Origin of the sequence: Pantoea sp. UBA5923, assembly GCF_002431095.1 — a bacterium.
Lineage (GTDB): Bacteria > Pseudomonadota > Gammaproteobacteria > Enterobacterales > Enterobacteriaceae > Pantoea > Pantoea piersonii.
In genome coordinates, this window is sequence record NZ_DJDN01000027.1 from 130,431 (window position 1) to 187,415 (window position 56,985).

49 protein-coding genes, 2 pseudogenes and 1 riboswitch (1 of these 52 cut by a window edge) are annotated in these 56,985 nt (G+C 59.7%); of the genes and pseudogenes, 22 read left to right on the forward strand and 29 right to left on the reverse strand.

Going from position 1 to position 56,985, the window contains the following annotated elements; translation table 11 throughout:
- Positions 1-752: pseudogene (locus B3797_RS06785) on the reverse strand (Rpn family recombination-promoting nuclease/putative transposase); the annotation flags it as partial.
- 282 nt (positions 753-1,034) lie between these two features.
- On the opposite strand from B3797_RS06785, the gene B3797_RS06790 reads away from it, so the two are divergent.
- Positions 1,035-1,949 (forward strand): bestrophin family protein, encoded by a 915-nt coding sequence (locus tag B3797_RS06790; RefSeq protein ID WP_311784013.1) that lies wholly within the window; start codon positions 1,035-1,037, stop codon positions 1,947-1,949.
- Here the strand turns inward: B3797_RS06790 and B3797_RS06795 are convergent, their stop codons facing one another.
- The 4 genes from B3797_RS06795 to B3797_RS06810 form a co-directional block, all read right to left on the reverse strand.
- Positions 1,950-2,846, reverse strand: a complete 897-nt coding sequence (locus B3797_RS06795) for an alpha/beta hydrolase (RefSeq protein ID WP_311784012.1) — start codon at positions 2,844-2,846, stop codon at positions 1,950-1,952.
- A gap of 167 nt (positions 2,847-3,013) precedes the next feature.
- Positions 3,014-3,364 carry a hypothetical protein gene (locus B3797_RS06800; RefSeq protein ID WP_311784011.1) on the reverse strand — a complete coding sequence of 117 codons (351 nt, stop codon included), beginning with the start codon at positions 3,362-3,364 and terminating at the stop codon, positions 3,014-3,016.
- A gap of 28 nt (positions 3,365-3,392) precedes the next feature.
- The gene (locus tag B3797_RS06805) at positions 3,393-4,742 is read right to left on the reverse strand and encodes a cation:proton antiporter (RefSeq protein WP_311784010.1); all 1,350 of its coding nucleotides are present in this window, start codon (positions 4,740-4,742) and stop codon (positions 3,393-3,395) included.
- Between the two features lie 59 nt (positions 4,743-4,801).
- The gene (locus B3797_RS06810) at positions 4,802-6,010 is read right to left on the reverse strand and encodes an MFS transporter (RefSeq protein ID WP_311790704.1); all 1,209 of its coding nucleotides are present in this window, start codon (positions 6,008-6,010) and stop codon (positions 4,802-4,804) included.
- Between the two features lie 95 nt (positions 6,011-6,105).
- On the opposite strand from B3797_RS06810, the gene B3797_RS06815 reads away from it, so the two are divergent.
- A complete protein-coding gene (locus B3797_RS06815; protein ID WP_311784008.1) occupies positions 6,106-7,047 on the forward strand; it encodes a LysR family transcriptional regulator in 942 nt (313 codons plus the stop codon).
- 23 nt (positions 7,048-7,070) lie between these two features.
- Here the strand turns inward: B3797_RS06815 and B3797_RS06820 are convergent, their stop codons facing one another.
- The 6 genes from B3797_RS06820 to kdpF are packed head-to-tail and all read right to left on the reverse strand — an operon-like array spanning position 7,071 to position 14,703.
- On the reverse strand, positions 7,071-7,574 hold the full coding sequence (locus B3797_RS06820; protein ID WP_311784007.1) for a TIGR00645 family protein: 504 nt from the start codon (positions 7,572-7,574) through the stop codon (positions 7,071-7,073).
- Between the two features lie 54 nt (positions 7,575-7,628).
- Positions 7,629-10,301: a two-component system sensor histidine kinase KdpD gene (gene kdpD, locus B3797_RS06825; protein WP_311790705.1), complete on the reverse strand. Its 2,673-nt coding sequence runs from the start codon at positions 10,299-10,301 to the stop codon at positions 7,629-7,631.
- Positions 10,302-10,309: 8 nt separating this feature from the next.
- Entirely contained in the window at positions 10,310-10,873 is a 564-nt protein-coding gene (gene kdpC / locus B3797_RS06830; protein ID WP_311790706.1) for a potassium-transporting ATPase subunit KdpC, read from the reverse strand.
- A gap of 10 nt (positions 10,874-10,883) precedes the next feature.
- Positions 10,884-12,929 carry a potassium-transporting ATPase subunit KdpB gene (kdpB, locus tag B3797_RS06835; protein WP_311790707.1) on the reverse strand — a complete coding sequence of 682 codons (2,046 nt, stop codon included), beginning with the start codon at positions 12,927-12,929 and terminating at the stop codon, positions 10,884-10,886.
- Positions 12,926-14,614 (reverse strand): potassium-transporting ATPase subunit KdpA, encoded by a 1,689-nt coding sequence (kdpA, locus tag B3797_RS06840; RefSeq protein ID WP_311790708.1) that lies wholly within the window; start codon positions 14,612-14,614, stop codon positions 12,926-12,928. The genes kdpB and kdpA overlap by 4 nt, the downstream gene beginning before the upstream one ends.
- Positions 14,614-14,703 carry a K(+)-transporting ATPase subunit F gene (kdpF, locus tag B3797_RS06845; RefSeq protein WP_033753373.1) on the reverse strand — a complete coding sequence of 30 codons (90 nt, stop codon included), beginning with the start codon at positions 14,701-14,703 and terminating at the stop codon, positions 14,614-14,616. The genes kdpA and kdpF overlap by 1 nt, the downstream gene beginning before the upstream one ends.
- 239 nt (positions 14,704-14,942) lie before the next feature.
- On the opposite strand from kdpF, the gene B3797_RS06850 reads away from it, so the two are divergent.
- Both B3797_RS06850 and B3797_RS06855 read left to right on the forward strand, forming a co-directional pair.
- Positions 14,943-16,040 carry an ABC transporter substrate-binding protein gene (locus B3797_RS06850; RefSeq protein ID WP_311790709.1) on the forward strand — a complete coding sequence of 366 codons (1,098 nt, stop codon included), beginning with the start codon at positions 14,943-14,945 and terminating at the stop codon, positions 16,038-16,040.
- Positions 16,037-18,127, forward strand: a complete 2,091-nt coding sequence (locus tag B3797_RS06855) for a TonB-dependent siderophore receptor (RefSeq protein WP_311790710.1) — start codon at positions 16,037-16,039, stop codon at positions 18,125-18,127. Before B3797_RS06850 ends, B3797_RS06855 begins: the two co-directional genes overlap by 4 nt.
- Here B3797_RS06855 and B3797_RS06860 read toward each other — a convergent pair.
- From B3797_RS06860 to B3797_RS06870, 3 genes are all read right to left on the reverse strand, one after another.
- Positions 18,124-19,287, reverse strand: a complete 1,164-nt coding sequence (locus B3797_RS06860; protein ID WP_311790711.1) for an HD-GYP domain-containing protein — start codon at positions 19,285-19,287, stop codon at positions 18,124-18,126. The genes B3797_RS06855 and B3797_RS06860 overlap by 4 nt on opposite strands.
- A 110-nt stretch (positions 19,288-19,397) precedes the next feature.
- The gene (locus B3797_RS06865) at positions 19,398-20,792 is read right to left on the reverse strand and encodes an MFS transporter (protein WP_311790712.1); all 1,395 of its coding nucleotides are present in this window, start codon (positions 20,790-20,792) and stop codon (positions 19,398-19,400) included.
- A 324-nt stretch (positions 20,793-21,116) separates the two neighbouring features.
- Entirely contained in the window at positions 21,117-21,614 is a 498-nt protein-coding gene (locus tag B3797_RS06870; protein ID WP_311783998.1) for a GNAT family N-acetyltransferase, read from the reverse strand.
- A gap of 63 nt (positions 21,615-21,677) precedes the next feature.
- On the opposite strand from B3797_RS06870, the gene B3797_RS06875 reads away from it, so the two are divergent.
- Positions 21,678-23,510: an ABC transporter ATP-binding protein gene (locus B3797_RS06875; protein WP_311790713.1), complete on the forward strand. Its 1,833-nt coding sequence runs from the start codon at positions 21,678-21,680 to the stop codon at positions 23,508-23,510.
- On the opposite strand, the gene B3797_RS06880 is transcribed toward B3797_RS06875, so the two are convergent.
- Positions 23,507-24,631, reverse strand: a complete 1,125-nt coding sequence (locus tag B3797_RS06880) for a GNAT family N-acetyltransferase (protein WP_311783996.1) — start codon at positions 24,629-24,631, stop codon at positions 23,507-23,509. The genes B3797_RS06875 and B3797_RS06880 overlap by 4 nt on opposite strands.
- Before the next feature lie 73 nt (positions 24,632-24,704).
- Complete coding sequence (locus tag B3797_RS06885; RefSeq protein WP_311790714.1) at positions 24,705-25,625, reverse strand: AraC family transcriptional regulator; 921 nt, start codon at positions 25,623-25,625, stop codon at positions 24,705-24,707.
- 143 nt (positions 25,626-25,768) lie between these two features.
- Here B3797_RS06885 and B3797_RS06890 point away from each other — a divergent pair, with 143 nt between their 5' ends.
- From B3797_RS06890 to B3797_RS06900, 3 genes and pseudogenes are all read left to right on the forward strand, one after another.
- Complete coding sequence (locus tag B3797_RS06890) at positions 25,769-26,593, forward strand: oxidoreductase (protein WP_311790715.1); 825 nt, start codon at positions 25,769-25,771, stop codon at positions 26,591-26,593.
- 83 nt (positions 26,594-26,676) lie between these two features.
- Positions 26,677-26,865 (forward strand): annotated as a pseudogene (locus B3797_RS06895) (glutathione S-transferase family protein); the annotation flags it as partial.
- Positions 26,866-26,875: 10 nt separating this feature from the next.
- Positions 26,876-27,481 carry an alpha/beta hydrolase gene (locus B3797_RS06900; RefSeq protein ID WP_311790716.1) on the forward strand — a complete coding sequence of 202 codons (606 nt, stop codon included), beginning with the start codon at positions 26,876-26,878 and terminating at the stop codon, positions 27,479-27,481.
- On the opposite strand, the gene B3797_RS06905 is transcribed toward B3797_RS06900, so the two are convergent.
- Both B3797_RS06905 and crcB read right to left on the reverse strand, forming a co-directional pair.
- Complete coding sequence (locus B3797_RS06905; protein ID WP_311783992.1) at positions 27,478-28,281, reverse strand: sugar phosphate isomerase/epimerase family protein; 804 nt, start codon at positions 28,279-28,281, stop codon at positions 27,478-27,480. The genes B3797_RS06900 and B3797_RS06905 overlap by 4 nt on opposite strands.
- Positions 28,282-28,357: 76 nt before the next feature.
- Positions 28,358-28,735 carry a fluoride efflux transporter CrcB gene (gene crcB / locus B3797_RS06910; RefSeq protein ID WP_126689855.1) on the reverse strand — a complete coding sequence of 126 codons (378 nt, stop codon included), beginning with the start codon at positions 28,733-28,735 and terminating at the stop codon, positions 28,358-28,360.
- Positions 28,736-28,824: 89 nt separating this feature from the next.
- Positions 28,825-28,901, reverse strand: a riboswitch (Fluoride riboswitch).
- Positions 28,902-29,282: 381 nt separating this feature from the next.
- Here crcB and B3797_RS06915 point away from each other — a divergent pair.
- Positions 29,283-30,209, forward strand: coding sequence for a nucleoside hydrolase (locus B3797_RS06915; protein ID WP_311790717.1), 927 nt, complete (start codon positions 29,283-29,285; stop codon positions 30,207-30,209).
- Here B3797_RS06915 and B3797_RS06920 read toward each other — a convergent pair.
- Positions 30,190-31,218 carry a zinc-binding alcohol dehydrogenase family protein gene (locus tag B3797_RS06920; RefSeq protein ID WP_311783990.1) on the reverse strand — a complete coding sequence of 343 codons (1,029 nt, stop codon included), beginning with the start codon at positions 31,216-31,218 and terminating at the stop codon, positions 30,190-30,192. The two genes, B3797_RS06915 and B3797_RS06920, sit on opposite strands and share 20 nt — an antisense overlap.
- Positions 31,219-31,355: 137 nt before the next feature.
- Here B3797_RS06920 and B3797_RS06925 point away from each other — a divergent pair, with 137 nt between their 5' ends.
- A complete protein-coding gene (locus B3797_RS06925; RefSeq protein WP_120457064.1) occupies positions 31,356-32,258 on the forward strand; it encodes a GntR family transcriptional regulator in 903 nt (300 codons plus the stop codon).
- 167 nt (positions 32,259-32,425) lie between these two features.
- The gene (locus B3797_RS06930; protein WP_311783989.1) at positions 32,426-33,769 is read left to right on the forward strand and encodes an MFS transporter; all 1,344 of its coding nucleotides are present in this window, start codon (positions 32,426-32,428) and stop codon (positions 33,767-33,769) included.
- A gap of 24 nt (positions 33,770-33,793) precedes the next feature.
- Here the strand turns inward: B3797_RS06930 and B3797_RS06935 are convergent, their stop codons facing one another.
- From B3797_RS06935 to mntP, 5 genes are all read right to left on the reverse strand, one after another.
- Positions 33,794-35,185 carry a hypothetical protein gene (locus B3797_RS06935; RefSeq protein ID WP_311790718.1) on the reverse strand — a complete coding sequence of 464 codons (1,392 nt, stop codon included), beginning with the start codon at positions 35,183-35,185 and terminating at the stop codon, positions 33,794-33,796.
- A complete protein-coding gene (locus B3797_RS06940; RefSeq protein WP_311790719.1) occupies positions 35,178-36,098 on the reverse strand; it encodes an alpha/beta hydrolase in 921 nt (306 codons plus the stop codon). The genes B3797_RS06935 and B3797_RS06940 overlap by 8 nt, the downstream gene beginning before the upstream one ends.
- A 135-nt stretch (positions 36,099-36,233) precedes the next feature.
- On the reverse strand, positions 36,234-37,070 hold the full coding sequence (locus B3797_RS06945) for a fumarylacetoacetate hydrolase family protein (RefSeq protein ID WP_311783986.1): 837 nt from the start codon (positions 37,068-37,070) through the stop codon (positions 36,234-36,236).
- Positions 37,071-37,266: 196 nt separating this feature from the next.
- Complete coding sequence (gene azuC, locus B3797_RS19575; RefSeq protein WP_120457375.1) at positions 37,267-37,344, reverse strand: stress response protein AzuC; 78 nt, start codon at positions 37,342-37,344, stop codon at positions 37,267-37,269.
- Positions 37,345-37,463: 119 nt separating this feature from the next.
- Positions 37,464-38,039 carry a manganese efflux pump MntP gene (gene mntP, locus B3797_RS06950; protein WP_311783985.1) on the reverse strand — a complete coding sequence of 192 codons (576 nt, stop codon included), beginning with the start codon at positions 38,037-38,039 and terminating at the stop codon, positions 37,464-37,466.
- A gap of 302 nt (positions 38,040-38,341) precedes the next feature.
- Between mntP and B3797_RS06955 the strand changes: the two genes are divergently transcribed.
- From B3797_RS06955 to B3797_RS06965, 3 genes are all read left to right on the forward strand, one after another.
- Positions 38,342-38,584, forward strand: coding sequence for a DUF1158 domain-containing protein (locus tag B3797_RS06955; protein ID WP_311790720.1), 243 nt, complete (start codon positions 38,342-38,344; stop codon positions 38,582-38,584).
- A gap of 515 nt (positions 38,585-39,099) precedes the next feature.
- The gene (gene mqo, locus B3797_RS06960; RefSeq protein WP_311790721.1) at positions 39,100-40,713 is read left to right on the forward strand and encodes a malate dehydrogenase (quinone); all 1,614 of its coding nucleotides are present in this window, start codon (positions 39,100-39,102) and stop codon (positions 40,711-40,713) included.
- 277 nt (positions 40,714-40,990) lie between these two features.
- The gene (locus tag B3797_RS06965; protein ID WP_311783982.1) at positions 40,991-43,375 is read left to right on the forward strand and encodes a phosphoketolase family protein; all 2,385 of its coding nucleotides are present in this window, start codon (positions 40,991-40,993) and stop codon (positions 43,373-43,375) included.
- Here the strand turns inward: B3797_RS06965 and B3797_RS06970 are convergent.
- A complete protein-coding gene (locus tag B3797_RS06970) occupies positions 43,372-43,953 on the reverse strand; it encodes a LysE family translocator (protein ID WP_126689861.1) in 582 nt (193 codons plus the stop codon). The two genes, B3797_RS06965 and B3797_RS06970, sit on opposite strands and share 4 nt — an antisense overlap.
- Before the next feature lie 135 nt (positions 43,954-44,088).
- Here B3797_RS06970 and B3797_RS06975 point away from each other — a divergent pair, with 135 nt between their 5' ends.
- Positions 44,089-45,576 carry a PLP-dependent aminotransferase family protein gene (locus B3797_RS06975; protein ID WP_311790722.1) on the forward strand — a complete coding sequence of 496 codons (1,488 nt, stop codon included), beginning with the start codon at positions 44,089-44,091 and terminating at the stop codon, positions 45,574-45,576.
- On the opposite strand, the gene B3797_RS06980 is transcribed toward B3797_RS06975, so the two are convergent.
- On the reverse strand, positions 45,543-46,166 hold the full coding sequence (locus B3797_RS06980) for a glutathione S-transferase family protein (RefSeq protein WP_126689863.1): 624 nt from the start codon (positions 46,164-46,166) through the stop codon (positions 45,543-45,545). The two genes, B3797_RS06975 and B3797_RS06980, sit on opposite strands and share 34 nt — an antisense overlap.
- Positions 46,167-46,264: 98 nt before the next feature.
- On the opposite strand from B3797_RS06980, the gene B3797_RS06985 reads away from it, so the two are divergent.
- Entirely contained in the window at positions 46,265-47,113 is an 849-nt protein-coding gene (locus B3797_RS06985) for a PhzF family phenazine biosynthesis protein (RefSeq protein WP_311790723.1), read from the forward strand.
- Between the two features lie 75 nt (positions 47,114-47,188).
- On the opposite strand, the gene B3797_RS06990 is transcribed toward B3797_RS06985, so the two are convergent.
- Complete coding sequence (locus B3797_RS06990; protein WP_311783978.1) at positions 47,189-47,947, reverse strand: SDR family NAD(P)-dependent oxidoreductase; 759 nt, start codon at positions 47,945-47,947, stop codon at positions 47,189-47,191.
- A 115-nt stretch (positions 47,948-48,062) separates the two neighbouring features.
- On the opposite strand from B3797_RS06990, the gene B3797_RS06995 reads away from it, so the two are divergent.
- From B3797_RS06995 to B3797_RS07015, 5 genes are all read left to right on the forward strand, one after another.
- A complete protein-coding gene (locus B3797_RS06995) occupies positions 48,063-48,962 on the forward strand; it encodes a LysR family transcriptional regulator (protein ID WP_311783977.1) in 900 nt (299 codons plus the stop codon).
- A gap of 45 nt (positions 48,963-49,007) precedes the next feature.
- On the forward strand, positions 49,008-50,024 hold the full coding sequence (yhjD, locus tag B3797_RS07000; protein WP_311783976.1) for an inner membrane protein YhjD: 1,017 nt from the start codon (positions 49,008-49,010) through the stop codon (positions 50,022-50,024).
- A 275-nt stretch (positions 50,025-50,299) separates the two neighbouring features.
- Positions 50,300-51,634 (forward strand): MFS transporter, encoded by a 1,335-nt coding sequence (locus B3797_RS07005; protein WP_311790724.1) that lies wholly within the window; start codon positions 50,300-50,302, stop codon positions 51,632-51,634.
- Between the two features lie 80 nt (positions 51,635-51,714).
- Positions 51,715-52,647, forward strand: a complete 933-nt coding sequence (locus B3797_RS07010; protein WP_311790725.1) for a LysR family transcriptional regulator — start codon at positions 51,715-51,717, stop codon at positions 52,645-52,647.
- An 81-nt stretch (positions 52,648-52,728) separates the two neighbouring features.
- Positions 52,729-53,727 (forward strand): aldo/keto reductase, encoded by a 999-nt coding sequence (locus tag B3797_RS07015; protein WP_311790726.1) that lies wholly within the window; start codon positions 52,729-52,731, stop codon positions 53,725-53,727.
- 57 nt (positions 53,728-53,784) lie between these two features.
- Here B3797_RS07015 and ilvC read toward each other — a convergent pair whose 3' ends face one another.
- Positions 53,785-55,260, reverse strand: coding sequence for a ketol-acid reductoisomerase (gene ilvC / locus B3797_RS07020; RefSeq protein ID WP_311790727.1), 1,476 nt, complete (start codon positions 55,258-55,260; stop codon positions 53,785-53,787).
- Between the two features lie 162 nt (positions 55,261-55,422).
- On the opposite strand from ilvC, the gene ilvY reads away from it, so the two are divergent.
- Complete coding sequence (gene ilvY, locus B3797_RS07025) at positions 55,423-56,304, forward strand: HTH-type transcriptional activator IlvY (RefSeq protein ID WP_311783971.1); 882 nt, start codon at positions 55,423-55,425, stop codon at positions 56,302-56,304.
- On the opposite strand, the gene ilvA is transcribed toward ilvY, so the two are convergent.
- A protein-coding gene (ilvA, locus tag B3797_RS07030; RefSeq protein ID WP_311790728.1) for a threonine ammonia-lyase, biosynthetic crosses the window boundary here: on the reverse strand, positions 56,305-56,985 show its 3' end. Its footprint extends 867 nt past the window's final position; 681 of the gene's 1,548 nt are visible here — the last part of the coding sequence; the start codon falls outside the window, past its right edge; its stop codon occupies positions 56,305-56,307.

Sequence of the window (56,985 nt, forward strand, 5' to 3'; positions counted from 1 at the left end):
TGTTCTGCAATAGTCATCAGTGCGTCCCCTTGTTGCGGCATTCGCTGTGCCAGTTCGCGAACAAAAGCGCTGGCGTCTGACGTTTCGCCTGCCTGAACAATATAGTGTACCAGCGATATTATTTGCGATGAAGAGAGCCAGCCCGCCAGCATAATGGACGCAACCCTGTCCATCACCTCCATCAAATCGCGCTGGCGAATATGTTTTTGCAGCAGCGTGAGCGCGGCCATACGACGATGCTCAGCTATCTCTTCATCTGGGATAACAGTGACGTCCACCAGCGGAAACGGGTTACCGTAGAGTCTTTCGGCCAGGGCCGAGTCGCTGAACCCATCCAGCCAGCAGGACGAGTATGGATAGGGGCTGCGTTTACCAGCGTAAAAAAGCACGGGTATCACCAGCGGCAACTTTTTATGTCCGGCATCCAGGTGACGCTGCATGGCGGCTACTGCATAACGCAGCAGCCGGAACGCCATATGCTTATCTGGCGTCGACTGATGCTCGATAAGCACATGCACATAGCCGTCGTCGCCGCTTTTGGTTTTCAGGCTGTAAAGTACATCGCTGAAGTACTGGCGCAGATCATCTTCAACAAACGAGCCTGACACGAGCTTTAGCGTATTGAGATCGCAAATGGCGCGTAATTCTGATGGAAGATGAATTTCCATAAAGTCGCGAGCGACCTCCGGCTGGCTGAGAAACTGTCGGAAAGTCGCATCATGCGGAGTCGGCGTGCTGTTTTTCTTTTCCATTTTTTCTGACTCTGGAAAAACATCCGCCGAGCCTATCACAGCTGAAAAAACAGTCATTAGCGATACCGTTAAGCGCGCCAGATCCAATACTGAGTTACAGGTCTCTTTGCGTGATCCGTCACGCTGGGACTCAGGCAGCACCTGCCGCTGAGTTCATTGAGGTAGGTTCGATCGGCCTCGAATCCGGGAAAAGGCTAACGGAAAAAGCACGCGAAAACTCGCGTTCAATCTTCTGTCGGCGTAGGCTTAAAACACAAAAATAAACTTCACATCGCATTCAATATGATTGTTCGTCCTTATCAGCACTGGTTCCGTCGGCTGCTGGGCTGGCACGGTTCGGTGTTGCCGAAAATCGCTTTCCGCCTGTCGTTAAACCTGGTGATGTCGATTATCGCCATCGTCTGCTTTCAATGGTACGAATCCCTCGGCGTCCATCTCACTACCGCGCCCTTCAGCCTGCTCGGCGTGGCGCTGGCAATCTTTCTTGGCTTTCGCAACAACGCCAGCTATGCGCGTTTTACCGAAGCGCGCACGCTCTGGGGAAGCATGCTGATTACCCATCGCTCGCTGCTGCGTCAGGTAAAGAGCGTGCCGCTGGAGGCGGAGAAGGCGCATGAGTTTGCGGCGCTGCAGATGGCGTTCAGCTACAGCATGAAGCATCAGCTACGCAACAGCGATCCGCGTGAAGATTTGATGCGTTTGCTGCCGTTACGCTGGCGCGAGGAAGTGATAAACAGCCCGATGCCCGCCAGCCGCGCGCTGCTGTGCATGGGAAAATGGCTGGGCGAACAGCGTCAGCAGGGCAAGGTGTCCGATATTCTCTGGCAGAGCATGGATGAGAACCTTAACCATCTGTCGCTGGTGCTGGGCGGATGCGAGCGCATCGCCTCAACGCCGATCCCCTTTGCCTACTCGCTGATCCTGCACCGCACCGTCTCGCTGTTTTGCACGCTATTGCCGTTTGCGCTGGTGAGCGATCTTCACGGCATGACGCCGCTGGTCTCAATGTTTATCTCCTACACCTTTCTGGCGCTGGAGTCAGTGTCGGAAGAGCTGGAGGATCCCTTCGGCGTCGAGGCCAATGATTTGCCGCTTAACGCGCTGTGCATCGGCATTGAGCGTAGCCTGCGGGAAATGAACGACGACTTCCCGCTGCCGCCAGTGCTGCAACCTGACAACCGTCGGGTGCTGACCTGATTAGCTGAGGCGGTCGAGCCAGCGCGCGTAGGCCTGATCCCACAGCGCGGCAGGCGTACCGGCTGTGCCGAGGCCGAAACCGTGGCCGCCGCGGCTGATCTCTATCAGCTCAACCGGCACGCGGTTGCGCCGACAGGTATCGCGCATCAGCTCGGTATTATAGGGGTTAGAGATGTGGTCATCCTCCGCCTGCGCCAGGAAGGTAGGCGGGTAGTTGCGGGTTACGTAGTTCTGTACTGACCAGTTCGCCTCTTCTGCCGGCGTCGCGTTGTTACCCACCAGAATGCGGTGCGTGGTGGTATGGGTATAGGGCGCTTCCAGCGTAATCACCGGATAAATTAAGCCGACGCTGTCAGCTTTCGGCACCACATTATCCAGCTCATCCTGAATCTCGTAAGAGCGGAAATCTGGCCGCGCCGCCGCCATGCCGAGCAGATGCCCGCCGGCGGAAAAGCCCAGCAGATGCACTTTGCGCTCAAACGAACGTACCAGACGAATGGCGCGCTGCGCATCCTGTAGCGGCGCAAGGTGTCCCGCCTGCCACTTCTCTTCCGGCAGCCGATAGCTCAGTACATAGGCGGTATAACCGTTGCTGTTGAGCCAGCGCGCCACCGGCCAGGCCTCACGCCCCATGCCGATAAATTTATAGCCGCCGCCTGCCGCAATCAGCACAGCTTCTCCGTTGGGGTTTTCCGGCTTGAATCGCTGAATCGCCGGGCTGACGATATTGGACCAGGAGCCATGTTTGTTCACGCGCAGCGGCCCGGACGGCCCGCCGCCGCCCGGCGGCTCGTCAGGCCACAGCGGAATGACTTCATCGCGGGCAAAAAGTTTGCCTGCGGTCATAGAAAGGAGAAGGGCCCCAGACCCCAAAAGAAAATGTCGACGCGTGATCATGATGCCCGTTAAGTCAATGCCAGTACGCTGATTCAGACGCGCCTGCCTGTGGCGGCGCTGTTATTATGTGACCTGTATCAATTGCTGGCGATTATGTACGCAATCTGGGGAAAAATGCCACAAAAAAACGCGCCCTGATGGCGCGTTTATGCAGAGCAGAAAAAAGCTTAATCTTCCTGCTGGAACTGCGTCATAACCGTCTGCTCGCACTGCTGTTCATCGGCGCGAAGTTTACCCCGCTCCTCCTCTCCCAGTTGCAGCCAGGCATTCGCCACCTCGTTTGCGATATCTTCGTCGAACGACGGCTGATTCATTGCGCTGGAGGATTTACTCATCGCCGTATAGCTTTTCATTTTCTGCACGTAGGAATCCGCGGTGCCGACCTGAGTTTCCCCGCTGACGATATGACACAGCTTGCTGGCATAAACATTTTCCTGCGGGATGTTGGTGCCATCGTCAGCGGCCATCGCAGCCGATGAAGTCAGCATCCCCAGTAAAATTAATAACGACTTTTTCATATCCACTCCTGTTTTAACCTGTGACGGTCTACTCTTCGTTCTGCCGGGCGGAAAGGCGCGCCGAGCGCCAGTTCAGCAGCGGCGTCACCGTCACGCCATGAATTACGATGCTGCACACCACCAGTGTCAGCGCCATATCAACCATTGTTTCCGCCTGCTGGCCCGCCATGCCGTGTACCCAGGCGAAGGCGATGTAGTTAATACTGCCGATGCCGCGAATGCCCAGCCAGCCTATCAGCAGACGTCGCACCGCCGGGATGCCGCAGCGCAGCGTCGTCAGCCACACCGCCAGCGGTCGCACCACGATAAATAATGCCAGTCCCAACAGAACGCCGTCGAGGTTCCAGTGGTGGGCCAGCGTCACGCCCAGCACCACCATCATCGCCGCCGCCAGCAAACGCTCAATCGTATCACCAAATGAGAGCGCATCGCTGACCACCAGCCCGACCGATTTCACCATATTGCCGCTTTCGCCCGCATGCTCCAGACGGTTGTTGGGATTGACCAGCGCCTCGGCGGGCAGCACCCGCTGCTCTTCGCTCAGCTCTTCCGGGGGAAAACTTTTGAAAACGCGCAGCTCGGCGCGGCGCAGTCCGACGCCTGCGGCGAAAGTCGCCAGAAAGCCGGACGCGCCCAGCGTTTCCGCCGCCGCATAGCTGAGCGCGATCAGCGCCAGCGCGAGGAAGTCGCTGGGCGCCACATCGCCGTGTGCGTTGCGCAGCCTTGTCGCCAGCACGCCGACAAGGCGGCCGAACAGAAAGCCCAGCCCCAGGCCGCCGCCGATGCCCCAGATCACCTCGACGGCGGTCCAGTGTCCAAAGCTGCTCCAGGTGAGACTTTCGCCGTTAAACAGCAGCAGCGCCAGAATTAGCAGCGGCAGCGCCGAACCATCGTTCATGCCCGCTTCGCTGGAAAGCGCCACGCGCAGCGCGTCATCGTCGCGCGCGTCGTTGACAGAGATGAGGCTTGCCAGCACCGGATCGGTCGGCGCGACGATAGCGCCGAACGCCAGCGCCAGCGGCCAGTCGAAGCCTGCCAGCCAGTGAACCAGCAGCGTCATGCCGCCGACCGTCAGCAGCATCGCCGGAAAGGCGAGCCGCATGCCGAGCCGCCAGCTGTGCGCACGTAGCGGCAGGCGCAGCTTGAGTCCGGTAATAAACAGCGAGGCCGCCATAGTGATTTCGGTAATATGCGCGGCCGCTTCCGAATGTTTCAGAATATCAATCTGTACGACGTCGAATACCCAGGGTCCGCAGAGGATCCCGGCTAACAGATAGAGCCCAAACGAGGTTACTGGCCCGCGGTGGATCCACCCCGAAGCCAGCGACATTAATAACAGAAGGCAGCCGGTTGCCGCCATCCAGGCGAGAAAGTTCATAACGCTCCGTTTTCCCTGAAGATTACGTATAATCCTGGCACAAGAGCGCGAAAGCGGGATCAGTTCTTCAGATGACGGCTCGCCAGGCGAAGCGCAAGACTTGCGGCACCGGCCAGCGTGGCAAGGGTTACAACGCCGTTCCAGCCCCAGCGCGCCAGCGCCAGGCTGCCCAGCGCGGCGCCGGTCGCCATACCAATAAACACCACGGTAAACAGCAGCGCGTTAAGGCGGCTACGCGCTTCCGGCGCCAGGCTGTAGACCAGCGTCTGATGCGCCACCAGGGTCGCCTGCACCCCAAGGTCGAAGCCGATAGTGCTGAGCACGATCAATGCCAGCTGGGCGGGCAGCGGCAGCGCGGGCAGCAGAAACATCAGCGCAAAGGAAACCGTTACCAGCCCGGCACCAACAATGGTGACGCGCGCCGGACCGATACGGTCGGCGATGCTGCCCGCCAGCGGCGCAGCCATCGCGCCCGCTGCGCCCGCCAGGCCGAAGGCACCCGCTACCGCGCTGTCGAGATGAAAGCGGTCGCTGAGCATCAGCGCCAGCGTCGACCAGAAGGCGCTAAAGCCTACCGACAGCAGACCCTGCGCCAGCGCCGCCCGGCGCAGCGTCTGATGATGCTGCCAGAGATGCGCCAGCGACAGCAGCAGTCGTGGATAACTCACTGAAGTGCCTGGCGTAAAACGCGGCAGCACGCGCCACAGCGCAAGGCTGATAAAGAGCACCAGCGCCGCAGCGAGCCAGTACATGGCGCGCCAGCCGAAATACTCCGCTACCACGCCGCTGACCACGCGCGACAGCAGAATGCCAACCAGCAGACCGGTCATCACCGTACCGACCGTTTTGCCCCGGCTGCGCTCGGGTGCCAGCGCGGCGGAGGCCGGAACGATATCCTGCGCGACCGTCGCCGTCAGGCCGGTGGCGAAGCTGGCAATCAGCAGCGCGTTCAGTCCGCCGGAAAAGCCGCACAGCAACAGCGCCGCCACCAGCAGCAGACCTTTTATCAGAATGATGACGCGGCGATCGTGACGGTCGCCCAGCGGCGCCAGCAGCAGAATGCCCAGCGCATAGCCCATCTGCGTCAGCATCGGCACCATGCCGACCGCGCCGACGCCGACGCTAAACTGTTTGCCGATGATATCCAGCATCGGCTGGCTGTAGTAAATCGAGGCGACGCTCAGCCCTGCGCCTGCGGCGAGGGTAAAGACCAGCGGGCCGGGCAATCTTTCAGTCGGGGTGGCCGCAATGCTGTTAATGGCTGACATAGTTTCTTTCTCCACAGGTATATGGCGCTTAGTAAAGCGGATTGCCGCCATACGTTGTAGACTGATAAAAAACAAAACTGTTATGCGTGATACGTATGAGCAACTTATCCAGCCCCGATCGTATTGAACTGATGCAAACCTTTATCCGCATCGTCGAGAGCGGCAGCCTGTCGGCAGCGGCGGCGCAGCTTAACACCACTCAGCCCACCATCAGCCGCCGACTCCAGGCGCTGGAGCAGCGGCTTGGGCTAAAGCTGATTATGCGCACCACCCACGCGCTGAAGCTGACCGACGACGGCGAGCGCTGTTATGCCCATGCGCGCCAGCTGCTGGCGACCTGGCACGCGCTGGAAGATGATCTGACCCACGCCAACGACGAGCCGGTCGGCACGCTGCGGGTGCGCGCGCCGCACGCCTTTGGTCAGGATCAGCTGGTCGCCCCGCTGGTGGACTATCTGATGCGCTATCCGCGCCTGAACGTGGAATGGATGCTAAACGATCGCACGCCGGACTTTATCGCCGAGAATATCGACTGCGCGATTCAGGTCGGCGCGCTGAGCGATCCCGCTATCGTGGCGATTTTGCTGGCGGAAGTGCCGCGCATCGTCGTCGCCTCGCCCGCTCTGCTGGCGCAGCACGCGCCGGTCGACGCCGTGGAGCAGCTGGCGGATTTACCCTGGCTGGCACTGACCAGCTTTTACCGTAACGAAATTGCGTTACAGCGGATTGACGACGGCCAGCCGGTTAATATGGCGATTGCGCCGCGACTCAGCAGCGACAGCCTCTACGCGGTGCGCAAAGCGGCGCTGATGGGCATGGGCGCGGCGATTATGTCGTCATGGGTGGTACAGGAGGATTTAGCGCGCGGCGAGCTGGTTCAGCTTACGCCGCAGTGGCAGGCGCCGCCCTTGCCGGTCTGGCTGACCTACCCCTGGGCAAGCTACTACCCGGCGCGACTGCAGAAGTTCTTCGAGATGGTGCGGGAAGTGATGCCGCAGCTGACCGGCACGCGGCCAGCAGGGACATTTCAGCGCTAAGAGGCGGAGCCGCCTCCTGGCAGTTATGAATACTTTTTATCGCTCTTCGACATCGTATCCAGCCAGCCCATCACAAAGGCCGACAGCACAAAGGTCAGATGGATAATCACATACCACATCAGCTTGTCGTTGGGCACGTTGCGCGCTTCCATAAACACGCGCAGCAGGTGGATAGAGGAGATGGCAACGATAGAGGCCGCGACCTTGTTCTTCAGCGAGCCGGAATCCATTTTGCCAAGCCAGCTCAGCTTCTCTGTATTTTCGTCGATGTCGAGTTTAGAGATAAAGTTCTCATAGCCCGAGAGCATCACCATCACCAGCAGACCGCCTACCAGCGTCATGTCTACCAGCGACAGCAGTAGCAGGATCAGATCGTTTTCCGCGATACTGAGAATATTGGGCAGCAGGTGAAGAATTTCTTCGAAAAACTTAATCGTCAGCGCCAGCAAACCCAGCGAAAGTCCAATGTAAACCGGAGCCAGCAACCAGCGCGACGCATACATCAGGTTTTCGGTAAAACGTTCCATAATTTCCCACAGGTGATCAGACAGGTGGGGCAGTATAACCCATCCTCTGTGAAGTTATTTCAGCGCCTCTTCAGAAATTTCAGGCGCGGGCGGCAGCGGCAAGGAGAGGCGGAACGCTACGCCACCCTCGATGCGATTCTCTGCCCAGATGCGCCCGCCGTGGCTCTCGACAATGGTTTTGCAGATCGCCAGTCCCAGCCCGACGCCTGGCACTGACGACTCCTTATCGCCGCGGGCAAACTTGTCGAAAATACGCGTCAGGTCTTTGTCGGCGATGCCCGGCCCGTTGTCCCATACCGCAACCTCTAACCGTTCGCCGTCGCGCCAGGCGCGGATGCCGCGCTGCGCGCTGTTGCCCGCATATTTCAGGCTGTTCTCAATCAGGTTGGTCAGCACCCGCTCCAGCAGCGCGCTGTCGCCTTTAATCAGCACCAGCTCCGACGGCAGATCGAGCGTGACGCCGTGTCCTTTCAGCGAAGGTGCCATGCTGCTGAGCGCGCCGCCAATCACCTCGTCCAGCGCCAGCCACTCTTCGCGCAGGTTCAGCCCGCCCGACTGAATGCGCGCCATATCCAGCATATTGCTCACCAGCCGGATAGTGCTCAGCGTCTGCTCGCGGATCTGGTTCGCCTGCGTGACATATTTTGACTCTTCGCTGGCCAGGTCCAGCATCAGCATCTCCGCCTGGCCGAACAGTACGGTAAGCGGCGTGCGCAGATCGTGCGACAGCGCGGAGAGCAGCGCGTTGCGCAGCTGTTCGCGCTCCGCCGCCAGCCGTGACGCCGCCTCGCTCTGCGACAGCGCCATCCGCTCCAGCGCGTTGGCGATCAGCACCGTAAAGGTCTCTACCAGCCGCTGCTGCTCCGGGATCATCAGCTGACGCAGGTTTTGCGGCTCCACCACCAGCAGCCCACGGCAGTGCGCGCCGCTCTTCAGCGGCAGGATCTGGTACGGTACGGCAGGCAGCGTATCGGTGCCCGCGCCGGCGGGCTGGCCCTTGCTGTAGCTCCATCTGGCGATAGCGCGATCCGGCTCGCTGCCAGGCGTCGCCGCGCCCGTCGCGACCAGCTCACCCTGTTCGTCCGGCAGCAGCAGCAGGCTGCGCGCCTGCAGGGTGACCTCGATAACGCGCTGGCTGGTGGCAGCAATATCTTCTGACGTCAGCGCGCTGCCGAGTGATTTCGCCATCTCGTAGAGGTGGCGCGCGCGCTGTTCGCGATAGCGCGCCACGCGCGCCTGATAGCGCACGCCCGCAGTGAGATTGCCGACGATAACGCCCACCGCCAGCATGACCGCGAAGGTCACCAGATACTGCAAGTCGGAGACCGCGACCGTACCGGTCGGCGCGACGAAAAAGAGGTCGAAGGCGAGAATATTCATCACCGTGGCGATCACCGACGGCCAGCGCCCGTAGCGCAGCGCGATAATTACCACCGCCAGCAGGTAGATCATTACGCCGTTGGCGGTATCGAAGCCGGCCAGCAGCCAGCGTCCGGCGGCGGTCACCACAATGCAGAGCAGCAGCGCCATCAGCACGCCGCGCAGCGGCAGGCGCCAGCGGTCACCGGTCACGCGCGCGTCGGCTAAGGCTGGCGCCTCGCCGACAGGCTCATCGAGCGCCACCACCAGCAGATCGAGATCGGGCCCCAGCTTGCCGAGGCGCGTGGCGAAGCTGTCGCGATGCCAGCGCCGCAGCGGCCGACGACCGGTAACGATCTTGCCCAGGTTATGTTCGCGGGCGTAGCGCAATACCGCCTGCGCCTCATCGGGATCGGAGAGCGTGGCGGTCTCCGCGCCCAGCTCCTGCGCCAGCTGAAGGGTTTTCAGGATAGCGCGCCGCCGCGCTTCCGGCAGCCGGTTAAGGCGCGGCGTCTCTACATAAACCGCGTGCCATTCGCTGCCGAGCCGCGCCGCCAGCCGCGCGGCGGTGCGCACCAGTTTTTCGCTGCCGGTATCGTCGCCGATGCAGAGCAGAATGGCGTCACGCGTGTGCCAGACGCGGTCGCGTCCCTGCTGGTCGCGCCAGGCGCGCATCTGATCGTCAACGCGGTCGGCGGTGCGCCGCAGCGCCAGCTCGCGCAGGGCAAACAGGTTGCCCTTGCGAAAAAAGTTTTCGATGGCGCGCTCCGCGCGATCGCCGACATAGACTTTGCCCTCTTTCAGGCGCTGGCGCAGATCGTCCGGCGGCAGATCCACCAGCACGATCTCATCGGCGCTGTCGAAAAAGGGGTCGGGCAGGGTTTCGCGCACGCGAATGCCGGTCACGCCGCCTACCACATCGTTAAGGCTTTCCAGATGCTGCACGTTGACGGTCGTGATCACATCGATGCCTGCGTCCAGCAGCTCGTCGATATCCTGCCAGCGTTTGGGATGGCGCGACCCTTGCACGTTAGTATGCGCCAGCTCATCCATCAGGATAACGGCCGGATGACGCGCCAGCGCCGCGTCAAGGTCGAACTCGGCATGACGCGAGCGGCCGGTAGCGCGCCGCGGTAGCTCAGGAAGCCCGCGCAGCAGACTGGCGGTCTCTTCCCGGCCGTGGGTCTCTACCACGCCGATCAGCACGTCGAGCCCCTGGGCGCGCAGCCGCTGCGCCTCCTGCAGCATGGCGTAGGTTTTCCCTACGCCCGCACAGGCGCCGAAGTAAATTTTCAGCTTGCCGCGATGGCTGTCAGCCTGTTGCAACAGCAGCGCATCGGGATCGGGGCGTTCACGTTCGTCGTTCATCACGTCCTTCAGGGTTGAGTCAGCGCATCCAGCGCCAGGTTAAGCCGCAGCACGTTGACGGTAGGATCGCCGCTAAAAGCGAGCAGTGGCCGCTCCGTATTCGCGTCGATCAGCTCCTCTACCCTTTTCAGCGGCAGCTGACGCGCGGTGGCGACACGCGGCGCCTGCCAGTGCGCGGCGGCAGGCGAAATCGCCGGATCGAGCCCGCTGGCCGAAGCGGTCACCAAATCCACTGGCACCGCCTGCGGCGAGAGCGGGTTGGCGGCGCGCAGCGCGGCGACGCGTTCCGCCACCGCCTTATCCAGCGCCGGATTGCTTGCCGCCAGATTGCTGCCGCTCGACGCCAGCGGATTATAAGGCGCGTCGCCGGTCGCAGACGGACGTCCCCAGAAATAGCCAGGCCGGGTAAAGTTCTGCCCGATCAGCGCCGAACCGCGCTCTTCAATCAGCGATCCGCTGGCCTGTGCCGGAAACAGCCACTGTGCCAGGCCGGTAGTAAGCAAAGGATATCCCACGCCGGTCACCAGCGTGAGCAGCAGTAAAACTAACATTGCCGGACGTAACTGACTCATATTTTTCTCCTTATGCCAGACCCAGCAGCACTAACAGCAGGTCGATGGCTTTAATGCCGATAAAGGGCACCAGCAGCCCGCCCACGCCATAGATCAGCAGGTTGCGTCGCAGCAGCGCTGCCGCGCTCAGCGGCCGATAGCTCACCCCTTTTAGCGCCAGCGGGATCAGGAAGACGATCGCCAGCGCGTTAAAGATCACCGCAGAGAGAATGGCCGACGACGGCGAATGCAGATGCATCACGTTCAGCAAATTAAGCTGCGGATAGGTCGCCGCGAAGGCTGCCGGAATAATGGCGAAATATTTAGCGACGTCGTTGGCGATGCTGAAGGTGGTGAGCGACCCGCGCGTCATCAGCATCTGTTTGCCGATGTGCACCACTTCCAGCAGCTTGGTGGGGTTCGAGTCGAGATCCACCATGTTGCCCGCCTCTTTTGCCGCCTGGGTGCCGGAGTTCATCGCCACCGCCACGTCAGCCTGCGCCAGCGCCGGGGCGTCATTGGTGCCGTCGCCGGTCATCGCCACCAGTCGGCCTTCCGCCTGGTACTGGCGGATCAGCGCCAGTTTGGCTTCCGGCGTCGCTTCCGACAGAAAGTCATCCACGCCCGCTTCCGCTGCGATCGCCGCCGCGGTCAGCGGGTTGTCACCGGTAATCATCACGGTTTTGATACCCATCTTGCGCAGCTCGGCGAAGCGCTCTTTGATGCCGCCTTTGACAATATCTTTTAGCGCCACCACCCCCAGCACCTTCGCCCCTTCCGATACCACCAGCGGCGTGCCGCCTGCGCGTGCCACCTCTTCCACCAGCGCGTTGACCTCCGTGGGGAAACGACCGCTGTTGGCTTCGATATGACGTTTTACGGCGTCCACTGCGCCTTTGCGGATCAGGCGGTTCTGCACGTTTACGCCGCTCATACGCGTCTGCGCCGAGAAGGGAATAAAGCTCGCGCCCAGGCTGTTAAGGTCACGCTCACGCAGGTTAAATTTCTGTTTCGCCAGCACCACGATGCTGCGGCCCTCTGGCGTTTCATCCGCCAGCGAGGCGAGCTGCGCCGCATCGGCCAGCTGCTCTTCGCTGACGCCCGGCGCGGGCAGAAATTGCGTCGCCTGGCGATTGCCGAGCGTAATAGTGCCGGTCTTGTCCAGCATCAGCACGTCGACGTCGCCCGCCGCCTCCACCGCGCGGCCGCTGGTGGCGATGACGTTGGCACCCAGCATGCGGCTCATGCCCGCTACGCCGATGGCGGAGAGCAGGCCGCCAATCGTCGTCGGGATCAGGCAGACCAGCAGCGCCACCAGTACCGTGACGCTCACCGGCGAGCCGCCCCACGCCGAGAAGGGCCACAGCGTGACGGTGGCCAGCAGAAACACAATAGTCAGCGATACCAGCAGAATGGTCAGCGCGATCTCGTTGGGGGTTTTCCGCCGCTTCGCGCCCTCTACCATGGCGATCATGCGATCGAGAAAGGTCTCGCCCGGATTGACGCTGCACTGGATCACCAGCCAGTCGGAGAGGATGCGCGTGCCGCCAGTGACCGAGGCAAAGTCACCACCCGACTCGCGGATCACCGGCGCGGATTCACCGGTAATCGCGCTTTCATCCACCGAGGCGCCGCCCTCCAGCACTTCACCGTCACAGGGAATAATGTCGCCCGCCTCCGCCAGCACGATATCGCCTTTGCGCAGGCTGTCGGCGGAGACCTGCTGCCACTGCCCGCCGTGGCGCGGCTCAGCCAGTTTTTTCGCGAAGCTGGTTTTCTTGACGCCTTTCAGGCTGCTCGCCTGCGCCTTGCTGCGCCCTTCCGCCAGCGCCTCGGCGAAGTTGGCGAACAGAACGGTAAACCAGAGCCAGAGCGCGATGGCGCCGGTAAAGCTGGCGCGGCCGTCGAGCCAGCCGCCCGCCATGCCGAGCGCCAGCAGCGTAGTGAGCAGGCTGCCGAGCCAGACCACGAACATCACCGGATTGCGAAACTGTACGCGCGGATCCAGCTTTTTCAGCGCGTCGAGCAGCGCGACGCGCATCAGTGCGCCGTTCAGCGCCTGTTGTTGACGACTCATGAGTGCGTACCCTGAAGAAGTTGCAGATGCTCGGCGACTGGGCCCAGCGCCAGAGCGGGAATAAAGGTCAGCGCGCCCACCAGCAGCACCGCGCCGATCAGCAGCGCGATAAACAGCGGGCCGTGGGTCGGCAACGTGCCGTTGCCTACCGGCTGCGCCTTTTTCACCGCCATGCTGCCCGCCAGCGCCATCACCGGAATAATGATGCCGAAGCGGCCGACCAGCATGCAGAACGCCAGCAGCAGGTTCCAGAACGGCGTGTTGGCGCTCAGGCCGGCAAAGGCGCTGCCGTTGTTGTTAGCGGCGGACGAGACCGCGTAGAGCACTTCGCTGAAGCCGTGAATGCCCGGATTCGCCATTCCGGCGCGGCCCGCGTCGGTCATCATCGCCAGCGCGGTGCCGAGCAGCACCAGCGTCGGCGTCACCAGAATCGCCAGCGCGGTCATCTTCATTTCGCGCACGTCAACCTTTTTGCCGAGGTATTCCGGCGTGCGGCCAATCATCAGCCCGGCGATAAACACCGCCAGCACTACAAAGAGCAGCATGCCGTAAAGACCCGCGCCAACGCCGCCGAACACCACTTCGCCCAGCTGCATCAGCCACATCGGCACCATGCCGCCCAGCGCGGTGAAGGAGTCATGCATTGCGTTAACCGCGCCGCACGACGCAGCGGTAGTGATCACCGCAAACAGGCTGGAGTTAAGAATGCCGAAGCGCGTCTCTTTGCCCTCCATGTTAAGGGCGCTGTCCGCGCCGAGCGCCAGCAGGTGCGGGTTGCCGCGCGTTTCCGCCCACATCACCGTCACCACTGCCACCACGAACATCAGCGACATCGCCCAGAGCAGCATATGGCCCTGGCGGCGATCGCGCACCGCATAGCCAAAGGCGAAACAGAGCGCCGTCGGGATAAGAAATATCGCCAGCATCTGTACAAAGTTAGTCAGCGCGTTGGGGTTCTCGAACGGATGCGCCGAGTTGACGTTAAAGAAACCGCCGCCGTTGGTGCCCAGCATCTTGATCGCCTCCTGCGACGCCACCGGCCCCATCGCCAGCGTCTGCTTCGCCCCTTCCAGCGTGGTGATCTCGTGGTACGGCAAAAAGTTTTGAATGCTGCCCTGGCTGACGAACAGCAGCGCCATCAGCAGGCTGATCGGCAGCAGCAGATAGAGCGTAATGCGCGTCAGATCGCGCCAGGCGTTGCCGAGCTTATCGGCCGCGCGGCTGGCGAAGCCGCGGATCAGGGCGAACGCCACCGCGATGCCGGTCGCCGCTGAAACAAAGTTCTGCACCGTCAGACCGACCATCTGGCTGAAATAGCTCAGCGTGCTTTCGCCGCCGTAAGACTGCCAGTTGGTATTGGTGACGAAACTCACTGCGGTGTTAATCGCCAGATGCCAGCTCAGCGCAGGTAGCTGCTGTGGATTAAGCGGCAGCCGATCCTGCAACAGCAGGATCGCCGTCAGCAGCAGCAGGCCGAGCAGGTTAAACAGCAGAATCGCCAGCAGATATTGCGGCCAGCGCATTGCAGGCGCGTCTGCGCCCAGCAGACGCCAGAGCGGACGCTCGAATCCGGCCAGCAAAGGCTTATCGGCGATCAGCGCGGCCAGCCCGCGTCCCAGCGGCTGCGCCAGCACCATCAGCGCCAGTAAAAAAACGGCAATCAGTAAAAACGCATTGGCGGCCATCAAAACGCCTCCGCATTCAGCAAGGCATAGATCAGGTAGCCCAGTAATAAAAACACCAGCACGATGCCGGTTATCACGCCCACGCTCACAGCGACCTCCAGAGGGATCAGGGTTTCGCGTTAGCCTGCGCGTATCGGTATAAAGAAGCGGTTAAATTGCGCGGGGCGGGCGTAAAAAAGTTATAAAAATGGCGATAAAACAGGCGGATGACCGCGCATCTCTGCTGTTTTTAGTTATAAAACCCGGCGGCGCGGCGTAACGGCCACCTTAACGTTGTGAAGACGATTGATTTTCATTATCATTTCGATTTCCTTGTGAAATAATTGAGATGCGTTTTCTTTTTTCCCTGATGTTACTGCTGTGCAGCTGCGCCTCTTTCGCCAAATCGATCGTCGATATTACCGGTCAGCGCGTCACCCTCCCTGACCATCCACAGCGGGTGATTCTGGGCGAAAGCCGCATGCTCTATACCCTGGCGCTGATCGTGCCCGGCAACCCGGCGGCGCAGATCGCAGGCTGGCCTGCGGATATGGCGAAGTATGACGCCCAAAGCTGGCAGCAGTTCACCACCGCTTTTCCGGCGATAAAGGCGGTGCCGCAGCTTGGCAGCGGCGCGCTGCGCGATCTCAACCCTGAGCAGGTGCTTAAGCTCAAACCCGATCTGATTATTCTGCCGCGCCTGGCGAAAAGCGGCGCGGGAGAGGCGCATTTCCGCCAGCTGATGCAGCAGGTCAATGTGCCGGTGATCTATGTTGACCTGCGCGTCGATCTGCTCAACAACACGGTGCCAAGCCTGAAAATCCTTGGCGAGGTGTTCAACCAGCCGCAGCGTGCGCAGGCGTTTATCGATTTTTATCAGCAGCATATGGAGGCCGTTCGCGCCCGGCTGGCAAGCTATCACGGGCCGAAAACCCGCGTCATGCTACACCTGCACCTGGGCCGCCGCGACACCTGCTGCACCACGGCGGTCAACGGCAATCTCGGCCAGCTGCTCGCTTTTGCGGGCGGCGACAATATTGCGGCGGGCGCGGTAAAAGGCGTTTTCGGTGAGATCAATCCCGAACAGGTGCTGGCTCAGCCGCCGCAGGTTTATATCGCGACCGGCATGGCGGATGCGAACAACGACAAAACGTTGCAGCTCGGCCCGCAGGTAAGCGCAGACCAGGCGGCGCTCAGCCTGCAAAAGCTGCTGGCCGCGCAGCCGGTACTCAGCCAGCTTGAGGCGGTGAAAAACCATCGCGCCTGGGGCCTGTGGCACAACTTCTACCTCAGCCCGTGGCACGTCGTGGCGGTGGAGGTGTTCGCTAAGGCGCTCTATCCGCAGCTTTTTACCGACCTCGATCCGCAACGCACGCTTGAACAACTTTATCAGCGCTTCCTGCCGCTGAATTTATCAGGGACCTTCTGGAGCCAGTTACCTCAATGAAAAACGTTTCTTCCCTCCTGCTGGGCGGCGCGCTGCTTTCCAGCAGCCTGCACGCGCAGGAATCCACGCTGCTGGTGACGCAAGACGCAGCGTCGCAGGAGAGCGGCTATCAGCCGCACAGCAGCGTGACCGCCACGCGCGCGCCGGCAAAAATTCTCGACACGCCGCAGAACGTGACCGTGGTGCAGCAGCAGGTGTTGCAGGACAGCGACGCGCAGGATCTCGACGACGCGGTGAAATTTGTCAGCGGCATTACCCAGGCCAATACGCTGGGCGGCACTCAGGATGCGCTGATTAAGCGCGGCTTCGGCGATAACCGCGACGGCTCGATCCTGCGCGACGGCGTGCGTTCGATTCAGGCGCGCAACTTTACGCCCACCAGCGAGCGCGTCGAGGTGCTGAAAGGCCCCTCCTCCATGCTTTACGGCATGAACGAACCGGGCGGCCTGGTCAACGTCATCAGCAAGAAGCCGCTGCTGACGCCGCAGGTGCATCTGGAGGGACGCAACAGCAGCTTTGGCGGCGGCGGTGGTCGGCTCGACGTCACCGGCCCGCTCGGCACCAGCGGCTTCGCGGGCCGGTTTATCGTCGATCACGACGAGACGGATTACTGGCGTAACTTCGGTCGCACCCGCCAGACCACCATCGCGCCGTCGCTGATGTGGTTTGGCGAGAGCACCACTCTGCGCGTCGCCTGGGAACATATGGAGTATCTGGTGCCTTTCGATCGCGGCACAGTCATTAACCCGAAAACCGGCAGGCCGGTGGATACGCCGCGGGAAGAGCGTTTCGACGAGCATTTCAACGCCACGCGCGGCGATCAGGACACCCTGACGCTGGCCGCCGATCAAAACCTGAGCGACAGCTGGACGGCGCATCTCAACTACAGCTTTACGCGCAACACCTACAGCGACCACCAGGCGCGCGCCACCGCCTTTAATGCCGATACCGGCGTGCTGACGCGCCAGGCCGACGCCACCGGCGACGCGCAGAGCCGTTCGCAGATGGTGCAGCTGACGCTGAATGGCGATGTCGACTGGGGCCGCGTAAACCATCAGCTGATGGCGGGATTCGACTACGAAGCTGACCGCACCTTCCGCGGTGACATGCTGCGCGGCAAGAAAAACACCCGCTTTAATATCTGGCATCCGGTTTATGAGGAGATGTCGTCGACCTCGACGGTGAGCGCCGCCGACAGCGACCAGCGCGAGAATATCGACAGCCGCGGCCTCTTTTTACAGGATGCGATCCGCCTGACGCCCAACTGGCTGCTGCTGGGCGGCCTGCGCTACGACAGCTTTGACGTAATGGCAGGCAAAGGCCGCCCGTTCGTCACCCGCACCCGCAGCTCCGACAGCCGACTGGTGCCGCGCGCAGGCGTGGTTTACAACCTCAACAGCTGGTCAAGCCTCTACGCCAGCTACACCGAATCTTTTAAGCCCAACTCCTCTGTCGCCACCGAGATCGGCTCGTTGCCGCCGGAGCTGGGCAAGGCCTGGGAAGTGGGCGGCAAGATCGATCTGCCCAACGGCGTTACCGGCACGCTGGCGCTGTTTGATATTCAGAAGCGCAACGTGATGGTGGATGAACTGGTGGATGGCGAGACCGTAACGCGCACCGCTGGAAAAGTGCGTTCGCAGGGCGTCGAGCTGGATCTGGCGGGCAAGCTGACCGACTCGCTCAGCCTGGTGGGCAGCTACGCCTGGACCGACGCGCGCGTCACCGCCGATCCGCAGAATAACGGCAACGCCATGCCTAATACGGCGCGCCATACCGCCGCGCTGTTTCTGACCAACGATTTCGGCACCACCGGCCTGCTGGCGGCGGACGATCTGCGCGCAGGCGTCGGCGCGCGCTACGTCGGTCGCCGTCCCGGTGATGCAGCCAACAGTTTTTATCTGGATGATTACACGGTGGCGGACGCTTTTATCGCCTGGCAGATGCCGCTTAGCGGCTACCGCGTGAAGTGGCAGGTCAACGTCAACAACCTGTTTGATAAAACCTTTTATCCGTCGAGCGGCAATAACCTGCGCGTCGCTGTAGGCGATCCGCGCGAGATCGTGCTGCGCGCCAGCGTCGATTTTTAACTCGCCAGCGCCCAGACGCGGTTAAGATCGGCACTTCCCCACAGCAGACCCTCTTCTGCGCCGATGATGCTGTCGGTGCAGAAGCTGTCGCCGAGATCGATACGTTCCGGCTTCACTTCGCGCTGGGCGTGCAGCGACCAGAAGGCGTGCACCACCGGCTTAATCAGCGAGCGCTCGCCCGCTTTTACCACCAGCGCCACGCGCCCTGACGCCAGCCGCACCAGCGAACCCACCGGATAGATGCCGATGGCGCGCACAAAGGTGTGCAGGATCTGATTATCGAAGTGGCCGCGCCAGCTCAGCATATTGTGCATCGCTTCGGCGGGAGACCAGCCCTTACGGTAGACGCGCGTTGAGGTAAGCGCGTCATAGACGTCGCACACGGCGGCCATACGCGAGTAGAGCGAGATCTCCTCTCCTTTTAGTCGGTGCGGATAGCCGCTGCCGTCATACTTTTCATGATGATGCAGCGCGATATCCAGCAGATCGGTATCTGCGTTCGCCTCCATCAGCATCTGCGCGCCGGTAACCGGATGCTGACGCATGACTTCAAACTCGTCATCGGTGAGCTTGCCGGGTTTATTGAGGATCTCCAGCGGCACCGCCGCCTTACCGACGTCATGAAGCAACCCGCCCATGCCGACGCGCAGCACCTGTTTATTATCCAGGCCAAGCTGCTGCGCCAGGTTAATCATCAGGCCGCAGACCGCCATGGAGTGCAGCCAGGTGTAATCGTCATGGTTTTTAAGGCGCGCCACGCTCAACAGGGCGGTCGGCTCGCGCCGGATAGAGCCGGCGATTTCATCCACCAGCTCCAGCATCCCCGTCAGATTGAGACCATGACCGAGGCGTGCCTCGTTGAACATCGCCATGACCTGCGGTTTGCCCTGCTGGAAAATCTTCTGCGCCTGGTCCAGCTCCTGAAAAAAGGGCATGCGGTCGATGGCCTTTTTGGCAGGCGGCGGCGCGGCAGGCGCCTGCACTGACTTATTCAGATCGATCCAGAGCTGCTGGATCCCTTCTTTACGCAACATTTCGATCTGGCGCGGATCGGTCACCAGCATCTGATTATGGATGCGCGTATCTTTGATCCACCAGACCTCGAGCTTATGGATAAACATTCCGGGTCGCAGCTCGTCGACAGTGATTTGCTTGAGCAAGATATCTCTCCTTAGGATCACTCCTGGTAGAGAAGTATCGGCAAATGAGCAAATTTTCTTCAGTGGGGATTTAAGTGGTCGGCGCAGCGCGCGCCGACCCGGCGGGAAATTTATACTGCCTTAATGCCACGCGCCTCTTTTTGCGCCTCGCGCGTTGCCTCCCGGGTCTGCGCCTCGCCGACTCGATTGATCGGCCCCATCACGAACAGGAACAGCAGCGCGGCGACCACGCAGTGCGCGCCGACAAACACCAGCCCGATGCTGTAGCTGCCGGTCAGTCCGACGATTACGCCAAACAGCAGCGGCGTCACGAAGCCAGCAATGTTGCCGATGCCGTTAAAGATGGCGCCCGCCAGCCCCACCGCCTCTTTCGGCGCGGTATCGCTGATCACCGTCCAGGTGCCTGCGCCCGCCGCCACGCCCTTGCCGAAGAAAGCGAAGGACATAATGGCAATAATGCCGACGTTGCTCGGTATCACCGCCGCCATAATCAGCGACGCCGCCATCAGCATGCCGACAATATAGGGCGTTTTACGCGCCCAGGAGATGCTCCAGCCGCGCTTGATCAGCATGTCAGAGATGTAGCCGCCGCTGATCCCGCCAAGAAAGCCGAACAGCGCAGGCGCGATAGTGGCGAAGCCGGCATCAAGAATATTCATGCCGCGCGCCTGTACCAGATAGATAGGAAACCAGGTAATAAAGAAATAGCTGAGCGCGATGGTGCAATACTGGCCGAGGTAGGCGCACCAGAGCATACGGCTGGAGAGCAGCGTTTTGAACATCGCCCGGTTTACCGGCGGACGCGCCTGCAACGTTTGCGACGCGTCGATATCGACCAGGGCGCCGCCGTCAACGATATGACGCAGCTCGCTTTCTGATACGCCGGGATGGTGGCGCGGCTCGTGCATATAGGCTGCCCAGACAAACACCGCCAGCACGCCGATGCCGCCCAGCACGAAGAAGGGCCACTCCCAGCCGAAGCGCGATACCAGCCAGCCGGAGAGCGGCGAGAAGATCGCAACGGCGAAGTACTGCGCCGTACTGAACAGCGCCGAGGCGCGTCCGCGTTCGGCGCTGGGGAACCACATAATCACCACCCGCGCGTTGGCGGGGAAACTCGGCGCTTCAATCAGTCCCAGCGCAAAGCGTAGCGTAAACATCAATACCAGCGCGGCGGTCATCCCGCCCGCGAACTCGCCGACGAAGCCCATCGCAATGGTTGAAATCGACCAGAGCGCCAGCGTGACGCCATAGACTTTCTTCGCGCCGAAGCGATCGAGCAGCAGCCCGCCGGGGATCTGACCGATCACATAGGCCCAGCTAAACGCGGCGAGGATCAGGCCGAGCTGGATCGCTGACAGACCAAACTCATCTTTGATCGCCGATCCTGAGATCGACAGGATCGAACGGTCAGCGTAGGCCACCACGGAAAGAAACAGGATCAGGCAGAGGATCCAGATACGCACGCGGGTGGGCCGCGCGCCGGCAGAGTGCTCTCTTATCATCAGGTCTATTCCTCAAAAAGGAGCGTGCTGCTCCGGAAAAATGATCAGGAATGCTGCGTTGAACGCCCTGTTGAGGAAATATAGGTAGCAGGCGAAGGGTTGGTCATTGGGCGAATGGTGAAATCATGCGCGCTAACTGGTACTGATTTTGGCGGCCTTCACAAAGCAGCTTGCGGCACCGCACATAAGCGGGACAAAGGCTGGCTGGCGCATGGGGAATGTGCGCCAGCTCCAGGAAATCATGGCCGGCTACGCTATGAAACGCAGCGGTTCACGGTAAAAAACGCAAAGAGACGAACAATTCCTCCCGCCCTCTGCTTTTACTTACTCCCCCCGCAGCAGCGCCATCAGAATAATGTCGTGATATTCGCCATCGCGCAGGCAGGCCTTGCGGCGTACGCCCTCCTGTTCGAAGCCGATGCGCTGGTACAGCCGCCGCGCGCGCTCATTATCGTGAAATACCTCCAGCTCTACGCGCGTCACGCCCAGCCAGTTAAAGGCGTAATCAAGACCGCTGCGTATTAAACGTTCGCCGATTCCGCGCCCGCTGAAAGCGGGATCGACGCCGATGCCGAAGCTCAGGCCGTGGCGGGTACGAGGTCGGTTTTCGACAAACAGGGTCAGTTCGCCGACCATCTTTCCGTCAAGCTCGGCGACGAAACCGATATAGCCTTCGCTATCCATACGTTCGAACTTTTTCTGCCATGTCGCCACGCTGGGGAACGGCAGCTGCGTGGTCCAGCGATAGACGTCAGGATGGCTGTAAAGACGCTGAAACCCAGCGGCATCACTGGGTTCACGACCGCGAATGATCAATTCCATATCGGTAATCCCTTTTAAGTTGCACTAAGCTGTTTACTCTCCCCAGGCGCAAAGAGAGTCGTTATGTTGTATCGCCGTTTCGAACGTTTTATCAATATTTTCCAGGATGCTCCATCCGATTCGCCGCCAGGCCGCATCGGCTCCTTCTATTTGTACTATCTGCGCCAGGTGTGGCCAAGCTTTGCGGCGCTGCTGGTTGTCGGGCTGGTATCGGCGCTGATTGAAGTGGCGCTGTTTAGCTACCTGAGTCGCATTATCGACCTGGTCAACAGCGCGACGCCCGCCACGCTGTTCGCCGAGCACTGGCCCATTCTGTTGTGGATGGCGTTTGTCGCGCTAATCCTGCGTCCGGTCTTTATCGCGCTGCACGATATGCTGGTGCATCAGAGCATCAATCCGGGCATGACCAGCATGATCCAGTGGCAGCAGCATAACTACGTGCTGCGCCAGAGCCTCAATTTCTTCCACAACGACTTCGCCGGACGCATCGCCCAGCGCATCACCCAGACCGGCAACGCGCTGCGCGACTCCGCGGTGCAGCTGGTAGACGCCATCTGGCATGTGCTGATCTATGCGATAACGTCGCTGGTGCTGTTTGCGGAAGCGGACTGGCGGCTGATGATCCCGCTGGTGCTGTGGATAGCTGCCTATATCGCCTCGCTGAGCTACTTTGTGCCGCGCGTAAAGGCGCGCTCCGTGGTGGCGTCGCAGGCGCGCTCGAAGCTGATGGGCACCATCGTTGACGGCTACACCAATATCGCCACCATCAAGCTGTTTGCGCATCACGATCTGGAAAAGCGCTACGCGCGTGAAGCGTTGCAGGAGCAGACCGACAAAAATTATCGTCTGAGCCGCATGGTGACCAGCATGGACGTTACGCTCTCGTCGCTGAATGGCCTGCTGATCGTCTCGACCTCCGGCCTGGCGCTGTGGCTGTGGAGCCAGTCGCTGATCAGCGTCGGCGCCATCGCGCTGGCGACCGGTCTGGTGGTTCGTCTGGTCAATATGTCCGGCTGGATCATGTGGGTAGTCACTGGTATTTTTGAAAATATCGGTACGGTGCAGGACGGTATCAATACCATCGCCCAGCCGCTCAGCGTGCAGGACGCGCCGCAGGCGAAAAAGCTGGAGGTGACGCAGGGTCAGATCCGCTATGAGGATATTCGCTTTGACTACGGCGGCGGCCATCAGGTGATTAATCGTCTTAACCTGCATATCAAGCCCGGCGAGAAGATCGCCCTGATCGGCCCTTCCGGCGCCGGTAAGTCAACGCTGGTCAATCTGCTGCTGCGCCTCTATGACCTGAACGGCGGCCGCATCACCATCGACGATCAGAATATCGCCGAGGTGACGCAGGAGAGCCTGCGCGGCCAGATCGGCATGATTACTCAGGACACCTCGCTGCTGCACCGATCGATTCGTGACAACCTGCTCTACGGTCGCCCTGACGCCACCGAAGAGGAGCTGCAGGCGGCGATTCATCGCGCGCGCGCCGACGAGTTTATTCCGCGCCTCTCCGACGCCGAAGGGCGCACCGGACTGGATGCGCACGTTGGCGAACGCGGCGTGAAGCTTTCTGGCGGCCAGCGCCAGCGTATCGCTATCGCGCGCGTGCTGCTGAAGAATGCGCCGATTTTAATCATGGATGAGGCGACCTCCGCGCTCGACTCTGAGGTGGAAGCGGCGATTCAGGAGAGTCTGGGCGCGCTGATGGAGGGTAAAACGGTTATCGCCATCGCGCACCGCCTGTCGACCATCGCCAAAATGGATCGGCTAATCGTGCTGGATAAGGGACATATCGTCGAAATGGGCAACCACAGCGAGCTGCTGGCGCACAACGGTCTCTATGCGCGGCTGTGGCGGCACCAGACCAGCGGCTTTGTCGGTGACCATTAATCGCCGCGTCGATACGGCAAGGCGTCGCGCGCTTCATCAGCCCAGGCGCGCACGCCTTCCCGCTCTTCCTGAAGAAAATCCGCCACCGCATCGCGCAGGCCTGGATGCGTCAGATAGTGCCATGAGGTGGTGATCTGCGGTTCAAAACCGCGTACCAGCTTATGCTCGCCCTGCGCGCCGGCGTCGAAGCGCTTCAGGCCAGCCGCGATGGCGTAGTCCATGCCCTGATAGAAGCAGGTTTCGAAATGCAGGCGATCGAACTCCGCCAGGCAGCCCCAGTAGCGCCCGTATAGCGTCTCGCCATCCACCAGACAGAAAGCCATCGCCGCTGGTTGATTTTGCAGATGCGCTATCGCCACGCGAATGCTGTGCGGCATCCGCGCCGCCAGCAGGCTGAAAAAGTCACGCGTCAGATAGGGCCGCTGACCGCGCACCGCATAGGTATTGGCGTAGCAGGTGTAAATGAAGTCCCACTGATCCTCGCGCAGTTCATCGCCGCGATACCAGATAAACTCAAAGCCGCTCTGCGCCACCAGCTCGCGCTCTTTGCGCAGCTGTTTGCGCTTGCGCGACATCAGGGTATCGAGAAAGTCCTGAAAATCACGATAGCCGCGATTATGCCAGTGATACTGGCAGCCGAGCCGCATCAGCCAGTCCGGCTGCTGACGCAGCAGCGCATCGGCGCGCGCGTCGGTGAAATTGATATGGGCGCTGCTCAGTCCCTGACTGTGCAGCCTCTCCGGCAGCGCGGCGAGCAGCTGCGCGGCAGCCTGCGCTTCGCCCAGCACGCGTGCGCCGGTCACCGGGCTGAAGGGGATCGCGCCCAGCCATTTTGGATAGTAGCGAATGCCCGCGCGCTGACAGGCGTCCGCCCAGGCGTGATCGAAGACATATTCGCCCCATGAGTTGCGTTTGCGGTAGCCGGGTACGGCGGCACGCAGCGCGCCCGCTTCCCGCCACAGCAGGTGATCCGGCTGCCAGCCGCTCTCAGCGCGCACGCTGCCGCTCTCCTCCAGCGCCAGCAGAAAGGCATGACGTAAAAAGGGCTGATCGTCGGGCAGCAGCGCGTCCCATTCAGCGGCATCGACATCCGCCAGCGAAGCAAGGTGAAGCAAAGACATGCAGAACTCCAGGCCAAAACGGGCGAAAGGTTAGTCAAGCAGGTTTTGCCGCACAGCGAAAGGGCGACGGCACCTAATGTGAAGCGACGAAAAGCGCGTTCGGCTGGGCGGGCGGCAGCGCGAAGCTGTTACGCAGTCGCCTGGCCTCTTCGCCTGGCGACAGGCCGAACAGCCGTCGGAATTCGCGACTGAACTGCGATGGACTTTCGTAACCCACGGCAAGACTGGCCGCGGCGGCGGTCATCTGCTGGCGCACCATCAGCAGCCGCGCCTGGTGCAGACGGATCGACTTAACGTACTGCATCGGCGACGTCTGGGTGATGGCGCGAAAATGGGCGTGAAAAGTCGCGTGGCTCATCCTCGCACAGCTGGCAAGCTGCGCGACATCCAGCGCCTGCGCATAGTTTTGATGAATATGACGCAGCGCCTGGGCGATTTTGCCGAAGGCGCCCTGCTGCGCCAGCGCGGCGCGCAGTTCACCTCCCTGCGCGCCGCTCAGCACGTGGAAGTAGATTTCACGCACCAGCGCCGGGCCGAGCAGCGCCGCCTCCAGCGGATCGCTCAGGACATGGAGCAGCCTCGTCACCGAGCGCTGCAGCGCGTCGCTGAGCGGCGTGGACAGCATTCCGGCCGGCTGCTGCGACACCGTCGCGCCCGCCTGCTCCATCTGCAGCAGCAGCTCCGCCGCTACCGGCAGATCGAGGTGCATATAGATCGCAAGCAGCGGCGCCTCCGCGCTGGCATCCGTCTCCATGGTGAAGGGCACCGGCACTGATACTGCCAGGTAGTGCTGCGCGTCGTAACAGTAAACGCGATTGCCGAAATAGCCGCGTTTGCGGCCCTGCAGCACGATGACGATGCCCGGATCGTAGAGCACCGGCGTGCGGCTCAGCGGACGGTTGGATCGCAGCAGCCGCACGTCGGGCAGCGGCGTCAGGTTGTAGCCTTCCTGCGGCGCAAGCGCGGCGAGCAGGCGTAGAGATTCAGCGTTCATGCGAGGATTATGCACAGTTCGGGCGCAATTTCCTTCTGCTGAGTGTGAAAATCAGCGTTTCAGGCAAGGATGGCAGATGAACAGGCATCCTCTTTTTGTCGCGGCGGGCGCAATCTGAAGCACCCCCTTAAAGAGGAAAACGAATGAAAAAGATCCTAATCACCGGCGTCAGCAGCGGCTTCGGTCAGGCGCTGGCACAGGCTGCGCTGGCGGCGGGCCACAGCGTTTTTGGCACCGTACGCAGCCAGCAGGCGCTGGATGCCTTTACGGCGCTGGATCCGACGCGCGCCCACGGCGCGATCCTCGACCTCACCGATGTAGAGCGTATCGCCCCGCTGGTGCAGGCGCTGGAAAAGGCACACGGCCCGATCGATGCGCTTATCAACAATGCAGGCTATGGCCACGAAGGCATTTTCGAAGAGGCAACGCTGGCGGAAATGCGCCATCAGTTTGAGGTTAACGTCTGGGGCGCGGTGGCGATGATGAAGGCGCTGGTGCCGCTTTTCCGCACGCGTCGGCGCGGGCGGATTATCAATATCACTTCGATGGGCGGCTTTATTACGCTGCCCGGCATCAGCGACTACTGCGCCAGTAAATTCGCGCTGGAAGCCTTTTCGGAAACCCTGAGCCAGGAGCTGGCCGGATTTAATATTGCCGTAACCGCCGTGGCGCCCGGTTCGTTTCGCACTGACTGGGCAGGCCGCTCCATGGTGCGTAGCGCACGCGTTATTCGCGATTACGATGCGCTCTTCAATCCGGTACGTGAAGCGCGCATCGCTAAAAGCGGCCGACAGAACGGCGATCCTCATAAAGCAGCGCTGGCGATCCTCAGCTTACTGGAGCATCCCGCGCCGCCGTCGCACCTGCTGCTGGGCAGCGACGCGCTGCAGCTGGTGCGCGACAAACTGCGCAGCCTTGAACGCAGTATCGCCGAATGGGAAAGCGTGACGCGCTCAACCGACGGCTAAGAGCCTGTACGTTGGCGATTCCAGCTGTAGAGGCGCTTTATGGATCGGCTCGTTTGGGCCGAAAGTTTGATCTCTGCTGCAGCCTGTTTAAATCTTATCAGCGCCGGAGGCATGACTATCCGTTGCTCAACCGCTATCTCAAGGGCATGCTGTCGGCTTCCGGCACGCGTAAGAGGGTGAATATCGAACCACAGGGCTACTATTCCATTAAGGCGCTCAATCCCAACGGCATCGTGCCGACAGGGGCCGATATGAGCGAATACGGTTTTTAAGGAGAAGCGGATGGCGAAAGCGTTAGTGATTTTTCTGCATGGCGTCGGCAGCAACGGCGAGGATTTAGCGTCGCTGGGGCATCACTGGGCGCCGCTGTTGCCGGACGTCATCTTCGCAGCGCCTGATGCGCCCTTTCCCTTCGCGCATGGCGCAGGCTTTGAGTGGTTCAGCCTTGACGGGGTGACGCCAGAGAATCGTCCTGCGCGCGTTCGCGCCGCCCGCGCAGCCTTTGACGACACGCTGGAAGCGATTCTCGCCCGGCATGCGCTGCGCGACGCCTGGGAAAAGGTGGTGCTGGTCGGATTTTCGCAGGGATCGATTATGGCGCTCGACGCGCTGGCATCAGGCCGCTTCCCGCTGGCGGGCGTGGTCGCTTTCTCCGGTCGACTGGCATTTGATGAGCCGCTGTCGCCTTCAGAACAGACGCCTGCGCTGCTGATCCACGGTCACGCCGATGCGGTAGTGCCGTGGCGCGAGAGCGAATCAGCCGCGCAGCGTCTGAAAGCCGCTGGCGTGCCCCTTGAGCTTCAGCTTGAACCCAGAACGGAGCACACCATTTCGCCACAGGGGGCGATGCGCGCCGCCGCCTTTATCGCTCAGTGTCTACAGGATTAAGGCCAGAAACGCCTTAACGCCGCATACGCCTGCTGCGCTGCCTCATGCGGCGGCAGGCGTTTCAGATCGTCATTGAACACCTCAATTCCCACCGGCCCCTGATAGCCTGCGCTTTTCAGCTTATCGACGAAGCTACCAATATCAATGATGCCAGCGCCAGGCAGCTGGCGCTGATGCTTAGCGAGTTTCATGATCGCCTGCTTATCCTGCGGCGGCGGCTGAACCGCCATATCGCACAGCTGCACCTCATAAATCCGTTCGGCGGGAATGCCATCGAGATGCGAAGCGTCGCCGCCCAGCGCGCAGATATGAAAAAGATCCACCACCAGCCCGATATTAGGCTGATCCAGCCGACGCAGGCGCTCCCACGCCTGCGGCAGCGTATTATCGACGCTGCACCACGCCATCGGCTCATACATGATGCGCATATCGAAGCGCGCCGCTTCCGAGGCCATCCAGCGCAGATCTTCGTCGATTTGTTCGGCAATACAGTCATCGCGGGTAGTGGCGGGCGCCTGGATGGTGTCGCAGCCCAGCGCTTTCGCCATGTCGATAAACTGGCGCAGCTCGTCCCGTTTTTGCAGGCGTAGCTCGCCGGGCGCACCGGTGAAGTCGCGCAGCACCTGCAGGTTGGTAAAACCCAGGCCCTGCTGCGCCAGACGCGCAGCGCCGCCCTGACAGGCCTCGACATCTTCACGCCAGATTTCGACCTGATCGAATCCCGCGTCGCGCGCGGCCTGTAGTTTCTGTTCAGGTTCACCGCTTAACAGCACCAGGTTAAGGAATGCAGGTTGAGTCATGAACGTCCTCCTTAATCGTCCGGAATAATCGGTTGCGACAGACGCGGAATGCCTCTGTGGCCGGTATTTGCCTTGCTTAGCCGAGCGCATTCACCAGCGCAAAGCCGGCAAAGGTCATCAGCAGCGATCCGGTGACGTGCACCAGCACGCTCGCCATCGCCCACAAATACTTTCCTGATTGTAGCAACATGAGAATTTCTGCCGAAAAAGTAGAGAAAGTCGTCAGGCCGCCGCATAAGCCGGTAACGATAAGCAGCTTCCAGGCGGGATCGAGATGGGGATATTTGATAAACCAGGCCAGCGCCGCGCCGATAATAAATCCGCCAGCCAGATTAACCAGCAGCGTACCCGGCGGCAGGCTGGGAAACAGCGCATTAAAGCGCAGCGAGATTAGCCAGCGCAGCGTACAGCCTGCAGCGCCGCCCAGCATAACGGCGAACAACGACTTCAACATGATTTGCTCCTGTAGTCGGCAATCGCGCAGGGTCGTGGCGGAGAGAGAAACAGCCTGACACACCAGTAACGCCTGCGAGAGGATTAGGGTTAATGTCAGGCGTCATCAGCCGCTGGGATCGCCAGCAGGCGGTTGGGAAAGGTGGAACGCCATCACCTTAAGGCGTTGATAATACGACGATGCACCAGGAGAGACAAGCGGGTCAGGTGAGCAGCAGGCGACGAAAAAGCAGATTCTGAATGCTTTGCCGCGACGAGAGCAGCAGATGAACGAAGATATTCGGCAGCGCCAGCGAGTAGAGGATACGATAGCCTCCGCTGGTATAACATTCGCGATAGCGGCTGATGCCTCAGGCCAGCAGTTCGCTACAGATCGGACAGCCTTCCGGAAAGGGCGCTACGCGCTGTTCGAACTCATCCAGCACGCGTCGAATCAGGGCCGTCGGTTCATTACCTACACTTCTGATGGACCAGATTTAGACTTTAAAAAAGCATGGGCAACTGTTTTGTTGCTTTTTCAGGCAATATCCCGCTCCGCAGGAGAATTCATGCGTACTCTGATTTTCGATACCGACATCGGCGTAGACGACGCCTTTGCGCTGGCTTACGCAGCGCGGACGCAGCGGCTGCTGGGCATCACTACGGTGTTTGGCAACGTGGCGGTGGGTCAGGCGGTAAAGAACGCCCGCCTGTTTTGTGAAAAGATGCAGATTGACGCGCCGATCTATCGCGGCTGCGCCCGCCCGCTGGCGCTGGCGCCCAGCGAACCGGCGAAACTGCATGGTGAGGATGGCTTAGGCGATGCGTTTGATAACGCGTACAGCGACATGGCGCCAGGCGCGGTGCAGTTTATTATCGACAGCGTGCGCGCGCAGCCGCATGAGATTACGCTGGTAGCCATCGGCCCGCTGACCAATATTGCTAACGCCATCAATCAGGCACCCGACATTATTCCGCTGGTAAAAGAGCTGGTGATAATGGGCGGCGCGTTCGGTACCGACGGCCATAGCGGCAACGTCACGCCCTTCGCCGAATTTAATATCTGGAAAGATCCGCACGCTGCCGACCAGGTGCTCAGCTCGGCGCTGAAGGTGGTGGTCATGCCGCTCGACGTAACGCATAAGGTGTTGATCAGCGGTCAGGAGGTGCGGCAGCTTAACCAGCCGGTACTCAACGCCATTGTGCGGCCCTATCTTGCCTATAGTCTGCAAAAAGAGGGCTTCGACGGCATGGCATTGCACGACACGCTGGCGATCGCCTGGCTCTGCCAGCCGGAGGCGTTTCAGCTGGCGGAAGGCCCGCTGCGCGTCATTACCGAAGGCATCGCGCGCGGCCAGACGGTACGCAAGCTGAGCGCGCTGGCGTCGCGGGAAGATCCGTTTCGCAATGTGCCCGCCCAGCGCGTGGCGCTGGGGGTTAATGCCGCGCAGGTGCGCGACCATTTCCTGCGCACGCTTAGCGGTCGAAGTGAATAACGCCTTTAATCAGCTCACGGTTGTTGATCACCTGTGGCTCGAAGCTTTCCGCCAGCGTCGAGAAGGCGAAATGGGCGTTGAGCATCATCTCGGCGCGCAGCTTGCCGCTCGCCATTAAATCGCGCACGCGGTCGAAATCTTCGCGCGTCGCATTGCGGCTGCCCATCAGGGTAGCCTCTTTTTTATGGAACTCGCTGTCTGGAATAACCAGATCGCCTTTGTGCAGACCGACATAGACCACGGTGCCGCCGTGGCGCATCAGATTGACCGCGTTGTTCATCGCTGCCGGGCTGCCGGTCGCGTCGATCACCTTCAGCGCCAGCCTGCCGTTGAACTGCGCGCGCAGCGCGTCGTAAAAATCTTCGCGCGCGGGATCGAGCGCCGCCAGACCCAGCTCTTTCGCGACATGCGCGCGGCGGAATTCGCTGGTGTCCGCGACCGCCACGCTGGCGCCTGACGCCGCCGCAATCGCCGCCACGCCCAGACCGATCGGCCCTGCTCCCACCACCAGCACATGTTCGCCTGCCGTGATTTGCGCCCGGCGCACCGCATGCGCGCTGATGGCGAACGGCTCAATCAGCGCAGCGGCTTCCGGCGCAACCTCTTCTGCCAGCAAGAGATTGCTGGCGGGCACCGCCAGGAACTCACAAAAGCCGCCATCCTGATGCACGCCGATCACTGAAATTTTTTCGCAGCAGTTGGTTTTCCCACTCTGGCAGGCGTCGCAGCGCAGACAGGAGATATAGGGGATCAGCGCCACGCGCTGGCCAGGCTCAACGCCCTGCGCCCCTTCGCCCAGCGCGACCACTTCGCCGCACAGCTCATGTCCCAGCACGCGCGGATAGCTGAAGAAAGGCTGATTGCCCGCCCAGGCGTGGATATCGGTGCCGCAAATACCGGCGGTGATGATTTTAATCAGCGCTTCGCCCGCCGCAGGCGCAGGTTGCTCACGCGTGGTCCAGACCATTTTCTTCGGTTCAGCGATGACCAGGCTTTTCATTGTCGTCATGGGAATTCTCCTGTTGTCCTGCCGCCTTTATGACGAATTGATCACAGACTGGCCGTTTTGCCCGCGCAATCTGTGAGGCGTGACGTTTTTTTTGGGATTTGAATGGTTTTTAATGAATAAAAACCCGGAGAGCATCCGTGAGCCGAAACCTGAATCTGCGCCAGAACGTTATCAACCAGATGCTGGAAGGGATCGCCCAGCACCATATTCGTTCGCCGCTGCCGGCGCAGGCGGCGCTGGCAGAGATGTTCAATATCAGCCGCACCACGGTGCGCCATACGCTGCACTATCTGGAGCAGCGCGGCGTGCTGGAGAAGGTCGCGGGTACTTACGTAATTGTGCGTCAGCCGCAGGACGAGGATGGATTCAGCGAGTTGTCCTCGCCGATCGAGCAGCAGGCAAGCCAGTTTGAACAGGCGTTTTTCGAGATGATTAACCTGCGTCAGCTCGCGCCCGGCGACGCCTTTAGCGAACTACAGCTGGCGCAGCGGGTTAAGGTCAGTCCGGTGGTGGTGCGCGAGTTTCTGCTGCGCTTTATGCGTTACGATCTGCTGGAGCCGGTAAAGCGCGGCCGCTGGCGCATGAAGAAATTTACGCTCGACTACGCCGACAAGCTGTTCGAGCTGCGCGAAATGCTGGAAACCCATGCGCTGACGCGCTTTCTGAACCTGCCGTCGCAGGATGAGCGCTGGATTCAGGCGCGCGACCTGCTGGATCGTCACCGCGCGCTGCGCGATACCATCGCCAGCGATTACCGCCAGTTTGCCGCGCTGGATAAAGAGCTGCATTCGCTGATCCTCTCCGCCGCCAACAACCCCTTTTTCAACCACTCGCTGGAGATCATCTCCGTTATTTTTCATTCGCACTATCAGTGGGATGAGCGCGATCTCAAGCAGCGCAATATCGTGGCGCTGGAGGAGCATATGGCCTTGCTCTCCGCGCTTATCAGCCGCCAGGATGTCGATGCGCTGCTGGCATTGCATAACCATCTCGCCACGTCGCGCTCGTCAATGGCGCGCTCTATTCGCCAGTACAATTAAAAACCGATTAAAAACCACAAAGCATTAGCTTCCGCACGAATCAGAAACAACTTCGCAACATCATGGCTGCATTGCTTCTAGTCTCGACTGCAACTCATGGCGGGCCGCTGGGCCGCTATGTTCTTTGACATCAGATAACGATAACGACCCCGCTACGGGAGTAAGCCATGGAAAATACCTCAACCCGCGATGCTAAAAACCCGGCTGCCGATGGGCAGGAGTATGTGCCCGCGCGCAGCGATATCGTGCGCTCGCCGCGCATTCGCAAGATTCAGATCACCGCCATGCTGCTGCTGCTGTGCGCAGCCATCATCAACTACCTTGACCGCAGTTCGCTCTCGGTCGCCAACATGACGATCCGCGAGGAGCTGGGTCTGAACGCCACGGAGATCGGCATGCTGCTCTCCGCCTTTTCGCTGGCGTATGGTCTGGCGCAGCTGCCCTGCGGCGCGCTGCTGGATCGTAAAGGCCCGCGCATTATGTTAGGCATCGGGATGTTTTTCTGGTCGCTGTTTCAGGCAGCCGCCGGGCTGGTGCATAACTTTACCCAGTTTATTCTGGTGCGTATCGGTCTCGGCATCGGCGAAGCGCCAATGAACCCATGCGGCGTAAAGGTCATCAACGACTGGTTCAACATTAAAGATCGCGGCATGCCGATGGGCTTCTTTAACGCCGCCTCGATGATTGGGCTGTCAGTGGCGCCGCCGGTTCTGGCCGCGATGATGCTGGCGTTCGGCTGGCGCGGCATGTTTATTACCATTGGCGTGCTCGGCATGTTCCTGGCGATTGGCTGGTACATGCTTTATCGCGACCGTGACAACAATACCCTCAGCGCAGAGGAGATCCATTATCTGCAGGCGGGAAGCGTCGCGTCGCGCAAGGAGCCGCTGAGCTTCGCCGAATGGCGCGGCCTGTTTAAGCAGCGCACCATGTGGGGCATGATGATCGGTTTCAGCGGCATCAACTATACCGCCTGGCTCTATATCGCCTGGCTGCCAGGTTATCTGCAGTCCACTTACCATCTGGATCTGAAAAGTACCGGCCTGCTGGCGGCGATTCCCTTCCTGTTTGGCGCGGCGGGCATGCTGCTCAATGGCTACGCGGTGGATGCGCTGGTGCGTCGCGGCTTTGACGCAGTAAAAACGCGTAAGGTCTGCATTATCTCCGGCATGCTGCTGTCGGCAGCCTTTACCGCCTTCGTGACGCGCGCCACCGACACCACCAGCGCCGTAACGCTGATCGGTATGGCGCTGTTCTGCATCCACTTTGCGGGCACCTCCTGCTGGGGGCTGATCCACGCTAATGTTACGGCGCGCATGACCGCGTCGGTGGGCAGTATCCAGAACTTCGCCAGCTTTGTATTCGCCTCTTTTGCGCCGGTCATCACCGGCTGGGTGCTGGATACCACTAAGTCGTTCAGCCTCGCGCTGATGATCTGCGCAGGTATCGCCGTCGCTGGCGCCCTCGCCTATCTGGTCCTGGTGCGTAAGCCCATTACCGACGGCGCGTAATAACAGAGCCGGGCGTTCGCCCGGCTAGTTCAGCTTATGCAGCGTCACGCCGTGGCGCGCGCCATAGCGCTCAATGCCGGCGATCACCTTCTCTACGCTGAGCGGCGGCGGCGGCGCAAAGAGCGGCGCGCGTTCCCGCAGCGCAGTGTCGAAACGGGCAAAGGTGGCGAAATCGTGTGGGAAACGCTCGGTATCCACGCCGACAAAATCCCCGGCGTGCGTGGCGCGGTCAAGCAGCTGGCGCCAGCGTTCGACAGGTGCGATGCCGATGCTCTCCGTACCGTGAGAAAAGAGCATCATATCGATATCGCGATAGCGCGGCTGACGATCCAGAAAACGCGACAGCGTTGCCGCTGATGGCTCGGTGCCGAACACCAGCCAGAAGGGAATGGCATGCTGGCGCATGGTGCACCAGGGGTCCATCAGCAGGAAACTATCGACCGTCAGACGCGTGGCGTGTATCCCCGCCGCCAGATACCAGTCGCGGTAGATTTCCGCCACCACGAAGCTCAACGCTTCAGGATCCTGATAGCGTATCTCCAGCAGTTGCCAGTTCCGGTCAGCCGCCATCCTTTTCAACGGCGCTTTGATATATTCATCCAGCCCCCACTCCGCCTCCGGCACATTGTCGGTTGGCGCAGGCGCATTCCAGCGGCTGCGATTGCTGCCGTAACGCGCCAGAAATCCCTCTACGCGCCCGCCGCCCTGCAGATACTCTTTCTCCGTCGCGCCGCCCAGCGCACCGAACTGAAAGAAAGAGCGATCGCTGGTGCGCGTCACCGGCCACTGGCGCGTGCAGTGGTTGACGAACAGCGTGCTTTTATCGGGCAAACTGCGCATCAGGAACTCATTGAACGCCAGCGGCAGCGCGCGCAGCTTCAGACGGAAGTAGCTCATTTGATCGAGCATCAGCCTGTCCTGATTCGGATCCTGCATGTGGTGTACCGCCAGACGCGGCCAGGCGGCCAGCAGCGCCGCCGCCACCGCTTTGCCCTGTTCGAAACCCGCCTGCGCGTCGTCAGGATCGTTATTGAGCGAACGCACCGGACAGAGAAAGGTTTGCGGCAGCCAGGGCGCGCCCATCGCGGCGGCAAGATGCGTCAGCGCGCCGTTCGAAGAACCGATAAAAGCCGCAGGATAGTCACGCTCCGGGTATTCGCTTACCATCCACTCGGCAATACCTTCGACGTCGAGATCCCCTGCCTGCGCTTCGCTGATCCCCTCCGCCATGCCGCCAATGGCGTAACCCCACTCTTTCAGCCGGGTCGGCAGACGATTGAGCGAAGGGAGCAGGCGATCCAGCATCGGCGACTGGCTTGGGCTGTCGAAGGGTTTGTCATGCAGGGCGTGGGCCAGCGCCATCAGCATGGCGGCGGCAGAGTCGAAGCGGGCGATGCCCTTCGGTGGTTTACTCATGCTGATTCTCCTGCTGAATGCGCGCCAGAAAGGGACGAATGGCGTGGCAGAAACTCCAGGGATAAACGTAGTGCAGCGTATGGGTGCCGCCGCGCAGCGTCATTATCTCGCATCGCGACAGCAGCGCGCCCAGCTCTTCTACCCAGCGCGCAGGCGAAACCGAATCGCGCGAGCCGCGCAGAAGCAGGGTCGGCGCGTTGACGTAAGCCAGCCGCTGTTCGATACGATCGTGCATCATCATGCGCATGGTTTTCAGCGCGCGCCAGAGTCCGGCTTTGGCATAATCGATGCGCGCCAGCGATGCGGGCGAGCGGTGCCGCTCAAGACGGCCGTTGCGCCAGTCGCGCCAGGCCTGACGCACCAGGCTGCGGGCGTGACGATCTACCGTTGGCCCTTGCAGCACTAACCCTGCCACGGCGTCAGGATGCCTGACCGCCAGCGCGGCGAGGATCTGGCAGCCAAAGGAGTTGCCTATCCAGATGGCGCGCGACAGCTGGTTGTGCTGCAGCCACTCCCACAACGCGTCGGCCTGTTCGTCAACCGACAGCGTCGGCGCGGAAGGCGGCAAAGCGCTGGCGCCGAACCCAGGCAGATCCGGCACCAGTACGCGGTAGTTATTGCCGAGCGCCAGCGCCAGCTCCTCCATCGCGCGGCCCGACATCACCAGCCCGTGTACCAGCACCAGCGGCAGGCCGGGTGCGTCGTTGGGCGTGACGCGGGTAAACATGCGCCACTCGCCGACCTGTTGAAAATAGCCAGCCAGCCCCGCATGGTGGCTACGCGGCGAAACGGGCGGCGTCTGTTTCAAACGCCGCCATTGTTGAACGCCCCATAAGGTTGCCGCTGTGCCTAGCCCTAGCCCGGCCAGCAGCGCGCCGCTTTTCCAGCGCGTCGGTTTTTCCTTCCGCCTCATTACCCACTCCTGAAAATGGTTGTGTCACTTCAGTGTAGGCGGCGAAAGCGTGACCAGCAGGCGAGACGGGGGAAAGTTGTGGAGCGGTACAAAAGAAGAGGCTGCGATCGGGGATAATCGCAGCCAGTAGCGGGATCAGGCGATCACGTTGCGCAAGCGGCCAATCTTTTCGATTTCCACTTCTACCACGTCGCCGCTGAACATAAACAGCGGCGGCGTGCGTTTCTTACCGACGCCGCCCGGCGAGCCGGTGAAAATGACGTCGCCCGGCGAGAGCGGGCTAAAGGCGGAAATATATTCAATGATATTCGCCACCTTGTGCACCATGCTGCCGGTAGTGTCGTTCTGCACTTCGCGACCGTTCAGGAAGGTTTTAATCGCCAGCGCCTGCGGATCGCCGACTGCTTCGGCAGTGGTCATCCACGGCCCGAAACCGCCGGTCTGCGGCCAGTTTTTCCCGGCGGTGAACCAGGTAAACTGCATGTCGCGCACCGTCGCATCCATAAAACAGCTGTAGCCAGCGACATATTCCAGCGCCTGCGCCGCTTTTACCTGATGCGCAGGTTTGCCGATAATCACCGCCAGCTCGCCCTCATAATCAAACTCGCTGGTGGTCGCTGGCTTCAGCAGCGGCCGGTCGTGTCCGGTCAGCGAGTCGGCGAAGCGAATAAACAGCGTTGGGGCGTCCAGGGTCTCGGAGAACTCTTTGCGCTTATCGGCATAGTTCATCCCGACGCAGAAGACCTTACCTGGATTTTCAATTACCGGCAGGAACTGTAGCGCGGAGAAAGCGTAATCAGCCGGCATCTCGCGGAAAGCGGCCAGGTCAGCCATGGAAGAACGTTCAAGAAAGGTTTTTAAATCCGGGCACTGCGCGCCCAGGCGCAATCCGACATCTACCACGCCATTTTCAAGCACGATGCCGAAACTTTTTCTTGCCTGGTCAGGAAGATAAAAACTGCAAAGCTGCATTACTGCCTCGTTGTTATAGGAAAATTCGCGCGCAGGTTAGCAAAAGATAAGATAAAAATCGTACAAACTTTCGCTCATCCGATCTGTCGGCGGAGCGCAAACCGCATAATACAGAGAAAGCCCAGCGCGGTCTGAAGCGAGATAATAATCACGGACTCTTACCTGACCGCGATAGCCAGGGGTCGCTGGCGGCAGATTAGTACATTGCGCCTGGGGGAACGTATTTGAAGGTTTCAACGTAAGCGCGGAAGACATATTTTACTAAGCGTTTCATAAATCACCTGATTCAAAATTTGTTGAATAAATGCAGTCAAAGTATAGCTTTTGTGCATTTTACAGGCAATAAATTTTGAACCAGATCACAAAAACGACATTAATTTTCTCTGTCTGCCGTTAGGAGAAGAGATTGAGATGCTGAATAAGGATGGTGCAGCCAATCGAAATCAATACCAGTCCGCCGAGCACTTCCGCCCACTTGCCCAGTACAGGACCGACTAAGCCGCCAATCAGCACACCCGTAGTCGCCATGATGGTCGTCGCCATACCGATGGTTAGCGCCGTCGCGATGATATTAACCTGCAAGAAGGCCAGACCGACGCCGACCGCCAGCGCATCGAGACTGGTGGCGACTGCAGTGGTCGCAAGCACCATAAAACCATGGCGCTGGGGCGCTTCGCACGCCTCAGCCGTCGCTGTCTGTCGGAAACCTTCCATCATCATACGGCCGCCGAGGAACGCCAGCAGAAAGAAGGCGACCCAGTGGTCCCAGGCCATCACATAACGGCTGGCGGCCAGCCCTGCAGCCCAGCCAATTAACGGCGTCAGCGCTTCAATGGCACCAAAAATCAGACCGGTGCGCAGCGCTTCTTTGAATCCGGGACGATGCAACGCCGCGCCTTTGCTTAACGCAGCGGCAAACGCGTCCATCGACATTCCGAAGGCAAGGATCAGGGTTGCGATAAAAGTCATAATGGCTAATGTCAGGGCTAAAAGCGTTCAGAAACCCGCTTTTTACCGCAATAAAGGTTCAGTCTGCTAAAAGAGCGCGCAGTCTAACACGCATCCTGCCGGATAAAAAGACAAGAAAATCATGGGTTTAAGTATAGCAAAGGCTATAACTTTTATCGTTCGCTATCTTTTGCTGCTAAGTTAATGGTACTTAAGCCTTTTCTCAGGCAAAAAATAGCGCTCAGCCCAGCAGCAACCACGGGGATTGAACCCTGGCGAAGATTGCCGGAAAATAGCCGCGCTGATTAATGCGGAACCTGCTGATGAAAAACCCCTTTGAATCCCTGATTATTCCCGGCGGCATTTTGCTGCTTGGCTTTCTTTCTGCTTTGCTGTTGCCCGCGCCGAATTTCGGCCTGACTATGGCTAAAAGCCTGACGCAACGGCTGCACTTGCAGGATATCAACCAGCTTTACACCCTGATTTTTTGCGTATGGTTCCTGCTGCTGGGCACCATCGAGTTTTACGTCATCCGCTTTATTTATCGCCGCTGGTTTCGCACCTGATCCTTTGACCTGCCCGTGGCGGCTTTTGTGCCGAAGCGGGCAGCCAGTAATCACAAAAATGTAACATTATTTTTACAGAATCGGCTGAAAAAGCCCGCCTCATAAAAAATTCTTTATCGTTCATTTTTTGCTTAAATCATTCAAATCAAAAGCTTATAAAATAAGGCGAATTCTTCTCCATTTCCCGTCTTGCACTGTCATTGTGCATTTACGCAACATCATATTCGGTTAACCTGCTGACTTTTCGGTAAAAAATTCCTTATAGCCACCCGCCTGAGATGATTAATTCTTATGCTGAATCATTTCTGCATTTAAAAAATAAACAAATGTTTAATTCAGAGGCGAGAATGTTATATTCAATGGACAAAGCATAACGTGCAGTTAACCTGCATCCCGCTTAAACGAACCTGAGTCTTAACCTTTGAGAAATAGCGCAACGCGCTCCCAAGAAGCGCGGCTATTTCGCCTGCGAACCTGTTGAGCATCAGGTCAACAGAGAGAGGAGATGTCGCCTCATGTGCAAGACAGCTTTAAGCCTTACGCTCGCAATGAGCGCCACTGGCATGGAAAAACCACAGATGTCCGAGCGTAAAGACGTTGATGTGCTGTTGATCGGCGCTGGCGTAATGAGCGCGACCTTAGGCGCCTGGCTACAGGAGCTGGAGCCGGACTGGACCATTGAAATGGTCGAGCGTCTCGATAGCGTAGCGGAAGAGTCCTCCAACGGCTGGAATAACGCCGGTACCGGCCATGCCGCGCTGGCGGAGCTGAACTATACGCCGCAAAAGGCGGATGGCAGCATCGACATCAGCAAAGCGCTGGCGATCAATGAATCCTTCCAGATCTCCCGTCAGTTCCTGGCGTATCAGGTTCAGAAGGGTCGTCTTCATTCGCCTGAACGTTTTATTAACAGCACGCCGCACATGAGCTTTGTCTGGGGCGAAGAGAACGTGGCTTTCCTGCGCAAGCGCTATCAGGCGCTGCAGAAAAGCACGCTGTTCCGCGGCATGGCCTACTCTGAAGATCCGCAGCAGATTGCCGAGTGGATCCCACTGGTGATGAAAGGACGCGATCGCCGACAGAAAGTAGCGGCGACCTGGACGGAAATGGGCACTGACGTCAACTTCGGCGAAGTGACGCGCCAGCTGATCGCTTCGCTGGAGAAGCACCCTGGCTTCCGCCTGCGTCTGCGTCAGGAAGTGCGCGATCTTAAACGCCTGAGCGACGGCCGCTGGCAGGTCACGCTGCATGCGCTGGCCACAGGCGAGAAACGCGTGCTGACGGCGAAAAACGTCTTTATCGGCGCGGGCGGCGCGGCGCTGCCGCTGCTGCAGAAAAGCGGCATTCCGGAAGTCAGCGGTTACGCCGGTTTCCCGGTAGGCGGCTCCTTCCTCGTCACCGAGAATCCAGACGTGGTACGCCAGCATATGGCGAAGGTATATGGCAAAGCCTCGGTTGGCGCGCCGCCGATGTCGGTGCCGCACGTCGATACGCGCGTGCTGGACGGTAAAAGAGTGCTGCTGTTTGGCCCATTCGCCACCTTCTCGACTAAGTTCCTGAAACAGGGTTCGCTGCTGGATATGTTCGGCTCAATGAACAGTGGCAACCTGCTGCCGATGATGAACGTCGGGCTGAAGAATTTCGATCTGGTGAAATATCTGGTCGATCAGGTGCTGCAGAGCGACGCCGATCGCATGGAGGCGCTGCGCACCTACGTGCCGGATGCGCATCCGGACGACTGGCGTCTGGTTACCGCTGGACAGCGCGTGCAGATCATTAAAAAAGATGCCAAAGAGGGCGGCGTGCTGCGTCTCGGCACTGAAGTGGTTACCTCGCAGGATGGTTCTATCTCCGCCCTGCTCGGCGCCTCACCGGGTGCATCGACCGCAGCACCTATTATGCTGGAGCTGATGGCGAAAGCCTGGCCGGAGCAAATGGCCTCGACTGAATGGCAGAACCGCATTCGCGCCGTCGTGCCTTCCTGGGGCCGCAAGCTCAACGGCGACGTGGCGCTGACGGAGAAAGTGCTGGCGGATACCAGCCGCATCCTGAAGCTCGCCTACTCGCCGGTTACGCCTGGCGCGGCAAACGATGAAGGACGCGAAACCGCCCACGTCGTGGGTAAGTAAAGCGTTTTGACGGAAAAGCCTCGCATTAGCGAGGCTTTTTTTTTGCGGCGGCGGCACCGAGCCGATCGCTAAAACGCTAAGAGCTATCCCTGCCCCGATCTCCTTTTTCATATTCTCTATAGCGCGGGCCGCTTTACTCATCGGCTAATATTCCTTGCGTTGTTAACTTCTGCGCGCCCGGCGTCCTTGCCCGTCGCCTGGTCGAGTTGTGGATTCTCTATTAGGGTTAATGAAACGCTTTTACCTTTCACCGTTTCGCTAACCAGGAGAATGCCCGATGTCACAATCGACCGCTGCCAGTGAGTTGCAACTGCTGGATCGCTACTGGCGCGCCGCCAACTACCTTTCCGTCGGGCAAATTTACCTGATGGCGAACCCGCTGCTGCGCGAGCCGCTGCAGCCGGAACATATTAAGCCTCGTCTGCTGGGGCACTGGGGCACTACGCCGGGCCTCAATTTTATCTACGCCCACCTGAACCGCATTATTCGCCAGCGCGACCTGAATCTTATCTATATCTGCGGGCCGGGCCACGGCGGGCCGGGTATGGTGGCGAATACCTGGCTGGAAGGCAGCTACAGCGAAATTTATCCGCATATCAGCGACGATGCCGAAGGCATGCAGCGCCTGTTCAAGCAGTTCTCCTTTCCCGGCGGCATTCCGAGCCACGCCGCGCCAGAAACGCCGGGATCGATCAACGAAGGCGGCGAACTGGGTTACTCGCTGTCGCACGCGTTTGGCGCGGCCTTCGATCATCCGGATCTGATCGTGCCCTGCGTGATCGGCGACGGCGAGGCGGAAACAGGCCCGCTGGCGTCAAGCTGGCATGGCATTAAGTTTCTCAATCCCCAGCGCGACGGCGCAGTGCTGCCGATCCTGCATCTCAACGGTTATAAAATCGCTAACCCGACCATTCTGGGTCGCGCCAGCGATGACGATCTGCAACAGCTATTCCGCGGGTATGGCTATGAACCGCTGTTCGTCAGCGGCCATGAACCAGAGAAGATGCATCAACAGATGGCCGACACGCTGGAAAACGCCTTTGATAAAATCGCCGCTTTCCAGCAGGCGGCGCGTACGGGCGGAGAGCAGGACGGCATCCCGCGCTGGCCGATGATTATTCTGCGCAGTCCCAAAGGCTGGACTGGCCCGCAGGAAGTCGACGGGAAAAAAGTAGAGGATTTCTGGCGCGCCCATCAGGTGCCGGTGGCGGCCTGCCGCGAAGATGCGGGGCATCGCCAGATTCTGGAACAGTGGCTGCGTAGCTATCAGCCGGACGATCTGTTCGATGAGCAGGGTCGCCTGAAACCTGAGCTGCGCGCGCTGGCACCGCAGGGCGATAAACGCATGGGCGCCTCGCCCTACGCCAACGGCGGATTGCTGCGCCGCGAGCTTAATACGCCCGATATCCGCGACTTCGCCTTTGATGTGAAAGAGCCTGGCTCACAGCTGGCGCAGGCCACCGAGCAGTTTGGCCGCTATCTGGCGGAGATCTTTGCGCGCAATCAGCATAACTTCCGCCTGTTCGGCCCCGATGAAACCGCCTCAAACCGCCTGACGCCGGTCTTCGATGTCACCAGCCGCACCTGGCTGGAGCCGGTTAAACCCTACGACGAGCAGCTGGCGCGCGATGGTCGCGTGATGGAAATCCTTAGCGAACATCAGTGCCAGGGCTGGCTCGAAGGCTATCTGCTGACCGGCCGACACGGCCTGTTTAACTGCTACGAAGCCTTTATCCATATTGTCGATTCGATGTTCAACCAGCATGCCAAATGGCTGAAGGTGACACGCAAGCTCGGCTGGCGCAAGCCGGTCTCCTCGCTTAACTATCTGCTCTCTTCGCATGTCTGGCGGCAGGATCACAACGGCTACAGCCATCAGGATCCCGGCTTTATCGATCACGTCGCCAATAAAAAGGCGGATATCGTGCGCATCTATCTGCCGCCCGATGCCAATACGCTGCTGTGGGTCGGCGATCACTGCCTGCGCACCTGGGACCGCATCAATGTAATTGTGGCGGGCAAACAGCCCTCGGCGCAGTGGCTGGATATGGAGAGCGCCATTGCGCACTGCGAAGCGGGAATGGGCGAATGGCGCTGGGCAGGCACCACGCCGCAGGGCGAGGAGCCTGATGTGGTCATGGCCTGCGCGGGCGACGTCCCCACGCTGGAGACGCTGGCGGCGGTGGATCTGCTACGCGACTATCTGCCCGACCTGCGAATTCGCGTGGTGAATGTGGTGGATCTGATGGCGCTACAGACCCAGGAGCAGCACCCTCACGGCAAAAGCGAAGAGGAATTCGATGCGCTGTTCACCCTCGATAAGCCGGTGATTTTCGCCTTCCATGGCTACCCGACACTGGTGCATCGCCTCGCCTATCAGCGTAAAAACCACCGTAATTTCCACGTGCGCGGCTTCAATGAAGAAGGCACCACCACCACGCCGTTCGATATGACGGTGCTTAACGAGCTGGACCGCTACCATCTGGCGCAGGAGGCGATTCTGCGCGTGCCGGGTCTGGCGGACCGGCATCCGGAGTTGCTGGATGATTTGCAGGAGCGCATCGCCGAACACCATCGCTATGTACGCGAGTATGGCGAAGACGTGCCGGAAGTGCGCAACTGGAAATGGCCGTCGCAGACCGGCTCCGGCGCGCCGGATTAACGCAGCGCGTCCACCAGCATCCATAACGTCGTGGCGACCAGCGACAGCGCCATCACGCTGTTGAAGAGACGACGCTTCCACGGCGTTTGCAGATGCAGGCCCAGCCGGTCGCCCAGCGCCGCCCAGATAAGAATGCAGGGCAGGTTCACCAGCGCGAAGCCGAGTATGACCGGCAGCAGGCCACTTTGCGCGCTCCAGAGCAGCGCCACGTTAGTCGCCATCAGCCAGGCTTTAGGATTTACCGCCTGAAAGCCGATGGCGCCTGCAATGGTCATTGGATGCGCCTTTTCCCGCTGCGCCGGGGCGTCCGCGCGCCAGATTTTCCACGACAGCCAGAGCAGATAAGCACAACCTGCCACCGTCAGCGGCACTCTGACGGCGCCCATCCAGCTCAGCAGCCACTCCAGCGCCAGCACCGCCAGCGCGGTTTGCAGCAGGCAGCCAAGCAGGACGCCGGAGATCATCGGCAGCGTGCGCCGCAGGCCGAAATTAACCCCGGAGGTCGCCAGCAGCAGATTGTTCGGGCCGGGCGTAATAGACATAACGGTGACGTAGCTGAAAAAGGAGGGATCGAGCATGTCGGCATTCTCGTTTAAGAAACAGGCCTCTATGCTAGAGCGTGAAAAGGATTGGTAACAGAGACACAAAATCACTATTGTCATGGTTACAGTTTGCAATTTTAACTATTGTACCCATGACTCGTGGAGGCTTTTGTGTCCCTTGCTTTCTCTGACGATCAGCCACTCTACTACCAGCTTGCTGACAGTTTCGCTGAGGCGATCCATCAGGGCACGCTGAAGCCAGGCAAACGCCTGCCCGCAATTCGCCGGGTGGCGCAGACTCATCAAATCAGCATCAATACCGTACTGAACGCCTGGCAGCTGCTGGAAGACCGCGGCCTGATCGAGGCGCGCCCCCAGTCCGGCTACTATGTGCGCAGCGTACTGCCCGCCCTGACGCGACCTGCGGCGCACCGCGCGCGCATTAAAGATCCGAGCAGCGAAAAGCTCGACCTGATCGATCAGGTGTTCGCCGCGCAGAATCATCCCGATTACGTCAATATTTCGCTGGCCTGCCCGCAGGATAGCGAACTTTATCCCTCGGCGCGTCTGAGCCGCATTACCGCCTCGCTGCTGCGGCGCAACCCCGATTTGATCGGGCGCTATGCGCTTCCACCTGGTAGTGAGCGCTTACGGGAGGAGATAGCGCGTCGTGCGCTGCATGCGGGCGTGTCGCTGACCAGCGAAGAGATCACCCTGACCCACGGCTGTATGGAGGCGCTACAGCTGGCACTGCGTGCGGTGACCCAGCCGGGCGACTGCGTTGGTCTGGAGTCGCCGACCTACTTCTTTCTTTTTCCGCTGCTGGCGTCGCTGGGGCTGAAGGCGCTGGAGATTCCTACCGATCCGCAGCAGGGGCTTTCGCTCGACGCGCTGGAGATGCTGCTGCAGGAGAAGCGCATTCAGGCGCTAATTGCTATGCCGAGCGCGCAAAATCCGCTGGGCTGCTGCATGTCGCGGCAGAACAAACAGCGTCTGGCGAAGTTAGTTAATACTTACAACGTTCCTCTGCTGGAAGACGGACTGTATGACGAACTCCAGTTCGACTGGCCGCTCTCGCCTGCCGTAAAGTCGTTCGATAGCGAAGGCTGGGTGATCTACTGCACCAGCTTTACCAAAACCGTCGCGCCCGACTTTCGTATCGGCTGGATTGCGGCAGGCCGTTTCCATGAGGCGATTGCGCGCCTGAAAGCGGTCTCCTCCATGGCGGAATCCCGGCTGCTGTCGGAAACCCTGGCGGAATTTCTCGCCAACGGCGGTTACGATCACCACCTGCGCACGCTGCGTCGCCGCTATGCCGCCAATATGGATGAGGCGCGCGGCCTGATCGCCCGCCATTTTCCGCAGGGAACGCGCGCGACGCTGCCGCGCGGCGGGTTTGTTTTTTGGGTGGAGCTGCCAGAACAGGTTAATACCGTGGCGATGTTTCACCGCCTGCTGCAGGAGCAGATCTGCGTCACGCCTGGTGCGCTCTATTCGCTAAGCGAGCGCTATAACCATGCGTTGCGCCTCTCCTGCTGCTACCCCTTTGACGATCGCTATACCTGGGCGCTGAAGCGCACCGGCGCTGTCGCCTGTGAGCTGGCGGGAGTGGCGCCTGGGATCGATCAGGGTTTGCCGTTACGTCCCCAGACCGTGTAAGGGTGGCGTTCGGTAAGGCGCTCATAGTAGTTACGCACCGCAGGCAGGCTGGGATGATCCAGTGGGGTTTCATACCAGCGGTTTACCGCCAGCCCGACGCCGATATCCGCCAGGGTAAAGTTGCGGCCTGCGACATAGCGCCCGGTTTTCTCCAGCTGCTGGTTGAGAATGCCCATAGTGTGCGCCCACCCTTTGCAGGCCGCCGCCAGCAGGCGCGGATCCTGATGTGCGGGCGAATTGCGCACCAGCGACATAAAAGCGTAGCGCCACGAGGTATTGAGTTCAGTGGACTGCCAGTCCATCCACTGATCGACCGGCGCGCGGGCGCGCGGATTTTGCGGATAGAGCCAGTCGCCTTCATAGGCATTAGCCAGGTAGCGCAGGATGGCGTTTGACTCCCACATGACGAAGTCGTCATCAATAAGTACAGGGATCAGGGCGTTAGGGTTAAGGGCGAGAAATTCCGGTTTACGCAGCGAGTCAGGGTCTGCGCCCCACTCCTCGTGCTCATAGTCGAGATCCAGCTCGTCACAAAGCCAGAGCACTTTACGCACGTTGATTGACGAGTCGCGCCCAAGGATTTTCAGCATAATGGTCTCCTGCGGGGATTGTTAACATATTGATAACCCTGTCAGGCAATAAACGCAAATTTCGGGCGTGGAAATGCCCTGTTGAGAAAGGAGCAGTAATGAACGTCGCCTTTAAGCAAGTAGATGTCTTTACCTCATCAGCCTTTAACGGCAACCCGCTGGCGGTGATTATGGATGCGCAGGGGCTGAGCGACGACCAGCTGCTGACCATCGCCCGCTGGACCAATTTGTCAGAGACCACCTTTGTACTGCCGCCGCAGCATCCGCAGGCTGACTATCGCGTGCGCATCTTTACCGTTGAAGGGGAGCTGCCATTTGCCGGTCATCCTACGCTGGGAACGGCGCACGCGCTGCTGGAAGCGGGCTGGCCGACGAAAAATCCGGGTGAGATCGTGCAGGAGTGCGGCGTCGGCAACGTGACGGTCAGCATCGCCGCCGACGGGTCGCTGGCGTTTGCCGCGCCAGAGGCGAGCATTACGCCCTTCACCGACGCGTTAATGGGCAATGCGCTGAACTGCGAACTGTTCGATACCACGCAAACGCCCGCCGTCGTCGATATGGGCATTCGCTGGCTGCTGATCCCGATGATTAGCGCCGACGCGGTGCTGGCGATTCAGCCTGCCGTCAGCGATTTGCAGCGCCTTATCGCTCATGCAGGCGTCAGCGGCGTTATGCCGTTCGGCCCGCTGCCGAATGGCGAGAGCGAGCAGTATGAGGTGCGCGGCCTGCTGGTGGAGAACGGCAGCCTGACGGAAGATCCCATTACCGGCAGCGCCAACGCCTGCCTGGCGCGCTATTTTGCCGCCCAGGGGCAGCTGCGGGATTACCGGACGCGCCAGGGTACGGCGATTCAGCGTGAGGGCCGCGTGGCGGTGCGCTACGAGGGCGACACGATTTGGGTCGGCGGAAAAACCGTTACGGTAATTGACGGCACCATCGCGCTGTAGCCTCAACGCTGCGGTTCCGGTGCCGCCACTCGATTGCAAAGGCGCGCGGGGCAACCGCGCGCCTGCAAGCAGTACCTATAGCGCCTGACCGCCCGACGCTTCAATACGCTGCGCCGTGATCCAGCCGGTTTCGTCGCTGAGGATGGCGCTGATGGCGTCGCCGATATCATCCGGCTGGCCTACGCGCCCCAGCGCGGTAAAGGCCGCGATGGTATCGTTGATTTCCTTGTTATCGCGCACGCGACCGCCGCCGAAGTCAGTCTCAATGGCGCCCGGCGCCAGGATATTGACGCGAATGCGGCGTTCACCCAGCTCTTTCGCCTGATAACGCGTCAGCACTTCCATCGCGCCCTTCATAGCGGCGTAGGTGCCGGAGCCGGGATAGGTGATGCGCGTCAGGCCGCTGGAGATATTCAGTATCCGCCCGCCGTCGTTGATCAGCGGCAGCAGCTTCTGGGTCAGGAAATAGGGGCCTTTAAAATGGACGTTAACCAGCGCGTCGAACTCCTCCTCTGTGGTCTCGCTAAATAGCTTATAGTGACCATGTCCGGCATTGTTCACTAAGTAATCAAAGCGCTCCCGCTGCCAGCTGTTTTTCAGCGCCTCTTTGACCTGCGCGACAAAGCCGTCGAACTGGCGGCTGTCGCCGACATCCAGCTTTAGCGCGACCGCGCGGCTGCCGAGCGCCTCGATCTCTTTCACCAGCGCCTCCGCTTCTTCATTATGGCTGCGCCAGGTAAACAGGATATCGACGCCCTTTGCAGCCAGTTTTAAGGCTGCATTCTTGCCTAAACCGCGGTTCGCGCCTGTAATCAATGCAATTTTATGAGTCATGTTTCGATCCTGTTGCAAAATTGAACACCAAATCAGGATATTCCCGAATAATTGATCTATAAACGCTTGGGAATACGCAGCACTGTTTCACTTACAACAACAATCGGTGAACAACATGGACAAAATTCACGCAATGCAGGTTTTTGTGCGGGTTGCGGAGATGGGCAGTTTTACCCGCGCGGCAGAGAGCTTAGGCCTGCCGAAAGGTAGCGTGTCGCGCCAGCTACAGGCGCTGGAAAATCAGATGGGGACGCGGCTGCTGCATCGCACCACGCGCCGCGTGCAGCTTACGCAGGACGGGCTGGTCTACTACGACCGCTGCCTCGATTTGCTGTCGATGATCGAGGATATGGACAGCCTGTTCCAGCACGATCCCGCTACGCTGAGCGGCAAGCTGCGCGTCGATATGTCTGTCGCGATGGCAACCGGTTTTATCCTGCCGCGCCTGCCGGAGTTTTTACAGCACTACCCCGGCGTAGAAATCGAGCTCAGCAGCAGTGACCGCATGGTGGATGTTATTCGTGAAGGCTTTGACTGCGTTATACGCGTCGGCGAGTTAAAGGATTCCGGCCTGATTGCGCGGAAAATCGGCACCTATACCTTGATTAACTGCGCCAGCCCTGGCTACCTTTCCCGCTTCGGCATGCCGACGCGGCTGGAGGAGCTGTCGTCGCACGCCATGGTGCACTACACGCAGCAGCTCGGCCAGCCTTCGCCCGGCTTTGAGTATTTCGACGGCAAACAGTGCCATTACGTGCAGACCGGCGGCGTAGTGACGGTCAACAGCACCGAAACCTATCGCGCCGCCTGCCTGGCCGGACTGGGCATTATTCAGGTGCCGGCGATGGGCATCTATCCGCTGCTGGAGTCCGGCCAGCTGGTAGAGGTGCTGCACGCCTTCCCGGCGAAGCCAATGCCGATTTCGCTGCTCTACCCTCACCGGCGCAATGTGGCGCGTCGCGTGCGCGTGTTTATGGAATGGCTGAGTCAGGTACTACAGGAGTATGTCACCTGAGCGGCTATAATTGCCTTTTCAAGTTAAGCAGGATGATAACTGTCTATGACGGACAAACAGGAAAACCCAACTAATCCCGAACAAGCCAAACCGCTGATCGATATTCAGACCGGCAATAAGACCGTTGACGGGTCGATTCGTCGCGTATCGCGCTTTGCCGCCTGGTTTCAGGCCATTCCGGCGGTGGCGCACTTTATTCGCGCGCTGGAGCGCTTTAACGATCGTCTGGGGAGCCAGTTTGGCGCGGCCATTACCTACTTCTCTTTCCTGTCGCTTATCCCGATCCTGATGGTCTCTTTCGCCGCGGTGGGCTTCGTGCTGGCGTCAAACCAGGATCTGCTGTCGCAGCTGATCAATAAGATCGTTAACAGCATTAGCGATCCTACGCTCGCCACTACGCTGAAGAATACGGTAAATACGGCGATCCAGCAGCGCGCGACCGTCGGCATCACCGGTCTGCTGCTGGCGCTCTACTCCGGCATTAACTGGATGGGCAACCTGCGCGAAGCGGTGCGCGCTCAGTCGCGCGATGTCTGGGAGCGTAAGCCGGACGATCAGGAGAAGTTCTGGAAAAAGTATCTGCGCGACCTGATCTCGCTAATCGGCCTGATGCTGGCGCTGGTGATCACCCTGTCGCTGACCTCTATCGCCGGCGCGGCGCAGACGGCTATCGTCAACGCGCTGGGGCTGGCAGATATTGAGTGGCTGCGCCCGGCAATGACGGCGATAGCGCTGGCCATTTCGATTCTGGCGAACTATCTCCTGTTCCTGTGGATTTTCTGGATATTGCCCCGCCACAAGCCGCGTAAAAAAGCGCTGTTTCGCGGCACGCTGCTGGCGGCAATCGGCTTTGAGTTAATCAAGTTTATTATGACGATGACGCTGCCGAAGCTGGCCTCGTCGCCCTCCGGCGCAGCCTTTGGCTCTGTACTCGGTCTGATGGCGTTCTTCTATTTTTTTGCCCGTTTAACGCTCTTCTGCGCCGCCTGGATCGCCACGGCTAAATATAAGGACGATCCGCAACTGCCGGAAGCGGGTCGCGGCTCGCATCGCCGGGTGTGACAAAACGTTAACATCAGCGGAAAATTTTCCCCTTCGGCTATTTATTATGCAACCAGCAGGATGAATAGCTGAAGGGTCACTTTTATTTACCCGTTTTATAGAGATTCCCGCTGCAAAAGTCGGGCTTCTCCCTGCCTTAATCCACGCATTCCATTTCGACACAAATTATTCACTTTTTCGCCGAAAAAGCCCGTTCTGGCGCGGTTTATCACCGTTGAATGCAGCATGACAGGTGCGTAATATTCCTGGTCTCTATTTACAATTAAGAAACAGTTATGCAAGCCTCCATCACAGAACCTCTGAAAAAGTCACAAGACGATACGCCAGTGAATTCTCGCGGCAAAGTCGTGGTGGCCTCGCTGGTCGGTACGGCCATTGAATTCTTCGATTTTTATATCTACGCCACGGCGGCGGTAATTGTTTTTCCACATATTTTCTTCCCGCAGGGCGATAACACCGTGGCGACGCTACAGTCGCTGGCGACCTTCGCTATCGCCTTTGTGGCGCGCCCGATCGGCTCCGCCCTTTTCGGCCACTTCGGCGATCGCGTAGGCCGTAAGGCGACGCTGGTAGCTTCGCTGCTGACTATGGGCGTCTCTACTGTGATCATCGGCTTGCTGCCGGGCTACCAGTCAATTGGCGTCGCGGCGCCGCTGCTGCTGGCGCTGGCACGATTTGGTCAGGGTCTCGGCCTTGGCGGTGAATGGGGCGGCGCGGCGCTGCTGGCGACGGAAAACGCCCCGGCGAAAAAGCGCGCGCTCTATGGCTCTTTCCCGCAGCTTGGCGCGCCGATCGGCTTCTTCTTCGCCAACGGCACCTTTCTGCTGCTCTCCTGGCTGCTGACCGACGAGCAGTTTATGCAGTGGGGCTGGCGCGTACCCTTTATCCTCTCGGCGGTGCTGGTCATTATCGGTCTCTATGTGCGCGTCTCGCTGCATGAAAGCCCGGTATTTGCGAAGGTGCAGAAAGAGAAAAAACAGGTGCGCATCCCAATCGGCACGCTGCTTGGCCAGCATCTGAAGGCGACCATCCTCGGCACTTTTATCATGCTGGCGACCTATACGCTGTTCTACATTATGACGGTCTACTCGATGAGCTACGGCACTGCGCCTGCGCCTGCGGGTCTCGGCTTCACGCGCAACAGCTTCCTGTGGATGCTGATGGTGGCGGTTATCGGCTTTGGCGTGATGGTGCCGATCGCCGGTCTGCTGGCGGATCGCTTTGGTCGCCGTAAAACCATGATCACCATTACGCTGATGATTATCGCCTTCGCCTTCCTTTTCCCGTCGATGCTGGGTTCTGGATCGCAGGCGCTGGTGATGGCCTTCCTGTTGCTCGGCCTGAGCGTGATGGGGCTGACCTTTGGCCCGATGGGCGCGCTGCTGCCGGAGCTGTTTCCGACCGAAGTGCGTTATACCGGCGCCTCGTTCTCCTATAACCTGTCGTCGATTCTCGGCGCCTCGGTTGCGCCTTATATCGCTACCTGGCTGAACGCCAGCTACGGTTTGCAGGCGGTAGGTTATTACCTGGCAGCGATGGCGACGCTGACGCTGATTTCGCTGATCGCCTGTAAAGAGACGCGCCATCAGACGCTCTACGAAGCGGTGTAAGACAAACAGATAAACCCGGCTCAGGCCGGGTTTATCGTCATGTTATAGTGCCTGTGACTTCGGTATGCAGGACACGAACCATGGCGACAACAGCTCACCTGATCAGCAGTAACCTTCCCAGCGTTAAACAACTTCAGTGTTTTCTGGCCGTCGCGCATGAGCTTAACTTTCGCCGGGCCGCCGAACGCCTCAGCATGACCCAGCCGCCGCTAACGCGCCAGATTAAGAGCCTGGAGTCTCTGCTCCACCAGCAGCTGTTCAGCCGCAGCACCCACGCGGTCAGCCTGACCGAGGCTGGACGCGTGCTGGTTGTCAGAGCGGAGAAAATTCTTGAGGCGCTTAACGCTCTCAGCGCCGACTCCCTTTCCTGTCAGGATCGTCTGCGTATCGGCCTCACCCAAACGCTGGATTTTACGCGCATACAGCCTGTGGGAGCGCGACTGACGCAGCTGGATGTCGGCGATGAAATTGATTCTCCCGATCTCTCCTCAGCCCAGCTATTGCAGTGCCTGACGCAAAATACGCTGGATATCGTGCTGACCGGAGAAAAAGGCGCAAATCATCAGGAGAGCGTGCGCTATCACTGGCTCTGCCGCGAGCCGCTGTCTATCGCTCTGCCGGCGACGCATCCCGCCAGCCAGCAGGAGAAGGTTTCGCTGAATGACGTCAGCGATCTGCCGCTGTTCTGGTTTTCCAGAAGCGCCAACCCTGCCTTCTACGATAAGTGTGAAAAAGCTTTCGCTAAGCTGAAAACGCCGCTGAAAAAGCGCAAAGAGCCGGAAGATTCGCTGACGATGCTGGCGCATATCGCCCGCGGTAAAGGGTTTGCCCTGCTGCCTCAGTCAAAATGCGTTTTTAGCCAGGAAGGGTTGTGCTACCGCGCGCTGTCCGAGGATCAGGCGCAGCAGTTGAATATCGATATCTATGCCGCGACGCGCCGTTCTGACGAGCGTTTACCGCTTCTGCAGGCGCTGAACATCCTGGGCGCCAGCGATCCCTCCCCGCCTTGCTGATACCTTTTCCGCATCACAAAAAGGGCAATTCCCTGCTGCTGCGCCTGGTGAAAGAATCAGGTCAGGACAACAGGAGGGATTATGAAAACGCGTTACTTAGCAAAAGATTTTGAGGTCAGCGCTATCGGCTATGGCGCGATGGGGCTTAGTGAATTCTATGGCGCTACGGATGATGCGCAGTCGCTACAGCTTTTGCATAAACTCGTCGAGCTGGACCAGACCTTTATTGATACGGCGGACCAGTATGGCCGCGGACACAATGAAAAGCTCACAGGGCGTTTTCTGGCCGGGCTGGATAGCGCCACGCGAAACAGGTTTAAGATCGCCACCAAATGCGGCATAGAACGCGCGCCCGATGAGGCTTATAGCCGCACCATCAATAACCGGCCTGACTATATTACGCGCTGCTGCCACGACTCCCTTAAGCGGCTTGGCGTTGAGCGTATCGATCTCTTTTATCTTCACCGCATAAGTCAGGATACGCCCATCGAAGAGAGCATGGCCTGCCTGAGCCACCTGGTAAACGAGGGAAAAATAGAGCATATCGGGCTGTGCGAAGTCTCAGCCGCAACCTTACGCCGCGCGCACGCCGTTCATCCTGTTACCGCCCTGCAAACGGAGTATTCGCTGTGGACGCGCGACATTGAGGAGGAGATCCTGCCAGCGGTTAAAGCGCTGGATATTGGGCTGGTCGCCTATTCGCCGCTGGGCCGCGGTTTCCTCACCGGCAAATATCTCCGCAACAGCGATTTCGCGGAGGGAGACTTCCGCAAAAACAGCGCGCGCTTCCAGCAGGCCAGTCTCGATCACAATGCCGCCTTGCTGAACGCAGTGCGCCCGCTGGCAGAGAAGTACCGCTGTACGCCAGGTCAGATTGCGCTCGCCTGGCTGCTGGCGCAGTACGACAAACTGGTGCCGATCCCGGGCACTAAACACGTTCAGTACCTGGTCGAAAACGCAATGGCGGCGGAGGTGGTGCTGGACGAGGCGGACGTCAGGCTGCTGAACGATCTCCGCCAGCGCATTCAGGTGCAAGGCGAGCGCTATTCAGAAGAGGGCATGAAAGGCATAAACGCCTGATGTGAAAAACCCCGGCAAGCCGGGGTTTTTCTGTGCTGAAAAGTGTGGGAGCGTGAATTAGCCCGCGACCGCGATACGCTTCATGTCGGTCATGTAGCCGCGCAGTTTACGACCCACCGCTTCGATCGGATGCTGACGAATCGCTTCGTTAACGTCGCGCAGCTGCGCGTTATCAACCTGCGTGCCTTCAATTGCTTTGCCCAAATCGCCCGGCTGCAGCGTAGTCATAAACTCTTTCAGCAGCGGCACCGCAGCGAAGGAGAAGAGATAGTTGCCGTACTCTGCGGTATCGGAGATAACCACGTTCATTTCATACAGACGCTTACGCGCGATGGTGTTGGCGATCAGCGGCAGCTCGTGCAGTGATTCATAGTAAGCAGACTCTTCGATAATGCCCGCGTCAACCATGGTTTCAAACGCCAGCTCAACGCCCGCTTTAACCATCGCTACCATCAGAACGCCTTTATCGTAGTACTCCTGCTCTTCGATTTTGCCTTCGAACTGCGGCGCGGTTTCAAACGCGGTTTTGCCGGTCTCTTCACGCCAGGTCAGCAGGTTTTTGTCGTCGTTGGCCCAGTCAGCCATCATGCCGGATGAGAACTCGCCGGAGATGATATCGTCCATATGCTTCTGGAACAGCGGCGCCATAATCTCTTTCAGCTGCTCTGACAGCGCGTAAGCGCGCAGTTTCGCCGGGTTAGAGAGGCGATCCATCATCAGCGTAATGCCGCCAAATTTCAGTGATTCGGTAATGGTTTCCCAGCCGAACTGAATCAGTTTTTCGGTGAAAGCCGGATCGTGACCTTCCGCCACCAGCTTGTCGAAGCAGAGCAGCGAACCAGCCTGCAGCATGCCGCACAGAATAGTCTGTTCGCCCATCAGGTCAGACTTCACTTCCGCGACGAAAGAAGATTCCAGCACGCCCGCGCGGTCGCCACCGGTTGCTGCCGCCCAGGCTTTGGCGATCGCCATGCCTTCGCCTTTCGGATCGTTTTCCGGATGAACGGCGATCAGGGTCGGTACGCCAAAACCGCGCTTGTACTCTTCACGCACTTCGGTGCCCGGACATTTCGGCGCAACCATCACGACGGTAATGTCTTTACGAATGGTTTCGCCCACTTCAACGATATTAAAGCCGTGTGAGTAGCCCAGCGCCGCGCCCTCTTTCATCAGCGGCTGTACGGCCTGCACTACAGCTGAGTGCTGTTTGTCTGGTGTCAGGTTAACCACCAGATCGGCCTGCGGGATCAGCTCTTCATAGGTGCCTACTTTAAAACCGTTCTCGGTAGCCTTGCGCCAGGAAGCGCGCTTCTCGGCGATCGCTTCGGCACGCAGCGCATAAGAGACGTCCAGACCGGAATCACGCATGTTCAGGCCCTGGTTAAGGCCCTGTGCGCCACAGCCCACGATGACCACTTTTTTCCCTTTCAGGAAGCTGGCGCCGTCGGCGAATTCATCGCGCGCCATAAAGCGACATTTGCCTAACTGCGCTAACTGGTTGCGCAGATTCAGTGTGTTGAAGTAGTTAGCCATGGGCACTCCGGTCAGATGTTGTGTTTGTTTTTGTCTGGTAGCGGCTGCTGACTGCAGCGCCGCGAATGACCCCATCATATGACAGGAAATCTGTTGCTTAAATTGATATATTAGCAAGGCCACATTGCAGGATTTGCAACGCTACGCGAGAGGTTAAGTCGTATGGATTTACGCGATCTGAAGCTGTTTCTTCATCTGGCCGAAAGCTGCCACTTTGGCCGTACTGCGCGCGCTATGCACGTCAGCCCGTCAACGCTGTCGCGTCAGATCCAGCGTCTCGAAGAGGATGTAGGACATGCGCTGTTTCTGCGCGATAACCGCACCGTTACCCTGACCGAAGCGGGTGAACGTCTGCGCCAGTTCGCGCAGCAGACCCTGTTGCAGTATCAGCAGCTGCGCCACGTGATGGATCTCAACGGGCCGTCGCTGAGCGGCGAACTCCGCCTGTTCTGTTCGGTGACGGCCGCCTACAGCCATCTGCCGCCGATTCTGGATCGCTTTCGCGCCGAGCATCCGCAGGTGGAGATCAAGCTGACAACCGGCGACGCCGCGGACGCCATTGAAATGGTGCAGTCCGGTGAGGCGGATCTGGCGATCGCCGGGCGTCCTGAGTCGCTGCCTGCCAGCATCGATTTTACGCCGCTGGGCCTGATCCCGCTGGTCTTAATCGCCCCGGCGCTGCCCTGTCCGGTGCGCAGCCAGGCGACGCAGGAGTCGCCCGACTGGGCGAAAATCCCCTTTATCCTGCCCGATCAAGGGCCTGCGCGGCGTGGCATCGATCTCTGGTTTCGCCGCCACCGCATCCCGAATCCGCAAATTTACGCCACGGTCTCCGGGCATGAAGCAATTGTCTCGATGGTGGCGCTCGGCTGCGGCATCGCGCTGCTGCCGGACGTGGTGCTGGAGAACAGCCCGGAGCCGGTGCGCAATCGCGTGCTGACGCTGGAGAATGTGGAGTCGGTGGCGCCGCTGGAGCTGGGCGTATGCGTACAAAAAAAGCGGCTCGGGGAGCCGCTGATTCATGCCTTCTGGCACCTGCTGTAATTACTGACCGGCGAGGAAGAAGCGGAACGCCGGGTTATTGGCCTCATCGTGGCATTCATAACCCAGCTCAGTCAGATGCGATTCAAAGCGTGGTTCATTGTCGCCGATTTCAAAGGCCGCCAGCACGCGGCCATAATCGGTGCCGTGGCTGCGATAGTGGAACAGTGAAATATTCCAGTGCGTGCCGAGCGTTTGCAGGAACTTCAGCAGCGCGCCGGGCGCTTCCGGGAATTCAAAGCTGTAGAGGCGTTCGCGCAGCGGCTTCGACGGACGTCCGCCCACCATATAACGCACATGCAGCTTCGCCATCTCGTCGTCAGAGAGATCCATTACCTGATAACCGCCCTGCGTCAGCTGGCTGATAATCTCGCTGCGCTCCTCTAACCCGCGCGTTAAGCGCACGCCAACGAAGATGCAGGCGTTATCGGCATCGGCGTAGCGGTAGTTGAACTCGGTGACCGCACGACCGCCCAGCGTCTGGCAGAACTTCAGGAAGCTGCCCTGCTGTTCGGGGATGGTGACCGCCAGCAGCGCTTCACGCTGCTCGCCCAGCTCACAGCGCTCGGAAACGTAGCGCAGGCCGTGGAAGTTAACGTTGGCGCCCGAAAGAATATGGGCCAGACGTTCACCTTTGATGCTGTGCTGCTGGATATATTTCTTCATGCCCGCCAGCGCCAGCGC

What these genes read in the sequence shown, in the direction of transcription:
- B3797_RS06790 (WP_311784013.1), top strand. Translation starts at nt 1,035, where the DNA reads ATGATTGTTCGTCCTTATCAGCACTGGTTCCGTCGGCTGCTGGGCTGG.
- B3797_RS06795 (WP_311784012.1), bottom strand. Translation starts at nt 2,846, where the DNA reads ATGATCACGCGTCGACATTTTCTTTTGGGGTCTGGGGCCCTTCTCCTT.
- B3797_RS06800 (WP_311784011.1), bottom strand. Translation starts at nt 3,364, where the DNA reads ATGAAAAAGTCGTTATTAATTTTACTGGGGATGCTGACTTCATCGGCT.
- B3797_RS06805 (WP_311784010.1), bottom strand. Translation starts at nt 4,742, where the DNA reads ATGAACTTTCTCGCCTGGATGGCGGCAACCGGCTGCCTTCTGTTATTA.
- B3797_RS06810 (WP_311790704.1), bottom strand. Translation starts at nt 6,010, where the DNA reads ATGTCAGCCATTAACAGCATTGCGGCCACCCCGACTGAAAGATTGCCC.
- B3797_RS06815 (WP_311784008.1), top strand. Translation starts at nt 6,106, where the DNA reads ATGAGCAACTTATCCAGCCCCGATCGTATTGAACTGATGCAAACCTTT.
- B3797_RS06820 (WP_311784007.1), bottom strand. Translation starts at nt 7,574, where the DNA reads ATGGAACGTTTTACCGAAAACCTGATGTATGCGTCGCGCTGGTTGCTG.
- kdpD (WP_311790705.1), bottom strand. Translation starts at nt 10,301, where the DNA reads ATGAACGACGAACGTGAACGCCCCGATCCCGATGCGCTGCTGTTGCAA.
- kdpC (WP_311790706.1), bottom strand. Translation starts at nt 10,873, where the DNA reads ATGAGTCAGTTACGTCCGGCAATGTTAGTTTTACTGCTGCTCACGCTG.
- kdpB (WP_311790707.1), bottom strand. Translation starts at nt 12,929, where the DNA reads ATGAGTCGTCAACAACAGGCGCTGAACGGCGCACTGATGCGCGTCGCG.
- kdpA (WP_311790708.1), bottom strand. Translation starts at nt 14,614, where the DNA reads ATGGCCGCCAATGCGTTTTTACTGATTGCCGTTTTTTTACTGGCGCTG.
- B3797_RS06850 (WP_311790709.1), top strand. Translation starts at nt 14,943, where the DNA reads ATGCGTTTTCTTTTTTCCCTGATGTTACTGCTGTGCAGCTGCGCCTCT.
- B3797_RS06855 (WP_311790710.1), top strand. Translation starts at nt 16,037, where the DNA reads ATGAAAAACGTTTCTTCCCTCCTGCTGGGCGGCGCGCTGCTTTCCAGC.
- B3797_RS06865 (WP_311790712.1), bottom strand. Translation starts at nt 20,792, where the DNA reads ATGATAAGAGAGCACTCTGCCGGCGCGCGGCCCACCCGCGTGCGTATC.
- B3797_RS06870 (WP_311783998.1), bottom strand. Translation starts at nt 21,614, where the DNA reads ATGGAATTGATCATTCGCGGTCGTGAACCCAGTGATGCCGCTGGGTTT.
- B3797_RS06875 (WP_311790713.1), top strand. Translation starts at nt 21,678, where the DNA reads ATGTTGTATCGCCGTTTCGAACGTTTTATCAATATTTTCCAGGATGCT.
- B3797_RS06880 (WP_311783996.1), bottom strand. Translation starts at nt 24,631, where the DNA reads ATGTCTTTGCTTCACCTTGCTTCGCTGGCGGATGTCGATGCCGCTGAA.
- B3797_RS06885 (WP_311790714.1), bottom strand. Translation starts at nt 25,625, where the DNA reads ATGAACGCTGAATCTCTACGCCTGCTCGCCGCGCTTGCGCCGCAGGAA.
- B3797_RS06890 (WP_311790715.1), top strand. Translation starts at nt 25,769, where the DNA reads ATGAAAAAGATCCTAATCACCGGCGTCAGCAGCGGCTTCGGTCAGGCG.
- B3797_RS06900 (WP_311790716.1), top strand. Translation starts at nt 26,876, where the DNA reads ATGGCGAAAGCGTTAGTGATTTTTCTGCATGGCGTCGGCAGCAACGGC.
- B3797_RS06905 (WP_311783992.1), bottom strand. Translation starts at nt 28,281, where the DNA reads ATGACTCAACCTGCATTCCTTAACCTGGTGCTGTTAAGCGGTGAACCT.
- crcB (WP_126689855.1), bottom strand. Translation starts at nt 28,735, where the DNA reads ATGTTGAAGTCGTTGTTCGCCGTTATGCTGGGCGGCGCTGCAGGCTGT.
- B3797_RS06915 (WP_311790717.1), top strand. Translation starts at nt 29,283, where the DNA reads ATGCGTACTCTGATTTTCGATACCGACATCGGCGTAGACGACGCCTTT.
- B3797_RS06920 (WP_311783990.1), bottom strand. Translation starts at nt 31,218, where the DNA reads ATGACGACAATGAAAAGCCTGGTCATCGCTGAACCGAAGAAAATGGTC.
- B3797_RS06930 (WP_311783989.1), top strand. Translation starts at nt 32,426, where the DNA reads ATGGAAAATACCTCAACCCGCGATGCTAAAAACCCGGCTGCCGATGGG.
- B3797_RS06935 (WP_311790718.1), bottom strand. Translation starts at nt 35,185, where the DNA reads ATGAGTAAACCACCGAAGGGCATCGCCCGCTTCGACTCTGCCGCCGCC.
- B3797_RS06940 (WP_311790719.1), bottom strand. Translation starts at nt 36,098, where the DNA reads ATGAGGCGGAAGGAAAAACCGACGCGCTGGAAAAGCGGCGCGCTGCTG.
- B3797_RS06945 (WP_311783986.1), bottom strand. Translation starts at nt 37,070, where the DNA reads ATGCAGCTTTGCAGTTTTTATCTTCCTGACCAGGCAAGAAAAAGTTTC.
- azuC (WP_120457375.1), bottom strand. Translation starts at nt 37,344, where the DNA reads ATGAAACGCTTAGTAAAATATGTCTTCCGCGCTTACGTTGAAACCTTC.
- mntP (WP_311783985.1), bottom strand. Translation starts at nt 38,039, where the DNA reads ATGACTTTTATCGCAACCCTGATCCTTGCCTTCGGAATGTCGATGGAC.
- B3797_RS06955 (WP_311790720.1), top strand. Translation starts at nt 38,342, where the DNA reads ATGAAAAACCCCTTTGAATCCCTGATTATTCCCGGCGGCATTTTGCTG.
- mqo (WP_311790721.1), top strand. Translation starts at nt 39,100, where the DNA reads ATGTGCAAGACAGCTTTAAGCCTTACGCTCGCAATGAGCGCCACTGGC.
- B3797_RS06965 (WP_311783982.1), top strand. Translation starts at nt 40,991, where the DNA reads ATGTCACAATCGACCGCTGCCAGTGAGTTGCAACTGCTGGATCGCTAC.
- B3797_RS06970 (WP_126689861.1), bottom strand. Translation starts at nt 43,953, where the DNA reads ATGCTCGATCCCTCCTTTTTCAGCTACGTCACCGTTATGTCTATTACG.
- B3797_RS06980 (WP_126689863.1), bottom strand. Translation starts at nt 46,166, where the DNA reads ATGCTGAAAATCCTTGGGCGCGACTCGTCAATCAACGTGCGTAAAGTG.
- B3797_RS06985 (WP_311790723.1), top strand. Translation starts at nt 46,265, where the DNA reads ATGAACGTCGCCTTTAAGCAAGTAGATGTCTTTACCTCATCAGCCTTT.
- B3797_RS06990 (WP_311783978.1), bottom strand. Translation starts at nt 47,947, where the DNA reads ATGACTCATAAAATTGCATTGATTACAGGCGCGAACCGCGGTTTAGGC.
- B3797_RS06995 (WP_311783977.1), top strand. Translation starts at nt 48,063, where the DNA reads ATGGACAAAATTCACGCAATGCAGGTTTTTGTGCGGGTTGCGGAGATG.
- yhjD (WP_311783976.1), top strand. Translation starts at nt 49,008, where the DNA reads ATGACGGACAAACAGGAAAACCCAACTAATCCCGAACAAGCCAAACCG.
- B3797_RS07005 (WP_311790724.1), top strand. Translation starts at nt 50,300, where the DNA reads ATGCAAGCCTCCATCACAGAACCTCTGAAAAAGTCACAAGACGATACG.
- B3797_RS07010 (WP_311790725.1), top strand. Translation starts at nt 51,715, where the DNA reads ATGGCGACAACAGCTCACCTGATCAGCAGTAACCTTCCCAGCGTTAAA.
- B3797_RS07015 (WP_311790726.1), top strand. Translation starts at nt 52,729, where the DNA reads ATGAAAACGCGTTACTTAGCAAAAGATTTTGAGGTCAGCGCTATCGGC.
- ilvC (WP_311790727.1), bottom strand. Translation starts at nt 55,260, where the DNA reads ATGGCTAACTACTTCAACACACTGAATCTGCGCAACCAGTTAGCGCAG.
- ilvY (WP_311783971.1), top strand. Translation starts at nt 55,423, where the DNA reads ATGGATTTACGCGATCTGAAGCTGTTTCTTCATCTGGCCGAAAGCTGC.